Source organism: Latilactobacillus sp. (genome assembly GCF_033176295.1).
GTDB lineage: Bacteria > Bacillota > Bacilli > Lactobacillales > Lactobacillaceae > Latilactobacillus > Latilactobacillus sakei.
The window spans coordinates 114204-171874 of record NZ_JAMQEX010000001.1; the positions used below are offsets into that span (position 1 = coordinate 114204).

53 protein-coding genes and 1 riboswitch (2 of these 54 cut by a window edge) are annotated in these 57671 nt (G+C 41.1%); of the genes, 45 read left to right on the forward strand and 8 right to left on the reverse strand.

Annotation, left to right across the window (positions count from 1 at the left end):
• From NDN60_RS00615 to holA, 5 genes are all read left to right on the forward strand, one after another.
• A protein-coding gene (locus NDN60_RS00615; RefSeq protein WP_056946687.1) for a SepM family pheromone-processing serine protease crosses the window boundary here: on the forward strand, window positions 1-347 show its 3' portion. 700 nt of this gene lie to the left of the window's left edge; only the last 347 of its 1047 coding nucleotides appear in the window; its start codon lies off the left edge, out of view; it ends in the stop codon at window positions 345-347.
• Between the two features lie 71 nt (window positions 348-418).
• Window positions 419-1126 (forward strand): helix-hairpin-helix domain-containing protein, encoded by a 708-nt coding sequence (locus NDN60_RS00620; protein ID WP_231952379.1) that lies wholly within the window; start codon window positions 419-421, stop codon window positions 1124-1126.
• Between the two features lie 57 nt (window positions 1127-1183).
• Window positions 1184-1672, forward strand: a complete 489-nt coding sequence (locus tag NDN60_RS00625; protein WP_011374770.1) for a ComE operon protein 2 — start codon at window positions 1184-1186, stop codon at window positions 1670-1672.
• Window positions 1669-3936, forward strand: coding sequence for a DNA internalization-related competence protein ComEC/Rec2 (locus tag NDN60_RS00630; RefSeq protein WP_099947352.1), 2268 nt, complete (start codon window positions 1669-1671; stop codon window positions 3934-3936). Before NDN60_RS00625 ends, NDN60_RS00630 begins: the two co-directional genes overlap by 4 nt.
• On the forward strand, window positions 3933-4961 hold the full coding sequence (gene holA / locus NDN60_RS00635; protein ID WP_011374768.1) for a DNA polymerase III subunit delta: 1029 nt from the start codon (window positions 3933-3935) through the stop codon (window positions 4959-4961). Before NDN60_RS00630 ends, holA begins: the two co-directional genes overlap by 4 nt.
• A gap of 68 nt (window positions 4962-5029) precedes the next feature.
• Here the strand turns inward: holA and rpsT are convergent, their stop codons facing one another.
• On the reverse strand, window positions 5030-5284 hold the full coding sequence (rpsT, locus tag NDN60_RS00640) for a 30S ribosomal protein S20 (RefSeq protein WP_011374767.1): 255 nt from the start codon (window positions 5282-5284) through the stop codon (window positions 5030-5032).
• A 278-nt stretch (window positions 5285-5562) separates the two neighbouring features.
• Here rpsT and rpsO point away from each other — a divergent pair, with 278 nt between their 5' ends.
• From rpsO to NDN60_RS00680, 8 genes are all read left to right on the forward strand, one after another.
• Complete coding sequence (rpsO, locus tag NDN60_RS00645; protein WP_011374766.1) at window positions 5563-5832, forward strand: 30S ribosomal protein S15; 270 nt, start codon at window positions 5563-5565, stop codon at window positions 5830-5832.
• A 227-nt stretch (window positions 5833-6059) separates the two neighbouring features.
• Window positions 6060-7778: a ribonuclease J gene (locus NDN60_RS00650; RefSeq protein ID WP_056946680.1), complete on the forward strand. Its 1719-nt coding sequence runs from the start codon at window positions 6060-6062 to the stop codon at window positions 7776-7778.
• An 88-nt stretch (window positions 7779-7866) separates the two neighbouring features.
• A complete protein-coding gene (locus NDN60_RS00655) occupies window positions 7867-8814 on the forward strand; it encodes a hypothetical protein (RefSeq protein WP_056946677.1) in 948 nt (315 codons plus the stop codon).
• 222 nt (window positions 8815-9036) lie between these two features.
• Window positions 9037-10227, forward strand: a complete 1191-nt coding sequence (gene tuf / locus NDN60_RS00660) for an elongation factor Tu (RefSeq protein WP_056946674.1) — start codon at window positions 9037-9039, stop codon at window positions 10225-10227.
• Between the two features lie 210 nt (window positions 10228-10437).
• Window positions 10438-11733, forward strand: a complete 1296-nt coding sequence (gene tig / locus NDN60_RS00665; protein WP_011374762.1) for a trigger factor — start codon at window positions 10438-10440, stop codon at window positions 11731-11733.
• Between the two features lie 209 nt (window positions 11734-11942).
• Complete coding sequence (gene clpX, locus NDN60_RS00670) at window positions 11943-13196, forward strand: ATP-dependent Clp protease ATP-binding subunit ClpX (RefSeq protein ID WP_011374761.1); 1254 nt, start codon at window positions 11943-11945, stop codon at window positions 13194-13196.
• Between the two features lie 147 nt (window positions 13197-13343).
• Entirely contained in the window at window positions 13344-13943 is a 600-nt protein-coding gene (gene yihA / locus NDN60_RS00675; protein ID WP_011374760.1) for a ribosome biogenesis GTP-binding protein YihA/YsxC, read from the forward strand.
• Window positions 13943-14236, forward strand: coding sequence for a nucleoside triphosphate pyrophosphohydrolase family protein (locus tag NDN60_RS00680; protein WP_011374759.1), 294 nt, complete (start codon window positions 13943-13945; stop codon window positions 14234-14236). The genes yihA and NDN60_RS00680 overlap by 1 nt, the downstream gene beginning before the upstream one ends.
• A 74-nt stretch (window positions 14237-14310) precedes the next feature.
• Here the strand turns inward: NDN60_RS00680 and NDN60_RS00685 are convergent, their stop codons facing one another.
• Complete coding sequence (locus tag NDN60_RS00685; protein WP_250790770.1) at window positions 14311-14442, reverse strand: SPJ_0845 family protein; 132 nt, start codon at window positions 14440-14442, stop codon at window positions 14311-14313.
• 134 nt (window positions 14443-14576) lie between these two features.
• On the opposite strand from NDN60_RS00685, the gene NDN60_RS00690 reads away from it, so the two are divergent.
• The 3 genes from NDN60_RS00690 to uvrC all read left to right on the forward strand — a co-directional run bounded on the left by NDN60_RS00690 (window position 14577) and on the right by uvrC (window position 18622).
• Entirely contained in the window at window positions 14577-16040 is a 1464-nt protein-coding gene (locus tag NDN60_RS00690) for an ABC transporter substrate-binding protein/permease (RefSeq protein WP_035148462.1), read from the forward strand.
• Window positions 16033-16764, forward strand: coding sequence for an amino acid ABC transporter ATP-binding protein (locus NDN60_RS00695; RefSeq protein ID WP_056946671.1), 732 nt, complete (start codon window positions 16033-16035; stop codon window positions 16762-16764). Before NDN60_RS00690 ends, NDN60_RS00695 begins: the two co-directional genes overlap by 8 nt.
• Before the next feature lie 79 nt (window positions 16765-16843).
• A complete protein-coding gene (gene uvrC / locus NDN60_RS00700; RefSeq protein ID WP_016265206.1) occupies window positions 16844-18622 on the forward strand; it encodes an excinuclease ABC subunit UvrC in 1779 nt (592 codons plus the stop codon).
• Window positions 18623-18655: 33 nt separating this feature from the next.
• Here the strand turns inward: uvrC and NDN60_RS00705 are convergent, their stop codons facing one another.
• On the reverse strand, window positions 18656-19237 hold the full coding sequence (locus tag NDN60_RS00705; protein ID WP_011374754.1) for a TetR/AcrR family transcriptional regulator: 582 nt from the start codon (window positions 19235-19237) through the stop codon (window positions 18656-18658).
• A gap of 112 nt (window positions 19238-19349) precedes the next feature.
• Here NDN60_RS00705 and NDN60_RS00710 point away from each other — a divergent pair, with 112 nt between their 5' ends.
• The 3 genes from NDN60_RS00710 to NDN60_RS00720 all read left to right on the forward strand — a co-directional run bounded on the left by NDN60_RS00710 (window position 19350) and on the right by NDN60_RS00720 (window position 23928).
• Window positions 19350-20378 carry an SDR family oxidoreductase gene (locus tag NDN60_RS00710; RefSeq protein ID WP_056946668.1) on the forward strand — a complete coding sequence of 343 codons (1029 nt, stop codon included), beginning with the start codon at window positions 19350-19352 and terminating at the stop codon, window positions 20376-20378.
• Window positions 20379-20508: 130 nt separating this feature from the next.
• Entirely contained in the window at window positions 20509-21348 is an 840-nt protein-coding gene (locus tag NDN60_RS00715; RefSeq protein ID WP_056946665.1) for a YitT family protein, read from the forward strand.
• A gap of 54 nt (window positions 21349-21402) precedes the next feature.
• Window positions 21403-23928 carry an AAA family ATPase gene (locus NDN60_RS00720; RefSeq protein WP_099947665.1) on the forward strand — a complete coding sequence of 842 codons (2526 nt, stop codon included), beginning with the start codon at window positions 21403-21405 and terminating at the stop codon, window positions 23926-23928.
• 61 nt (window positions 23929-23989) lie between these two features.
• On the opposite strand, the gene NDN60_RS00725 is transcribed toward NDN60_RS00720, so the two are convergent.
• From NDN60_RS00725 to NDN60_RS00735, 3 genes are read right to left on the reverse strand one after another with little or no spacing between them, the layout of a single operon-like run.
• Window positions 23990-25924, reverse strand: a complete 1935-nt coding sequence (locus NDN60_RS00725) for a PTS fructose transporter subunit IIABC (protein ID WP_016265199.1) — start codon at window positions 25922-25924, stop codon at window positions 23990-23992.
• 24 nt (window positions 25925-25948) lie between these two features.
• Window positions 25949-26866 carry a 1-phosphofructokinase gene (gene pfkB, locus NDN60_RS00730; protein ID WP_011374749.1) on the reverse strand — a complete coding sequence of 306 codons (918 nt, stop codon included), beginning with the start codon at window positions 26864-26866 and terminating at the stop codon, window positions 25949-25951.
• Window positions 26866-27618: a DeoR/GlpR family DNA-binding transcription regulator gene (locus tag NDN60_RS00735; protein ID WP_011374748.1), complete on the reverse strand. Its 753-nt coding sequence runs from the start codon at window positions 27616-27618 to the stop codon at window positions 26866-26868. Before NDN60_RS00735 ends, pfkB begins: the two co-directional genes overlap by 1 nt.
• A 199-nt stretch (window positions 27619-27817) precedes the next feature.
• Between NDN60_RS00735 and NDN60_RS00740 the strand changes: the two genes are divergently transcribed.
• From NDN60_RS00740 to NDN60_RS00790, 11 genes are all read left to right on the forward strand, one after another.
• Window positions 27818-28912, forward strand: a complete 1095-nt coding sequence (locus NDN60_RS00740; RefSeq protein ID WP_011374747.1) for a DUF871 domain-containing protein — start codon at window positions 27818-27820, stop codon at window positions 28910-28912.
• Window positions 28913-29070: 158 nt separating this feature from the next.
• Entirely contained in the window at window positions 29071-30363 is a 1293-nt protein-coding gene (gene obgE, locus NDN60_RS00745; protein WP_011374746.1) for a GTPase ObgE, read from the forward strand.
• A gap of 138 nt (window positions 30364-30501) precedes the next feature.
• Complete coding sequence (locus NDN60_RS00750; RefSeq protein ID WP_011374745.1) at window positions 30502-32430, forward strand: acyltransferase family protein; 1929 nt, start codon at window positions 30502-30504, stop codon at window positions 32428-32430.
• A gap of 34 nt (window positions 32431-32464) precedes the next feature.
• On the forward strand, window positions 32465-33403 hold the full coding sequence (rnz, locus tag NDN60_RS00755) for a ribonuclease Z (protein ID WP_011374744.1): 939 nt from the start codon (window positions 32465-32467) through the stop codon (window positions 33401-33403).
• A gap of 5 nt (window positions 33404-33408) precedes the next feature.
• The gene (locus tag NDN60_RS00760; RefSeq protein WP_011374743.1) at window positions 33409-34218 is read left to right on the forward strand and encodes an SDR family NAD(P)-dependent oxidoreductase; all 810 of its coding nucleotides are present in this window, start codon (window positions 33409-33411) and stop codon (window positions 34216-34218) included.
• Window positions 34219-34226: 8 nt separating this feature from the next.
• Window positions 34227-34625 carry a LapA family protein gene (locus NDN60_RS00765; protein ID WP_011374742.1) on the forward strand — a complete coding sequence of 133 codons (399 nt, stop codon included), beginning with the start codon at window positions 34227-34229 and terminating at the stop codon, window positions 34623-34625.
• A gap of 174 nt (window positions 34626-34799) precedes the next feature.
• Window positions 34800-37394: an ATP-dependent chaperone ClpB gene (gene clpB, locus NDN60_RS00770; RefSeq protein ID WP_099947664.1), complete on the forward strand. Its 2595-nt coding sequence runs from the start codon at window positions 34800-34802 to the stop codon at window positions 37392-37394.
• Between the two features lie 366 nt (window positions 37395-37760).
• Window positions 37761-37943, forward strand: coding sequence for a 50S ribosomal protein L32 (rpmF, locus tag NDN60_RS00775; protein WP_004270395.1), 183 nt, complete (start codon window positions 37761-37763; stop codon window positions 37941-37943).
• Between the two features lie 106 nt (window positions 37944-38049).
• Window positions 38050-38604, forward strand: a complete 555-nt coding sequence (locus tag NDN60_RS00780; RefSeq protein ID WP_011374740.1) for a DUF1836 domain-containing protein — start codon at window positions 38050-38052, stop codon at window positions 38602-38604.
• 197 nt (window positions 38605-38801) lie between these two features.
• Window positions 38802-40334, forward strand: a complete 1533-nt coding sequence (yjeM, locus tag NDN60_RS00785) for a glutamate/gamma-aminobutyrate family transporter YjeM (protein ID WP_056946652.1) — start codon at window positions 38802-38804, stop codon at window positions 40332-40334.
• 149 nt (window positions 40335-40483) lie between these two features.
• Window positions 40484-41359: a hypothetical protein gene (locus tag NDN60_RS00790; protein WP_016265192.1), complete on the forward strand. Its 876-nt coding sequence runs from the start codon at window positions 40484-40486 to the stop codon at window positions 41357-41359.
• Between the two features lie 49 nt (window positions 41360-41408).
• On the opposite strand, the gene NDN60_RS00795 is transcribed toward NDN60_RS00790, so the two are convergent.
• On the reverse strand, window positions 41409-41585 hold the full coding sequence (locus NDN60_RS00795; protein ID WP_011374737.1) for a YjzD family protein: 177 nt from the start codon (window positions 41583-41585) through the stop codon (window positions 41409-41411).
• A gap of 122 nt (window positions 41586-41707) precedes the next feature.
• Here NDN60_RS00795 and dnaE point away from each other — a divergent pair, with 122 nt between their 5' ends.
• The 12 genes from dnaE (at window position 41708) to NDN60_RS00855 (ending at window position 54482) form a co-directional block, all read left to right on the forward strand.
• Entirely contained in the window at window positions 41708-45040 is a 3333-nt protein-coding gene (dnaE, locus tag NDN60_RS00800; RefSeq protein WP_112212594.1) for a DNA polymerase III subunit alpha, read from the forward strand.
• Between the two features lie 132 nt (window positions 45041-45172).
• Window positions 45173-46132, forward strand: a complete 960-nt coding sequence (gene pfkA, locus NDN60_RS00805) for a 6-phosphofructokinase (protein WP_011374735.1) — start codon at window positions 45173-45175, stop codon at window positions 46130-46132.
• Window positions 46133-46214: 82 nt separating this feature from the next.
• Window positions 46215-47975 (forward strand): pyruvate kinase, encoded by a 1761-nt coding sequence (gene pyk / locus NDN60_RS00810; protein ID WP_011374734.1) that lies wholly within the window; start codon window positions 46215-46217, stop codon window positions 47973-47975.
• Between the two features lie 168 nt (window positions 47976-48143).
• A complete protein-coding gene (locus NDN60_RS00815) occupies window positions 48144-48605 on the forward strand; it encodes a DUF441 domain-containing protein (protein WP_041820846.1) in 462 nt (153 codons plus the stop codon).
• Window positions 48606-48625: 20 nt separating this feature from the next.
• Window positions 48626-49537, forward strand: coding sequence for a CvfB family protein (locus NDN60_RS00820; protein ID WP_035145839.1), 912 nt, complete (start codon window positions 48626-48628; stop codon window positions 49535-49537).
• Between the two features lie 54 nt (window positions 49538-49591).
• Complete coding sequence (locus NDN60_RS00825; protein ID WP_011374731.1) at window positions 49592-50110, forward strand: Fur family transcriptional regulator; 519 nt, start codon at window positions 49592-49594, stop codon at window positions 50108-50110.
• Between the two features lie 11 nt (window positions 50111-50121).
• Window positions 50122-51006: a site-specific tyrosine recombinase XerD gene (gene xerD / locus NDN60_RS00830; RefSeq protein ID WP_011374730.1), complete on the forward strand. Its 885-nt coding sequence runs from the start codon at window positions 50122-50124 to the stop codon at window positions 51004-51006.
• 73 nt (window positions 51007-51079) lie between these two features.
• Window positions 51080-51448, forward strand: coding sequence for a hypothetical protein (locus NDN60_RS00835; RefSeq protein WP_011374729.1), 369 nt, complete (start codon window positions 51080-51082; stop codon window positions 51446-51448).
• An 8-nt stretch (window positions 51449-51456) separates the two neighbouring features.
• A complete protein-coding gene (locus NDN60_RS00840; RefSeq protein ID WP_056946646.1) occupies window positions 51457-52212 on the forward strand; it encodes a segregation and condensation protein A in 756 nt (251 codons plus the stop codon).
• Entirely contained in the window at window positions 52196-52819 is a 624-nt protein-coding gene (gene scpB / locus NDN60_RS00845; RefSeq protein ID WP_099947663.1) for an SMC-Scp complex subunit ScpB, read from the forward strand. Before NDN60_RS00840 ends, scpB begins: the two co-directional genes overlap by 17 nt.
• Window positions 52820-52821: 2 nt before the next feature.
• Window positions 52822-53592 (forward strand): pseudouridine synthase, encoded by a 771-nt coding sequence (locus tag NDN60_RS00850; RefSeq protein ID WP_011374726.1) that lies wholly within the window; start codon window positions 52822-52824, stop codon window positions 53590-53592.
• Between the two features lie 55 nt (window positions 53593-53647).
• Window positions 53648-53783: riboswitch (FMN riboswitch) on the forward strand.
• Between the two features lie 123 nt (window positions 53784-53906).
• The gene (locus NDN60_RS00855) at window positions 53907-54482 is read left to right on the forward strand and encodes an ECF transporter S component (protein ID WP_056946643.1); all 576 of its coding nucleotides are present in this window, start codon (window positions 53907-53909) and stop codon (window positions 54480-54482) included.
• Window positions 54483-54559: 77 nt separating this feature from the next.
• Here the strand turns inward: NDN60_RS00855 and NDN60_RS00860 are convergent, their stop codons facing one another.
• Window positions 54560-54790, reverse strand: coding sequence for a ferredoxin (locus NDN60_RS00860; RefSeq protein ID WP_011374724.1), 231 nt, complete (start codon window positions 54788-54790; stop codon window positions 54560-54562).
• Between the two features lie 36 nt (window positions 54791-54826).
• Between NDN60_RS00860 and NDN60_RS00865 the strand changes: the two genes are divergently transcribed.
• The 3 genes from NDN60_RS00865 to NDN60_RS00875 all read left to right on the forward strand — a co-directional run.
• Window positions 54827-55855 carry a helix-turn-helix domain-containing protein gene (locus NDN60_RS00865; RefSeq protein ID WP_011374723.1) on the forward strand — a complete coding sequence of 343 codons (1029 nt, stop codon included), beginning with the start codon at window positions 54827-54829 and terminating at the stop codon, window positions 55853-55855.
• Window positions 55852-57297, forward strand: a complete 1446-nt coding sequence (locus NDN60_RS00870) for a RecQ family ATP-dependent DNA helicase (RefSeq protein ID WP_011374722.1) — start codon at window positions 55852-55854, stop codon at window positions 57295-57297. The genes NDN60_RS00865 and NDN60_RS00870 overlap by 4 nt, the downstream gene beginning before the upstream one ends.
• Before the next feature lie 68 nt (window positions 57298-57365).
• Window positions 57366-57671 carry the beginning of a LysM peptidoglycan-binding domain-containing protein gene (locus tag NDN60_RS00875; protein WP_056946639.1) on the forward strand. The gene runs 396 nt beyond the window's last position, so the window shows 306 of its 702 coding nt (coding positions 1-306); the start codon lies at window positions 57366-57368; the stop codon falls past the right edge of the window.

Sequence of the window (57671 nt, forward strand, 5' to 3'; positions counted from 1 at the left end):
GGGGCCCATCTGCAGGCTTGATGTTTACGTTGCAAGTTTATAATCAATTAACGAAGCAAAATCTCCAAAAGGGTCGTACAATTGCGGGGACCGGCACAATGGCTGCTGATGGTACTGTAGGTGCTATTGGTGGGATTGATAAAAAGGTACTGGTCGCTAGTCAAGAAGGCGCAACGGTCTTTTTTGCACCGAATGATCCTGTAACAAAGGCAATTTTAAAGGTTGATCCTGATTATCAAAATAATTATACAATCGCTAAAAATGCCGCTAAAAAAATTCATACTAAGATGAAGATCGTACCGGTCAAAACCTTAGATGATGCGTTAACTTATTTGAAAAACCATTAAAAAAGTTTGCCGAAGATAAAATCGGCAAACTTTTTTGTGCTTTAAGGGTATATAAGAGTAAGGAGGTGACGATGATGTGGCAAGATTATTGGCAGCGATATCGGCGTTTTTGGTGGGTGCCTTGCTTAGTGCTATTGGGGATCATCGCGGGTGGCTTTTATTGGCATCAATCGCAACAAAAACAAAAAGTAACGCAAAATGAGCAACTGCTAGCAACCAGTGCGTCTAAAACAAAACCCGCTACTAAGAAGACACACCAAGCGGCAACCAAGAAAAAAGGCGGTTTTGTCGATATAAAAGGTGCGGTGGTCTACCCGGGAATTTATCCGATCACAGTCTCTGAAACGCGCTTATTTGAGGTGCTCAAAAATGCAGGTGGTCCGACTGATGCGGCTGATACCAAGCGGCTTAATTTAGCTCAAAAGTTAACCGATCAACTGATTATTTATATTCCGAAAAAAGGAGAGGTGGTTACTGATCAAGAACTCATTCAAGCGCCACAACAAATCGCAACGACCAGTGAGCGTACGCAAGAACAGGCATCAACTGGGACAAGTGCGAATGCATCGAGCACGAGTGACACTGCTAAAATCGATTTGAATCAGGCTGATAGTACGCAGCTTCAGACCCTCAATGGCATTGGCCCCAAGAAAGCTGAACAAATAATTGCTTATCGTGATGAACAAGGAAAATTTAAACAGATTGAAGATCTACAAAAAGTCGGCGGGATTGGTCCGAAGACGTTTGAACAATTGCAATCACAAATTTGTGTGAATTAGTTTTATCAAGTGGTATTTTTGCTATACTAGAAAGAAACAATTAAAGGGAGCATGATGATGGCCAATAAGAGAATGCCTTGGAATCAGTATTTTATGTTACAGTCGGTTTTATTATCGATGCGCAGTACCTGTCCACGTCTATTTGTGGGGGCGCTCGTCATTCGTAATCGGCGGATTATTGCCGGGGGTTATAACGGCTCGGTGGCTCACGAAGATCATTGTATTGACGTTGGCTGTTTAATGCGGGATGGTCATTGTCTCAGAACCATTCACGCTGAGATGAATGCTTTAACGCAATGTGCCAAATTTGGCGTTCAAACCGAAGGCGCTGAAATTTATGTAACGCATTTTCCTTGTTTACAATGTACAAAACTAATTATTCAAGCGGGTATCAGTAAGATTCATTACCAAAAAGATTATCATAATGATCCTTACGCGCTAAAATTAATTGAAAAATCAGGGATTGAACTTGATCAAGTTAATTTATCAGTTGATGATGCGCACACACTCGTTAATTTCTTGGAGAACGAACAAGCGACTGAATGAAAAACAACTGGATTTATCCAGTTATTTGTTTAATCAGTTTAAATAGCTTAATGCTTGGGGGGCAATCTTGGTTAACCTGGAGCTTATTATTATTGGCTTTTGTCAAATTAATAAGTCTCAGACAAACTCAGATAACGATTATGACGATCGGCTTATGCCTTGTTTACGGGGGCCGCTTTTGGATAAGCTATCATAGTGTGACGCAACCGCAACAACCGGTAGCACAGTACTTTAAAGTGCAACCCGATGCGATTCAAGTAGCGGGCGATAGTGTCCAATTAACGGCAATCGGCCAACAAGATGGTCAGACTATTAAGGCTTATTATCGCTGCCAAACGTTCGCCGAGAAGCGGCGATGGCAGCAAGTACGACACCCCGTTTTGTTCTATGGGGAAAAAGATTTTAAACGTATACAGGGTGCTACCAATCAAAATGAGTTTGATTATGCCCGTTTTTTAGCGCAACAGAAGCGCTGCTTTTACCAACTGACGTTAGCCAAAAAAACAACTTTTGCGCTGAGACGCCCTAGTAGCGGTTTGGATTGGCTACATTATTGGCGCCAAACGTGTGCACTGTATTTACGTAAGTTACCAACAGCACTACGGTTTCATGCGCAGACGTTACTATTAGGTTTGCGGGAAGCGCAAGTTGACCATTACCAGGTTGTTTTGGGCCACTTAGGGATTATTCATCTCTTAAGTCTATCAGGGTTGCACGTGTTTTATTTAGTGCAAGTCATTCGGTGGTGTGCGACTTATTGCCGCATACCGCGTGAGTGGTTAAACTGTATGTTATTTGGGCTATTGCCGGTATATGCCTTACTGGTTGGTGGTACGACAAGCATTAGTCGCGCGATTGCGCTTATTTTATCCCGGTTACTTTGCAAACAGTTGGGCATTCGGCAATCAAGGTTAGATAGTTGGAGTTTAGTATTACTGGTCAATTTATTCTGGCAGCCTTATTTGCTACATAGTATGGGCGGGATTTTAAGTTATTTGATGGCCTTTGCGCTCATTTATATTGGTGAGGGTAGCACTTTTAAAGTTGCTTACTGGCTAAGTTTATTGAGTTTGCCGGTTTGCTTACGCTTTAATTATCGCTGGCATGTGCTGACGATAATGATGAATGCCTTGGTAACGCCTATCTATCTGCCAATTGTGCTAGGTTTGGTGATTGTAGCGAGTGTGATGTTACCTGTTAGCAATCTAGTGGTTAACGGATGTGAGTGGCTGTTACAGTTGATTTACAAAGGCTTAGGACTAGTTGCTCAAATTCCCCATGCGATGATTACGTTTGGTAAAATACCATTATTACCGTTACTATTGATTGTGACGGTCAGTCTCTTGTTAATCGATGGCCAGGCAATTAGTAATCAATGGCGTAAACGGCTGAAACGCACATTGGTAAGTTTGTATCTGGCTAGTTTTTTGGCGATTCATTTTAATCCGACTGGTCGGGTGGTCATGTTTGATATTGGTCAAGGTGATAGTCTGTTGATTCAGACGCCGTTTAACCGGCATCAGCTTTTAATCGATACTGGTGGTCGCCTAGCGCTACCGCAAGCAGCTTGGCAACGGCGGGCGCAGGTTTCACGAGCGGAAAAAGTAACGGTTAATTATCTCTATAGCCAAGGAGTAGATCACATTGATGCGGTGGCACTTTCTCATCAGGATGCCGATCATATTGGTGATTTGAACCAGATTTTAAAACAAATTCGTGTTGATCGAATCATTTGTGCTGCCGGATTACCGCAAAATCGGCAATTTCAAAGACAAATTCGACCATTTTTAGCAACGGTTCAGATAGAACCCTATTTAGCCGGGGCCGCTTTTAAAGTGGGATCGCAAAAATTTAACGTCTTAGCACCGACTAAGCCGGGAAAAGGCGAAAATAGTGATTCGTTAGTCTTACAGGCACAAATTGGTGGGGCTAGCTGGCTTTTTACAGGAGATCTAGAACAAGAAGGTGAACGGGCAATTATCGAGCGGTATCCACAATTAACCGTCGATTATTTAAAAGTTGGCCATCATGGTAGTAAAACGGCTAGTGACCCCACCGTGATTAAAAAATTGCACTTAAAAGGCGCATTAATCTCAACCGGCAGAGAGAATCGTTATGGTCATCCGCACCAGGAAACTTTGACGACTTTGCAAGCGGCCAAAGTGCCTTATTGGCTAACGGCGCAGCAGGGGATGTTGACCTGGGCGTACGGTCCCGGTCAAAGCGAAAAACTGCAAACAACAATAAAGGATAGTGAAAAATGACAATTGAACAATTACAAAAAGAGCTTCAACAAAATCAATTAGCACCGATTTACCTGGTTTTAGGGCAAGAGTCAGCGTTGATTGAAAAAGCGCGTCAACTCTTTAAACACTACCTACCAGAAGAAGAACAAACAATGAATTTTGCCAGCTATGATTTAGCAACGACCGATGTGGCGAATGCTTTGGATGATGCCGAATCGGCCCCTTTTTTTGGTGAGCGGCGAATTGTCTTTATGCAAAATCCCTATTTTTTAACGGGTGAAAAGGTTAAAAACAAGCTCGATCAGGATTTAGTTCGTTTCCAAGCCTATCTTGAAAAGCCACAACCAACAACAAGTGTGGTACTATTTGCGCCGTACCCTAAGTTAGATGAACGTAAAAAAATCGTGAAGCAATTAAAAAAGGTTGCTTCATTAGTTTCTGTTGAAAAAGTGAATGAGCGCCAAGTTCAACAGTTGGTAACCGCTGAGTTGAAGCAACAGGGGATGCAGATTGAAAGTGAAGCGTTAGCCTTATTGATTAGTAAAACCAATAGTGACTATAGCCAAATCATGGCAGAATTACCGAAATTAATGCTGTACGCACAACAAACTAAGCAAATTACGACAGCAGCGGTCGCTGAATTGGTCAGCAGCAGTATTGAAGATAACGTCTTTTCATTAGTACCGCTTGTTTTGCAGAAAAAAGTGGGCCCCGTTTTGACGATGTATCATGAATTACTACTCCAAAAAGAAGAGCCGCTCAAGATTAACGCGATTCTGATCGGTCAATTCCGCTTACTATTGCAAGTTAAAATTTTATTCGAAAAAGGGTATAGTCAGGGTAATCTAGCCAGTGTTTTAAAAATTCATCCGTACCGAATTAAATTGGCGATGCAACAGATTAAACATTTTTCAAAGCAAACTTTAGCGCAAGCTTACTTAGGTTTAGAAGAAATCGAAGTTAAAATTAAAACCGGACAGGGACAACCTGAATTGTTATTTGAATTGTTCATGCTCCAATTTGCCGCTAAAAAAGTGGCATAAAACACAAAAAAATAGGCCCGACTAAAACGAAAACGTCTTAGTCGGGCCTATTAAAATATTGGTTAGAATTACTTAGCCATCATTTTGTTTAAACGTGACTTGTCACGGCCAGCTTTGTTAGCATGGATTAAGCCTTTTGTTGAGGCCATATCAATAGCGCGTGTAGCAGCTTTCAATAGGTCTGCAGCTTCTTCGTTACCAGCAGCCTGAGCAGCTTTGAACTTTTTGATTGCTGAACGCATTGTGCTTAATTGAGAAGCGTTTCTGTTGTTTGCTTTTTCAATTGTTTTCACACGTTTCATAGCAGATTTAATTTGTGGCATGGTTGTTCACCTCCGATGGGTTTCACTATCTTTATAAAAAAGATTTTTAATTTCAACAGACGTTATTATACCAAAATAGTGTGGGGGATTGCAATAGAAACTTGTAAAGTATTTAAACTTGACTGCTTAATGAATTTGAACTTAGCCTTGCTTTCAGCATAATTTTTTAGTAAACTAAGACAGTGCTTTAAAAGCACAAACCCGTTACTCTGTTTAGCGACGTTCACCCGACGCTATTCGTTGTTTCGGGTAATATAACTGAAGGGTGGAAATTAGCAATGGCTATTTCACAAGCAAGAAAAAACGAAATCATCAATGAATATGCACGTCACGAAGGCGATACAGGTTCAGCAGAAGTACAAATCGCTGTCTTAACTGCAGAAATCAACTCATTAAACGAACATTTATCTGTTCATAAGAAAGATCATCATTCATATGTTGGTCAAATGAAGAAAATCGGTCACCGTCGTAACCTTTTACGTTACTTACGTGACAACGATATCCAACGTTACCGTGAATTAATCAAGAGCCTTGGCTTACGTCGTTAATTCAACCTTTAAAAGCAAACAGTCTTTTTGGCTGTTTGCTTTTTTTGTGCGCTTTTTTAAGATGAACTTGAAAATGTAAGGCCTTTAGTAATCAAAAGCTGTTAGTTTGTTTAAATTGTGATAAAATATGTATTAGACTTTAAAGCGGATGAGTTTTAAACGAAAGTAACACTCAAAAAAACAAATAATAGTTTGAAAGTAACCCTTTCAATTTTAGAGGTGAAAGAATGAGTAATATTAAGATTATGCCACTTGGTGGTGTACGCGAGAACGGTAAGAATTTAAACGTTGTGGAAGTTAACGACGAAATTTATATCTTAGATTGTGGGTTAAAATACCCAGAAACTGAATTATTAGGGATTGATATTGTAATCCCAGATATGACTTATTTGGAAGAAAATGCAGAACGTGTCGCTGGGATTTTCCTAACGCACGGTCACGCTGATGCAATTGGCGCCTTGCCATACTTCTTGAAAGGCCATGATGTGCCTGTCTTTGGTTCTGAATTAACAATTGCGCTCGCTAAGATTACGGTCAGCAGCGAACCTAAATTACGGCATTTCAATAATTTCCACGTGATTAATGCCAATACAGCAATTGATTTTGAACAAGCGACAGTTTCATTCTTCAAAACAACGCATACCATTCCAGGTTCGTTAGGGATTGTTGTGAAAACAGATGAAGGCCAAATTGTTTATACCGGGGACTTCAAGTTTGATCAATCAGCATTACCAATGTATCAAACGGATTATGCCCGTTTAACTGAAATCGGTCAACAAGGCGTCTTAGCCCTATTGAGTGACTCTGCTAATGCGGAATCACCTTTTGAAACGGCTAATGAACGCGATATTGCCGAATCAATTTTAGAAACATTTAAATATCAAAACGGGCGGATTATCGTGGCTTCAGTGGCCTCAAATATCCTCCGTATTCAACAAGTTATCGATGCCGCTTATAAAACAAACCGGAAGGTCGTTTTAACAGGCCGTGATTTGGAAAAAATTGTGCGAACAGCAATGCGCTTAGAAATGTTAACCTTGCCAGATGAAGACATCTTAGTGCAACCTAAAGCGCTAAGTACATTAGCACCTGAGGAAACGGTAATCCTTGAAACAGGCCGGATGGGTGAACCAATCAAAGCCCTTCAAAAGATGGCAACAAGCCATCACCGCTTAATCCATATTGAACAAGGAGATCTTGTTTATTTGACGACATCTCCTTCACATGCAATGGAAACCATCTTAGCGAAGACTAAAGATATGATTTATCGCGCAGGTGGCGAGGTCAAAGCTGTCGGTGATGATCTACACGCTTCAGGTCATGCTAATAAAAATGATCTACAATTAATGTTGAATTTACTTCATCCGCAATTCTTAATGCCGGTTCAAGGTGAATACCGACAAATGGCTGCGCATGCGGATATTGCCCATGAAACCGGGATGGATTATAAGAATATCTTTATCGTCGGTAAGGGTGATATTGTCGCCTATGACAATGGTAAGATGCATGTTGGGGGCCAAGTTGATGCCACTGATGTGATGATTGATGGTAGTGGCATTGGCGATATCGGCAACATTGTCTTGCGCGACCGTAAATTATTGTCAGAAGATGGTATTTTTATCGCCGTTGTGACAATCGACCGGAAGAATAAGAAGATTATTGCTGAACCAAAAGTAACGGCAAGAGGTTTTGTCTACGTTAAAACAAGCAAGGATCTCATGGCAGAGAGTTCAGAAATCATTAAACAAGCTGTTCAGAACAATCTTGATAATAAAGAATTTGACTGGAGCCATTTGAAACAAGACGTTCGTGAAAATTTAAGTCATTACTTATACGAACAAACAAAACGACGTCCAGTTATTTTACCGGTAATTATGGAAATTAACCAAAATCACCGTCGTCAAAAGAAAGACACTAAACCAGTAGTTGAGAAAAAACAAGATTAATTAAGTGATGACACTTAAAAAAGGGCCGGATAAAGGATTATTTATCGGGGCCCTTTTAATTTAGTGTTTTTAAAGAGGAGAGGTCATTATGGGAGAAGTGACGGCACTGCCGAATCAATTTGAAAACTTGATCCGTTTAGGCAAAGTAGCGCTTAATCAGCGCCGATGGCCAGAGGCAATAGCCCCTTTAGAGGCTGCTTACGAGCTACAACAGACAACGGTATTAAACCTTTTATTGGTCAGCGTACTGGTGGCTGCTGGCGATAATCGGCACGCCTTACAATTAGCATTTGAGAAGAAGGCCTTCTATACCAATGAGCCCGATTTAAGGTTGCTATATAATGCGCTACTCATTGATAATCAACACTTCATCGCGGCCAACGAATTGTGGGCTACTGTAGAGGCGACTGACGTGTTTGAACAGCAGACCAAGCAAAAGGGACAAGAGACGTTAAGAACGGCTGAAAAAGCCTATCAGGTGGCTGAAAAGCAGACAATTAAGAAACGGCAAGAACGACTTTACAACCTTACAACCGGTGATTTCCAGGATCAACAACAACGACTTGATGAAGCAGAATTATTACCACTAGCTGATTATTTACAGGGTGTGTTACCAATTTTGGTGAATCCGTACAGTCATCCATTTGTAAAAACGACGGTCTTAGAAACGCTCGTTCGTCTGCGGTATTCAAAAGCAGTGACGATTAATTGGTTTGAACAAGTACGAGAAGTGGTTCCCGGCGAGCTAGAATTGATGGCTAATCGGCCCATTTTAAAATTAATTCAAAAAACAATTCAGAATATCTTAGCCCAACAAGATCCCATCATCCTCGAAGCGGCCTTAGCGGAGTGTCAAATGACGTTTGCTTATCTTTATCCCTTCGAGGAAACAGTCATCGATAATCCTGAAGAATGGGGCCAGGCACTGATTCAGCAGTTAGGACTGTCTATGTTTGAGCCAACAGTTCAGATTTCAGAAAAGACGATTCAATGGCTAAAAAAATTGCAAGAATTAACAGAAGAACTAGTCTTTTAGGGCTAGAAAACAACGATTTTATGTGTAAAATAATACTTTTTTTAAGGCTTAAGTGTTTACAAACGCGCTCATAGCAGATATAATCATTTTTGAATTCTTTAAGCGTAAAAAAACACTTTGATTTTAACGCTTGAAGTATTATAATATTACGTAAAGGATTATCAGTATTAGTGAAATGCTATACGCTGATTTTTTCTTGCGAAAATACAGGAGGTTCGTTTAATGGCAGAAAAAGCACATTACGAAAGAACAAAACCCCATGTTAACATCGGTACTATCGGACATGTTGATCATGGTAAAACAACTTTAACAGCAGCAATCACAAAGATGTTGGCAGACAAAGGCTTGGCTGAAGCTCAAGACTATGCAAACATCGATGCTGCTCCAGAAGAAAGAGAACGTGGTATCACTATCAATACAGCCCACGTTGAATACGAAACAGAAAACCGTCATTATGCACATATTGACGCCCCAGGACATGCTGATTACGTTAAAAACATGATCACTGGTGCTGCTCAAATGGACGGTGCCATCTTAGTTGTTGCTGCAACTGATGGTCCTATGCCACAAACTCGTGAACATATCTTGCTTGCTCACCAAGTCGGTGTTGATTACATCATCGTCTTCTTGAACAAAACAGATTTAGTTGATGATGATGAATTAACGGACTTGGTTGAAATGGAAGTTCGTGAATTATTATCAGAATACGATTTCCCTGGTGACGATATTCCAGTTATCCGCGGTTCAGCACTTGGTGCATTGAACGGCAATGCTGACGACGTTAAAGCTGTTGAAGAATTAATGGCTACTGTTGACGAATATATCCCAACTCCAGAACGTGACACAGACAAACCATTCTTGATGCCTGTTGAAGACGTATTTACGATCACTGGTCGTGGTACTGTTGCTTCAGGCCGTATCGATCGTGGCCAAGTTACTGTCGGTGACGAAGTTGAAATCGTTGGTCTTAAAGAAGAAGTTGCTAAAACAACTGTTACTGGTTTGGAAATGTTCCGTAAGACATTGGATCAAGGTCAAGCCGGCGATAACGTTGGTGCTTTATTACGTGGTATCGATCGCGAAAGCATCGAACGTGGCCAAGTTTTAGCTAAACCTGGTTCAATCCAAACTCACAAAAACTTCAAGGGTGAAGTTTATATCTTGAGCAAGGATGAAGGTGGTCGTCATACACCATTCTTCTCAAACTATCGTCCACAATTCTTCTTCCATACAACTGATGTTACAGGTGTTATCGAATTACCAGAAGGTGTAGAAATGGTTATGCCTGGTGATAACGTAACATTTACTGTTGAATTAATCTCACCAGTTGCTATTGAAAAGGGTCTTAAATTTACTGTTCGTGAAGGTGGCCGTACTGTTGGTGCCGGTGTCGTAAGTGAAATTATTGACTAATATTCAACTTAGTTGAATTGGAAAAACTCGTAGTGTAAAAGCTGCGAGTTTTTTTATACATAAGATTCAATCAATAATGCGCTTTAATCGCTAAAAAAACGGATTTTATCGGTTTTTTAGGCCAATAAATATTTACAATTTAGGTCAAATAGTTTATGCTGATTAAGTATGCAATTGATAGATTGTGAATATAACTGTCGGAGGGAAATTATGTCAGCAAAATGGGAAAAAAAGGGCGCCAATGATGGTGAACTTACCTTTGAAATTGATTTAGATAAAATTAGTGAAGGTTTAGACGTAGCGTTCAAACGTGTACGTAAAAACATCAACACACCTGGTTTCCGTAAAGGAAAGATGCCTCGCCAAATCTTTAACAAGATGTACGGTGAAGAAGCACTTTACGAAGATGCCTTAAATGCTGTATTACCAGAAGCATATGAAGCAGCTGTTGCAGAAGCAGGGATTGATCCAGTTGATCAACCACAAATTAATGTTGAAAAAATGGAAAAAGGTGAAGCTTGGGTCCTTACTGCTCAAGTCACTGTTAAACCAGAAGTTAAATTAGGCGATTACAAAGGCTTAGAAGTACCAAAACAAAGCCGTCGTATTACAATTAAAGACGTAGAACAAGAACTTGAAACACGTCGCGAACGTCAAGCTGAATTAGTACTTAAAGAAGATGCAGCAGCAGAAAATGGCGACACAGTCGTTATTGATTATGCTGGTTCTGTTGATGGTGTACCTTTTGATGGTGGCCAAGCAGATAACTACTCATTAGAATTAGGTTCAAACTCATTCATTCCTGGTTTTGAAGATCAATTAGTTGGTCACAAAGCTGAAGAAGATGTTGACGTTACAGTAACATTCCCTAAAGATTACCAAGCAGAAGAATTAGCTGGTAAAGAAGCAATCTTTAAGGTTAAGATTCACGAAGTTAAGGGTAAGGAATTACCAGAACTTGATGACGAATTTGCTAAGGATATCGACGAAGACGTTGATTCATTAGACGAATTAAAAGAAAAAATTCGTGAAGAATTAAAACAACAAAAGAATGATGCTGCTGACGCTGCTATCCAAGATACAGCCGTTGCTAAAGCAACAGAAAATGCAACAATTCCTGAATTACCTCAAGCAATGATTGACGAAGAAATCAACAGTCAATTACAACAATACTTAGGTAACATGCAACAACAAGGTATCAACCCAGAAATGTACTATCAAATCACTGGTACAACAGAAGATGATTTGAAGAAACAATTCGCCGGTGATGCTGACAAACGCGTTAAGACAAGCCTTGTCTTAGAAGCTGTTGTTGAAGCTGAAAAGATCGAAGCAACTGACGAAGAAGTTGCTGCAGAACTTAAGAGTTTAGCAGAACAATACAACATGGAAGAATCAGCTGTTCGCAGCGTCTTATCAGATGACATGTTAAAACATGATATCGGTGTTAAGAAAGCTATCGAAGTGATTGCTGATTCAGCTGTTGAAGTTAAAGACGCTAAATAATTAGATAGTTAGATGAGCTTTAATCGGTTCTAAAAGCGGGTTCAAGGTGACTACTTTGAACCCGCTTTTGCGTTATATGGCGTTAAAAACGGATTACTTTCATCTAGCGCAGTGATGTGATATAGTCTTAATTACATTTCTAAGCGGTCTGAGATGACTAATATTAGAAATCTGCTATGATAGATGTATAGGAAGGGGAGAATCCCAGTATGTTAGATGATACAGAAACAACGAATGGCCCTGTTACTTGTTCGTTTTGTGGTAAATCACAAGATCAAGTAAAGAAGATTGTGGCCGGCCCTGGTGTTTATATCTGTAACGAATGTATCGATCTCTGTAAAGAAATTATCGATGAAGAATTTAAAGATGAAGCTGTTAATGACTTATTAGAAGTACCAAAACCACGCGAAATTCTTGCAATTTTAAATGATTATGTCATTGGTCAAACAGAAGCTAAAAAGGCGCTCTCAGTTGCCGTTTATAACCATTACAAACGTGTTAACCAAATGACGGTTGCCGAAAAAGGTGATACTGAACTTCAAAAGAGTAATATCGCTTTAATCGGGCCTACTGGCTCAGGTAAGACATTCTTAGCCCAAACCTTAGCACGGATCCTCAACGTTCCATTTGCGATTGCAGATGCCACGACGTTGACGGAAGCTGGTTATGTTGGTGAAGATGTTGAGAACATTCTCTTGAAGCTCTTGCAAAACGCTGATTTTGATGTTGATCGCGCTGAACGTGGCATTATTTATATCGATGAAATTGATAAGATTGCCAAGAAGAGCGAAAACGTCTCAATTACCCGTGATGTTTCTGGTGAAGGGGTGCAACAAGCACTTTTGAAGATTCTTGAAGGGACAATTGCTAGCGTGCCACCTCAGGGCGGACGTAAGCACCCACAACAAGAATTGATTCAAATCGACACAACCAATATTTTATTCATTATTGGTGGGGCCTTTGATGGCATCGAAACAATCGTTAAAAACCGTTTAGGTGAAAAGACGATTGGTTTTGGTAGCAAAGCTGGCCAAGCGGTTGATGAAAATCAAAGCTTGATGCAACAAATCGTGACGGAAGATTTAATGCAATTTGGGATTATCCCTGAATTCATTGGTCGGATTCCAATCACGGCTGCACTTGAAAAATTAACTGAAGACGACTTAGTTCGGATCTTAACGGAACCTAAGAACGCCTTAGTTAAACAATATAGCAAATTGATGGCTTTAGACGATGTTGAACTAGAATTCACGCCAGAGGCATTACATGCGATTGCTCACCTTGCAATTGAACGTAATACCGGTGCGCGTGGTCTCCGTTCAATCATCGAAGAAGTCATGATGGATATGATGTTTGATGTACCAAGTCGCGAAGACGTTGTCAAAGTCTTAGTGACAAAAGAAGCCGTTGATGGCACTGCTAAACCACAACTTTTCTTAGCTGATGGTCAAGAAGCGTCATAATGACTATGAAGTTGTCGGGGTGTAATCGACCCGGCAACTTTTTTTACATAAGGGTGCCGCTAAACATGGATTTGAAAATAAGTCAACGGCGCAATAATTATTTATTTATGCTAAACTAGCATTCGAAGGAAATAATCGGAGGTTATTATGGAAGTACATGAAGTTGAAATGGTGATGAGTGCGGTAGCTGCTTCGCAGTACCCCACTGACCAATTACCTGAAATCGCGTTATCTGGCCGCTCAAATGTCGGTAAATCTTCTTTAATTAATAAGTTAATTAATCGTAAGAGTTACGCACGGACATCAAGTAAGCCGGGGAAGACGCAAACTCTAAATTTCTACCGTGTTGAAAATGAACTTTATTTCGTCGATGTGCCTGGTTATGGCTATGCGAAGGTTTCTAAGAAACAACGGGAAAAATTCGGGCAAATTATCGAGGCTTATCTCACTAATCGGGATAATTTACGCGGCTTAATTTCATTGATCGATGGTCGTCATGAACCAACTGATGACGATATCGCAATGTATGTCTTTGCTAAGTATTACGATATTCCAGTTTTAGTCGTTGCTACTAAGATGGATAAAATCTCAACTGGGAAATGGAATCGCCAAGAAAAGATCATTAAAGAGGCGCTTGATTTTAACCCCGTTGATAAGTTTGTCTGCTTCAGTGCGTTGACTGGTGCTGGTAAGGATACCGTCTGGGAATGGATCGAACAACAATGTGATATTGGAGGTCGTCGTTAATGGAATTTAATGAGTACCAAAAATTAGCGAACAGAACGCTATATGGTAATGAACAAGTTTTAACGAACTTGGCATTAGGTTTAGCTAGCGAAAGTGGCGAAGTCGTGGATATTGTCAAAAAATATACATTCCAAGGCCACCAACTAGATGAACAAGTACTTACCAAGAAGATTGGTGATGTACTCTGGTATCTATCACAGATTGCTGAATGGAATAACGTCGACTTTGAAAAAGTAGCACAAGAAAATATTGAAAAGCTTAAAGAACGCTATCCAGAACGACACGCAGAATAATTAAAGCGTGGGCTATAAGTCAGGTATTAAAAAAGAGGTGCGGACAAAGTAATTTTGTCCGCACCTCTTTTTGATTATTCTTTTTTAGTTGTCTTTGATTCCGTTTCTTCAACTTCAGCTGCCATTTTTTCCCGATCGCCGGGAATTGATGCAAATTTGTCGAATAAACTAGTTAAATCTGTTTGACGTGTTACTTTTAAGCCCATAATATCCCTCTTTTCTGATGTGAGTCTATCATACCAGATAAAAATCAGTTCGCCAATTATTCTTAATTTATAAATAAATATTGCATAAATATTTATAGTAGTGTATTATGAAAAACATCATAGGAGGGGATCAAATGACTATCAAAAAAAGTTTAGCATTCATTTTACTACCATTAGCCTTGCTAGTGGCGCTATTAGTGGGGAATAACCAAGCTGTATCAGCCGCGGGGCAGACGGTTAGTCGCGTTCAAGCTAAGAAGACATTAGTGTTGGGGACAAGCCCAGATTATGCACCGTATGAATTTTTAGTGAATAAAAACGGCAAAAATAAAACCGTTGGGATGGATATTGACGTTGCACAAAAGGTTGCTGACGATTTACACGTTAAGTTAGTGATCAAGTCAATGGATTTTGACGCGTTGTTAGTTGGTCTAGAAACTGGCAAGGTCGATATGGTAATTTCAGCGATGTCACCAACCGATGAACGGACTAAGAGTGTCGATTTCTCGGATGTCTATTACTTAGGTGGTCAATCGATCCTCGTCAACAAGGCCGACGCCAAGATTTATAAATCAAAAAACAGTTTTATCGGTAAGAAGGTTGGGGTCCAAACCGGGAGTCTCCAACAAACATTAGCTAAAAAACAAATTAAAAATGCACAGATTACAGGTTTAACAAAAGTGCCTGATTTAGTATTAGCACTTAAGAGTCATAAAATTGACGGGATTGTGGCCGAAGAACCAGTGGCAACGGCTTATGCCAGCAATGATCCTGAATTAGTTCAAATCGACGGTAAATTTAACTTAGGGGCAGATATGCAAGGTTCAGCGATTGCATTTCCAAAGAACTCACCAACTTTAGTTGCTGCTGCAAATAAGAGTATCGCTCAAATTAAGCAACAAAAATTAATTCCGCAATATTTAAAGAGTGCGGGTAGTTTGATGAAAACGAACACGCACAATACAAGTATGTGGCACTACTGGTCTTATTTCGCTAAAGGGATTGGTTATACCTTATTCATTACAATTATTTCAATCATTATCGGGATCTTCATTGGGGTTGTACTCGCCTTTGCAAGACTTTCTAAGAATAAACTATTCCATAGCCTAGCAGTCATGTATATTGAATTCGTCCGGGGCACACCATTGATGATTCAAATCATGTTTGTCTATTTCGGGATTGGGTTATGGGTTAATATTCCAGCCTTATTCGCTGGTGTAATTGCCGTTTCGCTTAACAGTGCTGCGTACGTCGCAGAAATTATTCGTTCAGGGATCAACGCGATTGACGCTGGTCAAACGGAAGCTTCAAGAAGTTTGGGGCTCTCACAACACGATACAATGCGGTATATCATCTTACCACAAGCTTTGAAGAACATCTGGCCAGCCTTAGGCAACGAATTTATCTCATTAATCAAGGAAAGTTCAATCGTTTCAATTATCGGTGTGACGGATTTGATTTACCAATTAAAAGTGGTTCAATCAGCAACCTACAAAGGGGTTGCACCAATCTTTGTCGCAATGGTCATCTACTTTATCTTAACCTTTAGTCTTTCGAAACTACTCAACCATATTGAAAGGAAGATGCAACATGCTTAAAATTAATCAATTAGTTAAAAAATATGACGATAACCTTGTTTTGAACGGGGTTAGTGGTGATGTTGAAGCTGGTCAAGTGATCGTGGTCATCGGACCTTCAGGTGGTGGGAAGAGTACCTTATTACGGTGCTTGAACCGGTTAGAAGAACCAACGAGTGGTCAAATTCTTTTTGAGGGGACCGACTTGATGAGTCTCTCTGAAAAGCAATTGGACCAAATGCGGACTAAGATGGGGATGGTTTTTCAAAACTTCAATCTATTCCCTAACTTAACGGTTTTAGATAACCTAAGACTCGCACCACAAAAGGTCAAACGTCAATCAAAAGAAGAAGCAACAAAAAAAGCACAACAGTTGTTAGAACGGGTTGGATTAGCCGATAAGTCCGATGCTTATAGTGACCAACTGTCAGGTGGTCAAAAGCAACGGATTGCTATTGCTAGAGCACTTGCGATGTCACCAGATGTCTTATTATTTGATGAACCAACCTCAGCGCTCGATCCAGAAATGGTGGGTGGAGTGTTGAAGGTGATGCAAGATTTGGCACAAGAAGGCATGACAATGGTGGTTGTTACGCATGAAATGGGCTTTGCACGGGAAGTAGCTGATGAAGTTTGGTTCATGGCAGATAGCCAAATCGTTGAAAAAGGGACACCAACGCAACTTTTCGAACATCCGCAAGAAGAACGGACCCAACAATTCCTAGACAAAATTTTAGCGCAATAATTGTCGATAGTTGCATTTTAGCCAAAAACACGTAAAATATAGGAACGAACACTTGTTTTGGGTTAAAGGAGTGGTGTTTTTGGCAAGTGAACATATCGAACATAAATTAGCCTTATTACCAGCCTTACCAGGCTGTTATTTGATGAAAGATATTAACGCACAGATTATCTACGTGGGGAAGGCCAAGAATCTTAAGAACCGGGTCCGCTCGTATTTTAAGAGTAGCCACGAAGGTAAGACGGCCAAATTGGTCTCTGAAATTGTCGATTTTGAAACAATCATTACATCGACAAATAAAGAGGCCTTTTTGTTGGAAATTACGTTAATCCAAAAGCACCAACCCTACTTTAATATCAAGTTAAAACGGGGGACGGGCTATCCGTACATCAAGATCACCAATGAACGTGATCCGCGCTTATTGATTACTGGCGATGTCAAAAAAGATGGTGGCTATTATTTTGGCCCGTATCCGGACGTTTATGCGGCTCAGGAGACTTTACGCTTCTTGCAACGTGTTTACCCCTTGCGGCGCTGTCAGGGTCATCAAGGACGTCCTTGTTTGTACTATCATATGGGGCAGTGCTTGGGGGCTTGCTTCCAAGAAGTACCAGAAGCAGCCTATACCGAACAGATTAAGAAAATTAAACGCTTTTTAAATGGGCAAGTCGACAATGTTAAGAAGGATTTAACGGAGAAAATGGCGACGGCTGCCCAGGAGATGCAATTTGAGCGGGCCGCTGAGTTGCGTGATCAATTACGCTATATTGAAGCAACCGTTGAAAAACAAAAGATTATTTCTAACGATCATACACCGCGTGATTTATTTGCCTTTTACATGGATAAAGGCTGGTTGTCGATTCAAATCTTCTTTATTCGCCAAGCACGTTTAATTCGGCGGGAAAAACGTCTCTTCCCATGTGTGAATACGCCGGAAGAAGAATTGGCGACCTTTATTCTCCAGTGGTATAACCGTAAGAATAATGTGTTACCACGGGAAATTCTCGTGCCAGATGGGATCGAAAAGCAAGTCTTATCCGATATTTTGCAAGTACCAATTCGAACGCCACAACGGGGAGAGAAAAAAGCCTTGATGGAAATGGCGCAAAAAAATAGCCGTCTGGTATTAGAAGAAAAGTTCCGCTTATTGGAACTCGATAATCGCAAGACGGTTGGTGCGCAAGATGAAATTATGGATGCACTCGGCTTACCCCATGGTCATGTTATCGAAGCATTCGATCATTCGCATATTCAAGGGACCGATCCGGTGTCGGCGATGGTCACATTTGTTGATGGCCGCGCTGAGAAGAAGCTTTATCGGAAGTATAAATTAACCCAGACGGCAGAGCGCGCCGGCGCCAACGAAGATGCCAATACGCGCGAGGTGATCTATCGCCGTTATTCACGCTTGCTAAAAGAGGGCAAAGCGCTGCCTGACTTAATTTTAATGGATGGTGGGGTAGTTGAACTCAATGCCGCCAAAGACGTCTTAGAAAACGAACTAGGGCTCACAATTCCAGTTGCGGGGATGGTTAAGGATAATCACCATAAAACAGCTTCGTTATTATTTGGTGAAGCCGATCAAACGATTCAGCTTGATCCTAAGAGTCAGGGCTTTTACTTATTGACGCGAATTCAAGATGAAGTCCATCGCTTTGCGATTAGTTTTCACCGCCAGTTACGTGGTAAGAATTCGTTGAGTTCTAAGTTAGATGATATCAAGGGGGTTGGTCCGAAAACGCGGACGAAACTCTTGAAGAATTTTGGCTCGATGAAGCATATTAAAGATGCGTCTGTTGAAGAACTTGAAGCACTCGGAATATCGAAGACAGTTGCGCAAACCATTAAATTATCACTATAAAAAAACGTTAGGTCAGACAAATTATTGTCTAGCCTAACGTTTTTTTAATCCGCTAATGGGTTGGCTAACAGCCAGGTCCATATGATGTTGTAAATTTGCTAATAGTTGATGAATAAATGATAAGGATTCTTTTTGTCCGCCTAGTAACCAATCACGCCAAATTTGGTAGACACCAACCGCCATGAATTGCACGTAATATTTTTGCCGAATCGCATCCAGTGACCGCCAGGGGTCAATTGTTTGATAAAACTGCTGAATATTGTCCGTGAAGACGTCGCGGACGATCGGTTCGAAACCGCGTTTGTCCGCCAGTTTCAGAGTCGCTTCTAATTCGATAAAAAATGTCGAGAGGGCCGCTAACTTAAGTTCCGCGGATTGTTGCTGTAAGACGGCCTTGAAGTGTGTTTCGATAATTGGTGTAAAATAATCGATTAAGACCTGTTCGAGTGAATCAAAGTTGCGGTAAAAAGCCATTCGACTGACACCGGCACGTTTCACGACTTGGGTGACCGTAATATCTTCAAATTGATGGGCCTCTAGGAGTTGTAATAATGCGGTAGTGAGGTATTCTTGGGAATCTTGTTTGATTGCTTGGGCATGGTTAGTTGCTGCCATAACAATTTTGCCTTTCTGTCACAGATGCTGATGAATCGCTTGTTTGTGAACGTCTTTTATTTTAATATAAAGCCATAGATGTTACAAGTGTAACGAAAGCGAGGAATTGAAGATGAAAGAATTAGTATTAGTAACTGGTGGTAGTGGTTTTATTGCATCACATATTATTTTACAATTATTAGAACAGGGCTACGCCGTTCGGACAACGGTGCGTTCAATGGCCAAGAGCCAACGGATTGTCACCAGCATGCAAGCAAACGGGATTACCAATATTGAAGATTTATCGATCGTAAAAGCCGACTTGCAACATCCAGAGCAATGGCCGGCTGCGATGGTTGGGGTCAGTTACGTCATGCATGTGGCCTCACCAACGCCTAAATTAAATTTCAAGGATGAATCTGAAATGATTAATCCGGCAGTGAATGGTGTCTTAATGGTTTTAAAAGCCGCTCGCGATGCGAATGTTAAGCGCGTCGTGTTAACCTCTGCATATGGGGCAATCTGTGCGGGGCATCCTAATCAACAAACGCCTTACACTGAAGCCGACTGGTCAGATTTAAGTGCTAAAAATATTCATCCTTATCAAAAATCAAAAACGTTAGCTGAACAGGCGGCCTGGAACTTCATTAAAACTGAAGGGCAAGGCTTATCACTAGCAGCTGTCAACCCGGTTGGTGTTATGGGCCCTGTTTTATCATCCGTTTATTCGCATTCAAACGTGCAAGTTGAACAACTGTTAAATGGCCAAGTTAAGGCTGTGCCACAAGTAAAATCAGGGTACGTCGATGTCCGCGATGTTGCGAGCTTACACCTATTAGCGATGACTGCGCCACAAGCAGATGGCGAACGCTTCTTAGCAACCACTGGTGAAACATTATCTATGTTAGAAGTGGCCGATGTCTTACGTGATGCTTTCCCACAATACGCAAGTCGGTTACCGCAAAAGACAATTCCCAATAGTGTTATTAAGCTAGCAGCGACATTCAAACCGGATTTACGAATGTTAGCGACTTTAGTGGGTAAATACGCCGATACAAGTAATGAAAAAGCTAAAAAGCTTTTAGGTTGGCAACAAAGATCGGCAGCAGATTCGATTATTGCAACCGGTCAATCGATGATCGATTTAGGTATTATTAAATAAAGATTGGTGAACGTCACAGGGCAATCCTTGTGGCGTTTTTTGGCGGTTTCAAGTTGCTCTAAAATGACTCTTTTATCTAGCCCCCAATGTATGATACGCTTATTCTAATTTGGAACGGGAAGTGACAAAAATGCAGAAAAAAGTAATTTTAAAAAACGGACTGGGCATTATCATTGGGGCCTTTATTTATGCCATCGCCATTAACGATTTTTTGATTCCCCATCAAATCGGTGAGGGTGGTGTGACCGGACTCACCGCGATTGGGTATTATGCACTTGCGATTCCGCCGGCTTTTACGAATCTAGTTCTAAACGGCCTATTAGTGGTAATTGGCTTTAGATACCTTGAGCGTCAAACGATTTGGTATTCAGTTTGGGCGGTAATCTGGATTTCACTCTTTTTGAAGCTACCGCATTTTATCGGCTACCATACGACACAAACCTTAATTCCAACGGTGATTGGTGGCGTCTTGATGGGGATTGCAATGGCAATTATTATTCATTGCCAAGGGACAATTGCCGGTAGTACGATTCTGGCGAAGATTGTTAACCGCTATTTAGGAATCCCGAATGGGTCTGCGATGCTCTTTTTCGATTTAATTGTCGCCATTCCGTCGGGCTTGATCATTGGTTTTCAAAATATGCTCTTAACGATTATTGAACTCTATTTATCAGCAGTTGTTTTGAATAAACTACTGGCTAAATTTGGGGCTAAACGCGCGGTAACGATTATTTCAGATCAATACGAAACGATTGCTGAAACGTTATCGACGCAGTTTCAACAAGGGATTACAATTATTAAGGCCCAAGGCTATTACAGCCAAAATGAGCGGCCGATGTTGTATGTCATTTGTACGGCTAAACAACTCGCCACTTTGGTACCGGTTGTCTCACAAATCGATGTTAAGGCGTTGGTTGTTGTAGAAGAAGTCCGTAGTGTGCAAGCGGAACAATTAAAACAGTTACTATAAAAATGATTGGTCAGACATTGTGGACCGTCAATCTAAAAAAGAAGAAGGTTAATCATGACAGTTAAACAACCAACACAGATTGAAGTGCGGGGCGGTAACGTCAATAACTTAAAAAATATTAATGTCGATATTCCTTTGAACCAATTTGTGGCGATTTCGGGGCCCTCAGGATCGGGTAAAAGTTCATTGGCGATGGGCATTTTATACGCGGAGGGCTCGCGACGTTATTTAGAGGCACTCTCGACTTACACACGGCGGCGTATTACACAGAATAAACGCTCGCAAGTGCAAGAAGTCCGGCATATTCCATCGGCAATTGCATTACGACAACGCCCCAGTGTTCCTTCAGAACGGTCGACAGTGGGGTCGATGAGTGAAATTTTTAATGTTGTGCGGTTAATTTTTTCACGTTTAGGCACCACGCGTTGTCCGAACGGGCATAAGATTCAACCTAGTTTGCAGATTGCGCAAGCGATGGATTTAGCTGGCGATAAAATGGGCGTTATTACCTGTCCAACTTGTCAGGTAGAATTTATGGCTAAATCAGCTGAGGACTTTGCTTTTAATTCAGCGGGTGCCTGTCCGGAATGTCATGGGACGGGCCAAATTCAAACGCTAGATGATCGCAAAATAATTGCGGATGAAAATCTCAGTATTGAAGACGGCGCAATCGCTTCTTGGCGTTTACCGGGGCGGAACTTTATGCCAACGGTCGCCGCACATATCGGGGTTCGAATTGATGTGCCGTATAAAAATTTGACGGCCAAGGAAAAAGAAATCGTCTTGCATGGTAAGCGGAATAAATACGCGGTCGATTTTCACACATCAACCGGTCGCGTCTTTAGTACGGAAAATACACTCTATGAAAATGCCTACGACGCCGTTTATGAATCTTTAAAATCGGTCAAAAGTGATCGTGCGATGGCCAAGGTCAATTCTTTTTTTCATTTTTCAACTTGTCCAACATGTCACGGGACACGGCTCAATCCCGAACTACTAACGCAAACCGTTGGCGGGCAAAATATTGCGGCAGTTTCTGATATGACGCTAGGGGCATTAGACACTTGGGTAACGGCTACTAAAGCCGATTTACCAGACGAGATGCAACAAATGGCAACCATTTTGTTTAAGAACTTATTAGAAACGTTGCAGCCATTACTGTCATTAGGACTCGACTATTTAACGTTGTCACGGAATGGGAACACATTATCGACTGGCGAACTTCAGCGAATTCAATTAGCGCGGACCTTAAGAACGGCAACAACCGGTGTTTTGTATGTCTTGGATGAACCGTCAATCGGGTTGCATCCGGATAACGTTGAAGGTTTAATTCATATTTTCAGACAGTTAGTGGCGCAGGGCAATTCATTAGTGGTCGTTGATCATGAAGTCAACATCATTAGCCAAGCAGACTGGGTGATTGAAATTGGTCCGGCGGCAGGGCGCAAAGGCGGTCAGGTGATTGCACAAGGCAAGCCGGCCGATTTAGTGCAAGACCCACAATCATTAATTGGACCATACATTGCCGGTCGACCCAATATTTTGTACCCCAAAGTTGCAACGCAAGCTACGGGTGTTCGAACGACAATGACAGTTGGACAGTATTTTAATCTGCGTGATGTGACCATTGAAATACCGAATAATCAAATTACGGCGGTTTCTGGTTTCTCGGGGGCCGGTAAGACCAGTTTAATCTTGGATAGTCTGGTACCGGCGATTGAGGCTCACCATAAGCATGAGCAACTTCCCCAACAGGTGACCCAGTTGACGACCGATTTAACGTCAGTCGTCAGCATTGATGCTAAGCCAGTTGGTAAAAATACGCGTTCAACTTTAGCGACTTATACTAACATCATGACGAATCTTCGAAAATTATTTGCTGGGCTACCGGAGTCACAAGCCCACAATTATGGGATTGCCCATTTTTCGTATAACAATAAAGAAGGTGCCTGTCCCAATTGTGGTGGTCTGGGCAGTATTATTTTGGATATTCAATACTTACCAGATATGGAAGAAGTTTGTCCAGAATGTCAGGGTAAACGGTATAAGCCGGCAATTGAGGTAATTAAGTGGCATGGTGATAGCATCGTGGATTTATTGGCCTTATCAGTAGAAGAAGCCATACCGGTTTTTGCGGATGTGCCCAACATCTTGAAAGAACTGAAGATTCTCAAAGAGATCGGCTTAGGTTATTTGCACCTTGGTGAAAGTACCCCGAGTCTTTCAGGTGGCGAAGCGCAACGGCTAAAGCTAGTGACGCATTTGAATAAAAAACGGGCCGGGACGTTATTCGTCTTCGATGAACCATCTGTTGGTTTGCATCCACGGGATGTGGAAACCTTGATGGGCGTTATTAATCAATTAAAAGCCAAAGGCGCAACGGTGATTATGATTACCCACGACCTTGATTTGATGACGAATGCTGATTATTTAATTGATTTAGGCCCAAAAGGCGGCAGCCAAGGTGGCCAAGTGATGGCCAGTGGAACGCCATCTGAATTGGTCGCTTCACAGACTGAAAGCTTAACGTTAAGTTATCTCCGGGCACATTTTAAAAAGTTTCAACTAAATAGCCATTAAAAAGCGCTAGTTTTAATGGCAAATAAAAAGTCGCAGTCATTTGACTGCGACTTTTTTTAAATTAAGATTCTTTAGCAACTGGACGCCAGAGGCCTAAGATCAAAGCGCTGATGAATGTCCCGATTAATACAGCAAGGACAAAGAGTAAACCGTGGTTAGCAAGTGGGGCTACGAAAATCCCACCATGAGGTGCCGGAACAGTGATTTGCCATAATTGGGTTAAACCACCACCGATTGCTGAACCAATGACACTTGAAACGATAACGTGCAATGGATCTGTTGCAGCAAATGGAATAGCACCTTCAGTAATGAATGAAATCCCTAAGACGTAGTTAGCAAAGGCTTGTTTCCGTTCACTACCCGTAAATTTGTTTTTGAAGATTGTTGCAGCAACCGCGATTGCCAATGGTGGCACCATCCCACCAGCCATAACAGCGGCCATTAATGAGCCATCTTTAGTGGTTGTGAAGACACCGATTGCGAAGGTATAAGCGGCCTTATTGAAAGGACCACCCATATCAACGGACATCATACCGCCTAAAATCGCACCAAGCAATAAGGCATTGCCAGCCCCTAAGTGCGTTAAGAATGTGCTTAACCAGAGATTAATTTGAGCGAAGACTGGGTTGACCATAAAGAACATGATAAAGCCAACAATCAATAGACCAAGAACAGGGAAAATCAGGATTGGTTTTAACCCATCTAATGTTTGTGGTAAGTTCTTGAAGACTTTCTTCAAACCAACGATGACCCAACCAGCGATGAACCCAGCAGCTAAACCACCAAGGAAACCGGCAGGACTATCAGAAGAAATCACACTAGCTGTTGCTTGACTGGCCATATACCCGCCGACAAACCCAGGCATTAAAGCGGGGCGGTCACCGATTGAAATCGCGATGTAAGCAGCAAGAACTGGAATTAAGAAGTTAAAAGCATTATTACCTAATGAGTTCAAGAAAATAAAGGTTGTTGAATGAGCGCCAACTGTTTGTTCCAATAGGAATGAGATGGCCATTAAAATCCCACCACCGACAACGAATGGTAACATATTTGAAACACCATTCATTAAATCTTGGTAGATACGGCTCCAAAGTGTTTTCTTATCAGCTGAAGCTTCTTCGCTTGCTTGTGATTCTGTTGCATGGAAGATTGAACCTTCTTCATCCAATGTTTTTTGGATCAATTCGGCAGGTTTTTTGATACCGTCGATAACAGGGCGGTTCAAGAGATGTTTGCCGTTGAAACGAGGCATATCGACTTTCTTATCAGCAGCGATAATGACACCTGTTGCACGGCTGATATCATCGGCTGTTAATTGGTGTTTAACCCCTTCAGAACCATTTGTTTCAACTTTGATATCGATGCCCATTTTAGCAGCTGTTTCTTTCAAAGCAGCTTCGGCCATGTAAGTGTGAGCAATCCCAGTTGGGCAAGCTGTAACAGCAACGATAAATGGTTTTTGTTCATCAGCAGGTGTTGCAGCAGCGGCTTGTGCTTTAGCAGCTTCTTCTGCTTCTTCCTTAGCGTCTTCAGCATCTTTGGCTGCTTGGGCCTTAGCAAAGAGTTCTTGAACATCTTCAGGTGTTTGGGCTAGTTTCAAATCAGCCACTAATTGTGGGTTGATTAAAAGTGATGAAAGACCAGCTAGGGCTTGTAAATGCGTATCGTTAGCGCCTTCTGGAGCAGCAATCATGAAGAACAAGTAAACGGGTTGGCCGTCTAATGCGTCATATTCAACACCATTTTGACTCTTAGCGAATAAAACAGTTGCGCGTTGAACAGCGCTATCCTTGGCATGAGGCATAGCAATGCCTTCGCCAATCCCAGTTGATGATTGGGCTTCACGAGCCAAAATATCTTTACGATAAAGGGTATCATCTGTGATAACACCGATATCTTTGTAGCGGGCAACCATTTCATCAACAGCGGCTTCTTTAGTCGTTGCTTGTAAATCCATGATCATCGCATCTTTTAAGAGTAAATCTTGGATGTTCATAATAAATCTCCTTTGTATTTAAAATTAATCAACTTGTGTGATTTCAATTTGTGGTAAGAGTTCGTTAATCTTAGCGCTAGTCGCTAAATCTTCTGAAAAGGCTGTGGCACTGCCACAAGCAAGACTTGTTTTGAAAGCAGCTAGTGCATCGTGATGTTGCGCGAATGTCCCGACAAAGCCGGCAATCATTGAATCACCAGCACCAACGGAATTAATCACAGTCCCTTTAGGGGTGCCACCGAGATAAGCGTGGTCTGGTGTAATTAAGAGGGCGCCATCACCGGCCATTGACACCAGTACGTGTTGGGCACCTTTGTCTAATAATTTGCGTCCGGCAGCGATGATTTCACCTTGGTTAGCAAATTGTGTGTCGAATAATTCAGCTAGTTCATGGTGGTTGGGTTTAATCACCAATGGCTTTTCAGCTAAAGTATCTAATAAGGCTTGACCAGTTGTATCAATTACGAATTCAGCATTGTGCGCTTGAATCATTGGAATCAAGTCTTTATAGAAGCTAGCAGGTAAGTTAGGTGGCAAACTGCCTGACATGAAGACGATATCGCCGGCTTCTAATTTAGCCAGTTGTTGCTTCAAGTTATCAACAGTACCAGCTGAAATGTGAGGGCCTTGGCCGTTGATTTCAGTTTCTTCAACGCTATCTTTTAACTTGACGTTAATCCGTGTATCTTCTTCAACTTCTGTGAAGCGACAGTCAATAGATGCATTATTGAGTTTGTTTTGGATGAATTGACCGGTGAAGCCACCGACAAAACCCAGCGCAACACTAGGGAGTGCTAATTCAGCAAGGATTCTTGAAACATTAATCCCTTTACCACCAGGTAGCTTCACGTCAGATTGAACGCGGTTGACGTTACCTGTATTTAGTTTTTCAAGTTGGATGACGTAATCGATTGATGGATTCGCCGTAATCGTATAAATCACTATAAAACCTCCTGTAAATCTGTATGTGTTTGATAAGTTTGACGTAGTGCAGGGGAGAGTTGATCGGTAATCAGTTGAACTTGCGTAAGTTCGGCAAATTTACTAAATGAAACGGCATCAAATTTTGTATGATCAGCTAGGACCATCGTTTGGTTAGCCTGTTGAATCGCGAATCGCTTGAGCGTTGCTTCTTCAGGATCGGGCGTTGTTAAACCTGAATATTGGTCAACACCGTTAGTTCCTAAAATCGCTTGGTTAAATTGAAATTGGAGCAGTGTTTCTAAGGCGCCCGCACCGACCATCGCTTTGGTCTTATTTTTAACCCGGCCACCTAATAGGTAGGTTTGAATATGATGATCAGCTAAAAGTGAAGCTGTATCAACACCGTTAGTTACAACGGTTAAATTCATTTCAGGTGTTAAATAAGGGATGATTGCTTGAGTTGTTGTGCCGGCATCCAGATAGATGACGCACCCTAATTGAATCTTAGAAGCTGTAAACTTAGCAATTTCATTTTTTTCGTGAACGTTTTTGCTCGTTTTTTCGATTTGCCCTAATTCAACCTGTAATTTATTGAGGCGTTTAGCACCGCCATGAATTCGAGTGACCAATCCTTGTTCTTCCAAAAGTTGAAGGTCACGACGAATAGTGGATTCTGATGCGTCTAATAAGCGGCATAACGCTTTCATTTTGACGACATCTTGTTGTTGTAATAAATCCAGGATGGCTTGGTGCCGTTCTTCTGTTAACATATCAAAAACCTCCGTGCATTCATTATGTCATCGTTTACAATAAAAAGCAACCAAAATATTTCAAAAACGTTCAAAAACAATCAAATGAATTTAAAGAGAACTGAATTTATAATTGCGTAAAGGTTTTCATTGATGAGTCATCTATGATAAACTAAAAGATGTTAGGGCGGTATAGCCCAATTTTTAGGAGGTAATAGACATGGGAAAATTAGGCGTTTCAATTTATCCAGAACGATCAACTTTTGAAAAGGATGCGGCTTATCTAGACCTTGCACATCAATACGGGTTTAAACGAGTCTTCACATCATTATTAGAAGTCAGTGGTGATCAAGATGCGGTGCTTACTAATTTCAAGCGCGTGGTTGATTATGCAAATCAATTAGGGATGCAAGTGATGATTGACATTAATCCTGGTTTGTTTGAACAACTTGGTATTTCCTATGATGATTTAAGTTTCTTCCATGAATTAGGTGCTTGGGGAATTCGGTTAGATAACGGGTTTACAGGCCAAGAAGAAGCGAAGATGACCCGTAATCCATACGATCTTAAAATCGAAATTAATATGAGTCAAGGGACAAGCTATGTTGACAATATTATGAGTTTTTCACCTAAACGGGCTAACTTATTGGGCTGCCATAACTTCTATCCACATCGTTATTCCGGTTTAGGGGAAGACTTCTTTAACCAATGTACAGCGCAATTTGCACAGTATAATTTAAATACGGCTGCTTTCGTTAATTCACATGAAGCGACTTTCGGACCTTGGCCAACACAAGATGGCCTACCAACGATGGAAGTTGATCGGGACTTAGCGATGGCGACCCAAATGAAACATTACATGTTAATGGATAATATCGATGACATCATTGTTGGCAATGCGTATGCTTCCGAAGCGGAACTAAAAACAATGCAAACGGTCTTTAATGCAGAATTCCCAGCGATTATGATTGATGTGGCTGAGGATATTACGGCTGATGAACGCAAGGTATTATTTGAAAGCTTACACAGTTATCGTGGTGACCGTTCTGAATACATCCTGCGTTCAACAATGACGCGGGTCATTTATAAAGACTTACCATTTGCAGCCCACAATACAGTTGATATAAAACGGGGCGATATCTTGATTGACAATGTTGGCTACGGCCAATACAAAGGCGAAACCCAAATTGCGCTTCAAGCAATGCCAAATGATGGTCGGGTAAACGTTGTGGGCCATATTGCACCAGATGAATTATTCTTATTAAAATATTTAAAACCTTGGAGCTCATTTAAATTAATCCCGAATGCACAATAAGCGTTATACTGAAGACGATGATTAATGCGTCTTCTTTTTTTACTTAAAAATCATTAATTAGAAGACTTTATGATTGATTATGACGTTGTCTGTTTACTTTTAGCCTAAATTTAGGTAGTATATAAGGTACTGTTTAGAAACGAGAAGGAGTCAAAATAATGTTTGTAGATCAAGTCAAAATTGATGTGAAAGCTGGTAAAGGCGGCGATGGTGCTGTTGCATTTCGTCGTGAAAAGTTTGTGCCACTTGGCGGACCAGCCGGTGGCGATGGTGGTCGTGGTGGTAGTGTCATTCTAGTCGTAGATGAAGGTCTACGGACATTAATGGACTTCCGCTACCGTCATCACTTTAAAGCCAATAGTGGTGGTAACGGTCAGAATAAACAAATGTATGGCCGCGGTGCCGAAGATACATTTGTCCAAGTGCCACCTGGTACAACTGTCCGTGATGCCGACACAAATGAATTGCTAGGCGATTTAACGGAAGATGGTCAAGAATTAGTGATTGCAAAGGGCGGTCGTGGTGGCCGTGGCAACATGCATTTCGCAACCGCTAAGAATAGTGCCCCTGAAATTGCTGAAAACGGCGAACCAGGCCAGGAACGTAGCATTCAACTCGAATTGAAAGTCTTAGCTGATGTTGGGTTAGTTGGCTTCCCATCTGTTGGGAAATCAACATTACTTTCTGTTGTCACAAGTGCTAAACCTAAGATTGCGAGCTACCAATTTACAACATTGGTGCCTAACTTAGGGATGGTTCAACTGGATGATGGCCGTGATTTCGTATTAGCCGATCTACCAGGGTTAATCGAAGGTGCCTCAGATGGTGTTGGTTTAGGGATTCAATTCTTACGTCACGTTGAACGGACACGAGTTGTTTTACATTTAATCGAAATGGACGATCAAACTGGTCGTGATCCATATGAAGATTACCAACAAATTAATCATGAATTAGAATCATATGATCCAAAAATCTTGGAACGTCCACAAGTGATTGTGGCAACTAAGATGGATCTACCAGGCTCAGCCGAATTATTAGCTGAATTCAAACAAAAATTAGCAGCGGCTGGTGATACACATGAGATTTTCGAAATTTCAAGTATTACGCATCAAGGTGTTCAACCATTGATGAACAAGACAGCCGATTTATTAGCTGAAACAGCAGAATTCCCAATGGGTGATGTTGAAGAAGCACAAACACAAAAACTTTATCAATATCAACCAGAAGGACCAGCCTTTAACGTCGAACAAGATGAAGACGGTACGTTCTACATCACAGGTGAAAAGGTTGAACGTCTCTTCAAGATGAGTAACTTAGATCATCAAGATGGTGTGATGCGTTTTGCCCGTCAATTACGTTCTATGGGACTTGACGAAGCATTACGTGAAAAAGGCGCTCATGATGGCGATTTAGTGGCAATTGATAACTTTACGTTTGAATTTGTCGAATAATAGGGTTCAAAAAGGAAGAAATTCGACTCTGGATTCTTCCTTTTTCTATAGCATCAATATAAAAAAGAGCTTCAAGTAGGCAGTGGTGGGAAACATTGCTATAATGTTTTATATTAGAATATAGAGTAGGTTGAGAAAATGGCAGGGAAAAAGCGCTTAAATAACAGTCGTTATATTACTGGGTTTGACGGATTACGGGCTATTGGGGTTATCGGAGTTATTTTGTATCATTTGATGCCGTACACTTTTACAGGTGGTTATCTAGGCGTTCCGATTTTCATGGTGGTTTCGGGCTATTTGATTACGGATTTACTGGTCCAAGAATGGGAACAAAATCATTGGATTAATTTGAAGAGTTTTTATTTACGACGTGTTAAGCGACTCTATCCGGGTTTATTGACGATGTTGTTTGCGACAGGTGCGTATATTACTTTATTTGAACGGCAGATGTTGCATAACTTAAATCAAATTATTATCACTAATATTTTGTATGTTTATAATTGGTGGCAAATTGGCCATGGTCAATCTTATTTTGATCGGTTTGCTAATAATGAATCACCCTTTACACATTTATGGACGCTTTCGATTGAAGGTCAATTTTATCTGTTATGGCCGTTTGTCGTTGTCGCATTAATTATTGGCTTTAAGAATAAAGGCCGGATTGCCCGTGTTTTATTAGGTGCTGGTTTAGTTTCGGCAATCTGGATGGCCATTCTATATCATCCAAATGCGGATCCAAGTCGGCTTTACTATGGGACAGATACTCGGATGTTCTCAATCTTGGTGGGGGCTGCTTTAGCTTTTGTCTGGCCATCGACAGCTTTGAAACAAAAGATTATTCCGCGCCAACGATGGACCTTAGATGGCATTGGTCTTTTGAGCACCATTACAATGTTGATCTTAATGGTCAAAATGAATGCAGAAAGTGCCTTTGTTTATCGGGGTGGCTTATTCATCTTTAGTTTACTAATCTGTGTCTTGGTAGCAGTTGTTGCACATCCAGGTTCAGATTGGAATCGCCTATTAACCAATCCAGTCTTTAACTGGTTAGGAAAACGCAGTTATGGGATTTATTTGTATCAATTTCCAGTGATGATTTTCTTTGAGGGCGTCTTTAAAAATGTTGCTGCACATCCGGCTTTATACCCAGTGATCGAAGTCGCGATTATTTTCGGACTAACTGAATTGTCATATCGCTTTATTGAACAACCATTGGCCCATTATCCATATCAAGAATTAGGGCAGAGAATGCGTCAATTTGTTAAACACCCAACGTTAAATCGGCAATCCGGTTTAGTTTTTGGGATGGCAATTGTCTTTTTAGTGGGCCTTGTAGGTGCGATTCAAGCACCGGGGCAACCAGCGCCGGATGCTCATAAATCGGCACTTGCGGTTAATATTCAAAAGAACAAAAAAGAAAATGATGCTCGTAATAAAGCCTTAGTTGAAAAGGCCAAGGCTCAAAATAAGCAACAGAAAAAGGCTAAATCAAAAGCACAAGCTGATAAAGAGGCCGAAGCAGCGGCTCAAAAACACCCAGTTAACCAAGAATATGAGAAGTACGGGTTAACACAGGTTGAATTGCAAAAAGCCCAATCGATGCCAATTACAGCAATTGGGGATTCTGTATTGCTCGATGCTGGTAAAACGTTGCAAACACTGTTCCCTAATATGTTGGTGGATGCCTCTGTCGGTCGCCAATTGAACAAGAGTACGCCAGTTGTTGATAGCTACGCCCAAAAAGGCGCGCTTAGCGATACGGTTCTAATTAGTTTGGGAACCAACGGCTCATTTACCCAAGCGCAGTTAGATGAATTTATGGCTGCCATTGGTAGTCAACGTAAAGTCTTTTGGCTAAATGCATACGTGCCAACGCGGCCTTGGCAAAATGATGTTAATCAAATGCTTAAAGGAGCCGCTAAGGAGTATCCAAATCTAACGATTATTAATTGGTACGATCAAGCAAGAAAACACGGTGACTGGTTCTATGATGACCAAGTGCATCCTAATCCGATTGGTGTGAAAGAATATGCGGCGATCGTTACAAAAGCGTTAGTTAAGCAGTAATTGATTTAAATTTAATATAGAATGGAAGAGTTAGATGGAATTAGAATTTCTTGGTACTGGTGCGGGTGTTCCTGCCCGTCAACGTAACGTCACGAGTATTGCATTAAAATTATTGGATGAACGGAATGAAGTGTGGTTATTCGACGTTGGTGAAGCAACGCAACACCAAATTCTTAAAACAACGTTAAAACCACGGAAAGTTAAGAAAATCTTTTTAACGCATTTGCATGGTGATCATTTATTCGGGTTACCGGGCTTCTTATCAAGCCGTTCATTTCAAGGTGGCGACGAACCGTTGACGATTTATGGCCCCAAAGGAACAGAAGAATACGTTCGGACGAGTTTAAAACTTTCCGAAAGTCACTTAACGTATGCCTTGAAGTTCGTTGTATTACCAGAAAATGGTGTCATTATTGATGACAAAACATTCCGGGTCGAATGTGCAAAATTGGATCACCGGATTGCAAGTTACGGTTTTAGAATTGTTGAAAAAGATCATCCTGGTGAATTACAGGTTGAAAAACTACAAGCTGACGGTGTCCCTTCAGGTCCCGTTTATGCCCGGATTAAAAATGGTGAAACAGTCACATTGAGTGATGGCCGCGAAATTGACGGTCGTAACTACATCGGTAACGCACAAAAAGGACGGATTGTGACCATTATTGGCGATACCCGCAATTGTGAAGCGATTACGCGCCTAGCCGAAAACGCCGATGTTTTAGTCCATGAAAGTACATTTGGCAAGCAAGAACAAAAAATTGCGCGTCAATACTACCATTCAACTAATATCAATGCAGCCAAGGTTGCCAAAACAGCACATGTCAAACGCCTATTACTCACGCATATTTCAGCCCGTTATTTAGGCCAAGCTGTGCGTGAATTACAAAATGATGCCCGCGATATTTTCAAAAATACGCGTGTCGTTAGCGATTTAGATTTGTATGATATTCCATTTCATGGTCGGAAGGAGTAATTAAAATGCAAAATTTAGCAGCATTACAAGACTTAAAACAAAAGATTGTGGTGGTTACAGGGGGTTCGTCAGGTTTAGGCCGGGCAATTGCCTATGAAGCAGCTAGCAAAGGTGCCATTGTCGTCGTTTTAGCACGGCGTCAAGCAGCTCTAGAAGCGGTTCGTGACGAATGTCAACGGCTCTCAGGCCAAGCAGCTTATGCTTATCAATTAGATGTCAGTGCCCCAGAAGCGATTGAAGCAGTTGTTGCGCAATTAACAACAGAAGTGGGGATACCGGATGTTTTAGTGAATGCTGCTGGGTTTGGTCATTTTGAAGAAGCGCTAGCAACACCGATGCCTTTGGTGGAACAGATGTTTAGAGTGAACGTTTTAGGCTTGATGTATTTGACGCGGGCCATTGGATCACAGATGATCGAAAAACAACGTGGGCACATCATTAACATTGCCTCAATGGCCGGTAAGATGGCGACACCTAAATCAGCAATCTATTCAGCGACTAAGTTTGCCATTGTAGGCTACTCAAACGGATTGCGGCTTGAATTGAAACCATTTGGTGTTCAAGTGACAACTGTTAATCCAGGACCGATTGATACCGCCTTTTTTGATATTGCTGATCAAACTGGTAACTATCTTAAATCGGTTAACTGGATCGTGCTTGATCCAGATCAACTCGCACACAAGATTGTGGGGGCTATTGGGCATCCTAAGCGCGAAATTAATGCACCGTGGTTGATGTCACTAGGCGCCCAATTTTATCAATTGGCACCCCATATTGGTGACTACGTCGCTGGTAATTTGTTTAATAAGAAATAGGAGGTTGTATGATGAAAAAGCAAGGTCGTTTAATTACAATTTTAATTCTCGCACTAATCGTGGTGGTTTTTGCCGTTTTGAATGTTAATCCAGTTGCCATTAATTTTGGCTTTACAACGGTTGATTGGCCCTTGATTATCGTGATCGTTGTGTCGCTTTTAATCGGTGCGATTATCACATTCTTAGCCGCAACTGGGAGTTCATTGAGCCAACGTAAGGCGCAAAAGCAATGGACTAAAGAAAAAGCAGATTTAGAACAAGGTCAAGAAGCAAAAATCAAAGCCGCAGTTGAAGCAGAACAAGTTAAGCAAAAAGCAACGTATGATAAATTATTGGCTGATAAAGAGGCTGAATTACACGAAATGAATGCCAAAATGAAGCAATTAATGCAATCAAAAGAAGTTTAATTTAAATAAGAGGCACTAACCGAATTTATTTTGGTGGGTGCCTCTTTTTTATTAGACTTAAGTCCTATCTTTGAGCATTAGTCTTGAATGTTTGACCTATTTTGACTATCATAGAATTAGTCAATCAGTATTGACGTTTAATTCAAAAAATAAACCTAAAAAGGAATGACGTTTATGAATCCAGAACAAATGACACAAGCTGTTCAAGATGCAATTGCAGAAGCACAAAATATTGCAAAAACGCGTCATCAAACAGAAATCGATGTCCCACATTTATTTAAATATTTAATTCAACCCCAACAACTGGGTCGGCAAATCTATCAGGAAGCGGGAATTGATTTAACCGCACTTGAAAGTGAAATTGATCGCGAGATTGATACGATTCCAACAGTTGAAGGTCAAACAAACTATGGTCAAAATATTTCACAAAATCTCTATCAAGTTTTGAACGCGGCTCAAACTTACATGCAAGAGTTTCAAGATGAATTTTTATCAACTGAAACGGTTATTTTAGGGTTGATGAAGTCTAAATACAATCCGTTAGTACAATTTTTACAAAAAAATAACGTCACGACTAAACAATTAAAAGATATTATTACCAAATTAAGAGGAGGCGAGCGTGTGACATCTAAAAACCAAGAAGATAACTACCAAGCGCTTGAAAAATACGGCACTGATTTAGTGAAAGCTGTTCGTGAAGGTAAGATGGATCCCGTCATTGGTCGGGATGAAGAAATTAGAAACGTCATCCGGATTCTTTCTAGAAAGACCAAGAATAACCCAGTTTTAATCGGCGAACCCGGTGTTGGTAAAACAGCGATTGTTGAAGGCTTAGCCCAACGAATCGTTAGAAAAGATGTGCCTGATAACTTAAAGGATAAAACCATCGTCTCACTTGATATGGGGAGCTTAATTGCGGGTGCTAAATATCGTGGTGAGTTTGAAGAACGACTAAAGGCGGTCTTAAAAGAAGTTAAGAAGAGTGAAGGTCGGATTTTAGTTTTCATCGACGAAATTCACACAATCGTTGGTGCTGGGAAGACTGAAGGCAGCATGGACGCCGGTAATCTTTTGAAACCGATGTTAGCGCGTGGCGAATTACACATGATTGGCGCGACAACGCTTGACGAATATCGTCAAAACATTGAAAAAGATAAAGCCCTCGAAAGACGATTCCAAAAAGTGTTAATTCAAGAACCAACCGTTGAAGATACGATTAGTATTTTGCGGGGGTTAAAGGAACGTTTCGAAATTTTCCACGGTGTTCGTATCCATGATAATGCCCTAGTGGCGGCTGCAACGTTATCTAACCGCTACATCACAGATCGCTTCTTACCTGATAAGGCAATCGATTTAGTCGATGAAGCGAGTGCTAATATCAACGTTGAAATGAATTCGCAACCCACTGAGCTCGATCAAGCAACGCGGCAATTAATGCAATTGGAAATTGAAGAAGCGGCATTGAAGAATGAAACGGATGCGGCTTCACAAAAACGATTAGCCGAAACGCAAAAACAATTAGCTGATTTACGGGAAACGACGAATAGTTTGAAGATGCGTTGGGAAACCGAAAAAGCTGATTTGAACAAGATTAACGACAAAAAGGAAGAATTAGACCAGGCAAAACGGCAATTAGAAGATGCCCAAAGTAACTACGATTTGGAAACAGCTGCTAAATTGCAACACGCCACCATTCCGCAATTGGAACAAGATCTTGCTGACCTTGAAAAGGCTGAAAAACCAGAGGATTGGATGGTTCAAGAATCAGTTACCGAAAACGAAATTGCGACAGTTGTTAGTTCGCAAACTGGGATTCCAGTCGCTAAATTAGTAGCAGGTGATCGGCAAAAACTATTACAATTAGCTGATCATTTACACGAACGGGTAATTGGTCAAGACCAAGCTGTTGATGCGGTCACAGATGCCGTTTTAAGAGCGCGTGCTGGCTTGCAAGACCCTAATAGACCTTTAGGCTCATTCTTGTTCTTAGGCCCTACTGGGGTTGGTAAAACGGAATTAGCTAAGGCTTTAGCTGAAGACCTCTTCGATTCTGAGCGACACATGGTCCGAATCGATATGAGTGAATACATGGAGAAATACTCAGTATCGCGACTTGTTGGTGCGGCACCTGGTTATGTCGGTTATGAAGAAGGCGGTCAATTAACGGAAGCTGTTCGTCGTAATCCATATACAATTGTCTTGTTAGATGAAATTGAAAAGGCCCATCCAGATGTCTTCAATATCCTTTTACAAGTCTTAGATGATGGTCGTTTGACCGACTCACAAGGGCGTACAATCGACTTTAAGAACACAATTATCATCATGACCTCTAACCTGGGTTCTGAAATCCTCTTGGACGATGTTGATGATCAAGGTCAAATTTCAAAAGAAGCAGCTAATAGCGTTCAAACCTTAATTCAAACGAAATTTAAGCCGGAATTCTTGAACCGAATTGATGATACGATTATGTTTACGCCATTGAGCTTGCAAGATGTCGAACAAATTGTAGTTAAAATGTTGGCTGATTTATCACATCGTTTAGCAGATCAAGAAATCACATTGACGATTTCTGAAGACGCTAAGTTATGGGTCGCTAAAGAAGGTTATGATCCAGCGTTTGGGGCACGACCATTACGGCGTTATATTACAAATCGGATTGAAACACCGTTGGCCAAAGAAATTATTGCCGGAAACGTTTTACCTAACACAACAGTTGAAATTGGTCTAAAAGACAATCAATTAGTATTTGAAAACAAAGCAACTGACTAATTTTTGCAAGAAGCTTTTTCAAAATAGTCGGATTATGATTGATTTATCAAGATTTGTATTATACAATTACGTGTAATCAGTGATTGACTTTGTGTTTATTAAAAATAAGATTAAACATGAATTCGAGGTTGAAATGATGAGTTTCAATCTCGAATTTTGTTTTGATTGAATGCCTTGAGTAGATTGTTTTTTATGAAATAACTTGCTCTTGTTACGTAAACATAGTATTATAGAAGTCGCGGACAAAAGTAGTGGGACGTCTAATTGATTTTAAATCAATTTAGCAAAGATTGATTTAATCCTTGCTAAGTTCCCTGAGTTCGGTATATCATTAATGAATCTAAGATATAAAGGAGTCTGAAAATAATGGCAGTTCCAGCAAGAAGAACATCAAAGACGAAGAAACGTATGCGTCGTGGACATATCAAATTGAACACACCAAACGTACAATTCGATGCAACTAATGGCGAATACCGTGTAAGTCACCGTGTTTCACCAAAAGGTTTCTACAAAGGCGAACAAGTTGTTACACCAAAAGCTAACGACTAGTCTTAGTTAAGAGGTTCCTTCGGGAAGCTCTTTTTTTATGCCTTATTATGGTTTTTGAAACTAGATGATGATATAATTGTAATTAAATATAAGGAGGCTGATTATTATGAATAATGAGCTATTAAAACGAGACTTAAATCAACTACAACTATTACAATTACCTCGCTGGACAGATTTACCAGGTTTGAATTTATATATGGACCAAGTCGTCAGCTATATCAATCAATATTTAGAAGTATTGGATCTAGATGAAATCACTGCTGCGATGATCAATAATTACGTGAAGAAGGGGTTAGTCGTTGCGCCGGACAAGAAGCGCTATGCTAAACAACAAATCTCACAAGTCTTGATTATTGCGTTATTAAAGACTAATTTTTCAATTGAAGAAATTGGCCGCTTACTGTCAGTGGGAACAGCGACTGATCGTAACGAAAAGCAACTCTATGATTATTTTATTTTGACGTTCTTAGATGCGATTCATCAATTGGACGAAGAATACAGTCCATTTGAACAAGGGACCAAACCTGCTAACGGCTTAGTGACTGAAACCCAAAAAACATTATTGAAGTTAGCTTGTCAGAGTGTGGTTTATAAGATTGCGATTCGGATTACCGTTAAAAAGGATCAAACGACAACGTTAAAATCGGCTGATAAAAAATAAGTAATTGAAAAGATTATTAATTTTTGGTTAAAAAACAAAATAATTAGATTAGAAAACGAAATAGAGCGTTTACCTAAACCAGTTTGCACCGTAAAATGAAGATGACTAGTTAGTTTGTTATTAATTTAATAATGAACAATATTAGGCAAATGGCTATTATTCTTAGACCATTAAACTATTTGAAAGAGGTGTTTGGGGTGGCAGAAAAGAAAAAGACGAGTAAGTTGACTTTAGGGGCACTTATTCTCATGATTTTCACGTCAGTCTTTGGTTTTACAAATATTCCACGAGCGTTCTTCTTAATGGGATATGCATCAATTTTTTGGTATGTTTTAGCAGCTGTAACCTTCTTTATTCCTTACGCATTTATGCTTGGGGAAATGGGCGCTGCCTTTGGTGAAGCTAAGGGTGGGATTTATTCTTGGATGGAAAAATCCGTCAATGCTAAATTTGCCTTTATTGGGACTTTCATGTGGTTTGCGTCATACATCATTTGGATGGTTAACGTTGGGAACGGGATTTGGATTCCATTATCAAATGCTATTTTCGGAGTTGATAAGACGCAAAGTTGGACATTCTTTGGGCTAACCAATGGTGTGCAAACATTAGGAATTCTTGCTATTATTTGGATTATTGTGATTACTTTTGTCACATCCAAAGGGCTTGATAAAGTCAAAAAAGTAACAAGCATCGGTGGTTCAGCCATCACATTGATTAATGTGATCTTATTCTTAGGTGGGTTATTAATCCTGATCCTAAAAAAGGGTGTTACAGCACAACCAATCACGGCTAAGGCCTTTTTCCAATCACCTAACGAAAGTTATACATCAATGATTCAGGTCTTTAGTTTCGTTGTATTTGCAATCTTCGCATATGGTGGTTTGGAAGTTGTTGGTGGGTTAGTTGATGAAACAGAAAATGCTAAAGTCAACTTCCCTAAAGGGTTAGCAATTTCAGCAATCGTGATTGCAATTGGTTATGCCATCGGGATCTTCATGATGGGGACATTTACTAACTGGGATTTCGTCTTCAAAACAGGCGGCGGTTTTGCTAAAGTAACTGGCTCAAATGCCGAAGTTACTTTAGGGAACGTTGCTTACATTGCGATGAATAACATGGGTTACCAATTAGGGCTTGCGCTTCATATGAGTCATCACGCTGCAATTCAAGTTGGGATTTGGTTAAGTCGTTATATGGGTCTTTCAATGTTCCTTGCACTTACTGGTGCATTCTTTACATTGATTTTCTCACCTCTTAAGACGATTATCGAAGGCACACCAGCTGAATTATGGCCTAAGTCATTCGCTAAGAAGAACAAACATAACATGCCAGTTAACGCGATGATCGTGCAAGCTGCGATTGTAATTGTAATTATCGCTTTTGTTGCCTTTGGTGGTAAGAGCGCTGCTAAGTTCTTCGAAATTTTAACAGCCATGACAAACGTTTCAATGACATTACCATACTTATTCGTTGCCTTTGCCTTCTTTGGTTTTAAGAAGGATAACAGTATCGAAAAGCCATTCACGATTTATAAGGGTAAAACCTTCTACAAATTCTGTGTTTGGATGGTAATGTTCACAGTTGGGTTCGCCAACGTCTTCACAATTATTCAACCTGCAATCGACGGTAACCTTGGCCAAACATTCTGGTCAATTGCCGGTCCAGTCTTCTTTACAGTTGTCGCATTGATTATGTTCAATCGTTACGAAAAGAAAACAGGCTTAAAATAAAAAGATTAATAAAGGTCACCGGATCTGCGGTGGCCTTTTTGGATGGCGGAAATATTTGTGACACGTCGTCGTTTTGACTTGAAATGTTGTTCTAAAAGGGTTACGCTAAAAGCTCATTAACGATAATTTCTATGAAAAGGTGACGAAAAATGAAAAAAACAGTAGTTGGATTAGTCGTGAGTTTGGGATTAGTTAGTTTACTAGCGGGCTGTGGCCAAGCAAAGTTAACGACTTCTAAAACAAATTACCATCAAAATGGGATGGTCGCAGTTGTCAAAGGTACCACTAATAAAAAGGCGCACTTAAGCTATCAAATTGACCAAGGCGCAACGCATAAAACAAGCGTTAGAGAAGGCACATACGTTGTTCAAGTACCAACAACAACCAAACAACAAACGGTCACGTTAAAGGCTAAAACGGGCTCAAAGACGATTGAAAAGAAAGTTACGGTGGCAGCAGGCACCGCTGTTGGTCAATACCAAGCGATTGCCGACAAGTATAATCAAGCTGTTATTGGCATGGCGTTATCAAAGGCAGACCAAGCCAAAGCGCAAAGCTTACAAAAACAAGCGGCAGCAGCCAAAGCCGGTCAATTGGCACCAGCCCAATTAATGGCACTCCAACAAACGCAAAAAGATGTTCAAGCAGCTATGCAACAAGCTAAAACGGCTAAAAAGGATCAATTATTACCAGCAAAACCAGCTGACGGCGTTCATCAATTGGTGAAAACTGATAACGTTGTGATCCGAGGGGCAATTGCTGATCAAGATGTGATGGGACTTACTTTAATCGCACCAATTAAAGCGCTTAAAGATAAAGCGGCTTTGAAGGAATTCGGAACGAGTTTTGCGTTACTCGCTCAATCAACAGGTGCGGATTCTAAGAAGGTCATGTCTGAATTTAGTAAGTTTACGAAGAAGAATAAGAAGAGCAACCAAACGACAATGAAGACCATTACTTCAAATGGCGTTAAGTTTAATACCGGCTTTTCTGCAAGTCATTTATACATCTACATTACAAAATAAAGCAAAAAAAAGGACGACCCAACATTTTCGTTGAGTCGTCCTTTTTGTCTTATGCTGCTGGGTCTTTAGGTAAAACAAGGGGTACTAGGTTGAGTAAAATCCCAAAGATGACTGAGACAGTCAACGTTGCTTGAACATTAAAGTCCAATTTAACTAACTTAGAACCGATGAAGCCGACAACGAATCCGAAGATTAGCGTCCAAAAAAGCGTCATAACGTATTTCATGATTGACCTTCTTTCTTTCATGCAATTCTATGATATTGTAACACGTTTTACAACGAGATTCATTTGAAATAATTTGTTATACTGGAATTATTAGAATCTGTCATCAGAAAGAAGGGGCGTTCTTGGCATTTGTGCAACTCCAGGTTAAGAGTACCTATACGCTCTTAGAAAGTACCACTAAAATTACGGATTTAGTAACAGCCGCCAAAGCGCGTGGCTATCAGAGTTTAGCGTTAACGGATAAGAACGTTGTCTATGGGTTAGTTGATTTTTATAAGGCTGCCAAAGCAGCCGATATTAAGCCGCTATTGGGGATCACAATTGAAGTTGGCGGACTTATACAGACTGACGAACGGTTTCCGTTGATTTTACTGGCCAAAAATTTAACGGGTTATCAAAATATTTTAAAAATTTCAACGAAAATTATGACGCAATCAGAATTAGTCCCATTTGAGGCGGTTCAATCACTATTACAGCAGTTGGTGGTTATCACGCCGAGTCAAGATGGCGAGTTAGTACGCTTGTTAATGCAAAACGATGCAACGGCAGCACAGACCTATATTGAGCGATTAAAGGCGGTTGTCGATGCAGATAGTCTTTATCTAGGGATTAGTGCTAAACAAGCCGCTAGCCGACAGCGAGTGCCTCTGGGACAATTAAGCCAGCAAACGGCAGTACCGCTAGTTGCTTTAGGGGACGTGCGGTATTTAGAACCGGAAGATGCATTTGCGGTTCAAGTCCTGCAACATATTAAAGCGGGTACGCAGGTTAATCTCCAAACACCGCAAGCGCCAGGTGGCTACTTTTTAGAAGATGTGCAGCAGGCAACGGCCGCCTTTGAAGCGTTACAACTGGCAGAAGCCGTCGCTAATACGCAAAAAATTGCGGCTCAATGTCAGGTGGATTTATCGTTCAAACGGGCCCAGCTCCCCCAATTTGAGACACCAGCGGGGCAATCAGCCGCCACTTATTTAAAGCAACAGAGTCAAGCGGGCTTGCAAGCGCGTTTTAAGACACAGCCTATTCCAGAAACTTACCAGACACGATTAGACTACGAGTTACAGGTCATCAACGAGATGGGTTTTGCCGATTATTTTCTCATTGTCGCCGATGTGATGCAATACGCCCACCAACAAAATATTATGACAGGTCCAGGGCGTGGGTCGGCTGCCGGTGCGCTAGTGGCATATGCGCTACGGATTACAGATGTTGATCCGATTCGGTATCAATTACTGTTTGAACGGTTCTTAAATCCTAACCGGGCCAATATGCCGGATATTGATTTGGATATCCCGGATAACCGTCGGGATGAAGTGTTAGATTATGTTTATCAAAAATATGGGCAAAATCACATGGCCCAAATCATTACGTTTGGGACCTTGGCCGCTAAGATGGCGTTAAAGGACGTCGGTCGGGTCTTTGGCCTCAGTCAGTTTGAAATGAGTGCTTGGTCTAAGGCGATTCCAAACGTTTTAAAAATTACGCTCCAAGAAGCTTACGATCAGTCGCAAGCTTTTAAGAACCTCGTAGCAGATTCTCAACAAAATCGCTTACTATTTGAAACGGCGCAGCGAATTGAGGGCTTACCACGCCATTATTCAACCCATGCGGCGGGAATTGTGTTGAGCCAAGCGCCATTAACGGAAACCGTTGCGCTGCAAAGCGGTGGCGATGAAATTGAGTTAACCCAACTACCAATGGGCAATGTTGAAGAACTAGGATTGTTGAAGATTGACTTCCTGGGTCTAAGAAACTTAGGGATTTTAGCGAATATTGTTAAATTAGTCAGCCAACAAACAGGTCAGCCTTTTAATCCGCAAAATATTCCGTTAGATGACCCAGCAACGCTAGCGTTATTTCAACAAGGCGATACAAACGGCATCTTTCAGTTCGAATCAACAGGGATTAAAAATGTTTTACGGCGCTTGAAGCCGACTTCTTTTGAAGATATTGTCGCAACCGATGCGTTGTATCGACCGGGGCCAATGGAAAATATTGATACCTTCATCGATCGTAAAAGTGGCAAAGTGCCGGTGACCTATCCGGATGATTCGTTGGCTGAGATTTTGCAACCAACTTATGGTATCTTGGTGTATCAAGAACAAGTCATGCAGGCGGCTTCTAAGATGGGCGGTTTTACCTTAGGGGAAGCCGATATCTTACGGCGGGCAATGAGTAAGAAGAAAAAAGCAGTGATTGATGCGAGTCGAACCAAGTTTATCGAAGGCGCGCTGGCTTTAGGTCATACCGAGCAAGCCGCGACAACGGTCTACGACTATATCGAACAGTTTGCCAACTATGGTTTTAACCGGTCGCACGCGGTCGCTTACAGTAAAATTGCCTTTTGGTTGGCTTATTTAAAAGTTCATCAACCAGAAGCCTTTTTCGCAGCGGTTTTAAATGCCGTCTTAAATCAAGGAACAAAAACTAAAACGTATTTAGCGGAAGCAAAGAAGCGACAATTATCAGTCTTACCACCCGATATTAATCTCAGTCAGCGTTATTTTAAGGTGACAGATGCCGGGATTATTTTTGGGTTATACAGTATCAAGGGTTTACGACGGGATTTTGTAGCGGCAATTTTGGATGAGCGCCAAACGGGTGGTCCGTTCAAATCTGTGTTACAGTTTCTACAACGACTAGACGCGAAGTATCTCAAAAAAGAGGCGCTAGTGGCGTTGATTTACAGTGGGGCCTTTGATCAATTTAATCCCAATCGCAACGCACTTTTGATGAATCTCGATGATTTATTGGATAGTGTTAAGTTAGCTGGCGATAATATGTCGTTATTCGAAATTCTAGCACCCAAAGAAAAAACGGTGTCTAATTTGACGTTAACGGAGCGCTTGGACAAAGAAGCGGAGTACCTGGGGGCTTATCTTTCAGGGCATCCGGTAGAAAAGTATGAACGTGTCCGTCGGTACTATCACGTGCCGGAAGTTAGTGACTTAGCACCCAATCAAAATGTCCGACTAGTCTTATTTGTCCGCCGAATTAAGGTGATTCGAACGAAAAAAGGCGAGCAAATGGCTTTTGTGACGGGACAAGATGCCACCGGCGAGATTAGTGTTACGCTGTTTGCATCGGTTTATCGGCAAGTAGCAGATTGGCTGACCAAAGAACAAGTGATTTTAGTCATAGGAAAGACGGAACAACGCCAAGAGTTGCAACTTATCGGTAATCAGATTATGTTAGCGGAACAAGCGCAAAAAGGGTTGCCTAAGGCCACGCTTTATTTACGACTATCTGCGGATTTAACGCGTGAACAGCAACAAAAAATGTACCAACTACTCGAAAAAAGTCGAGGGCCAATCCCGGTAATTCTCTATAATTCAGCAACGAAGAAGTCAATTCTTTTGAACGAACGCTATTGGATTGCGAACGATGAAAAATTAACGACGGCGCTTACAACCTTACTGGGGCCTACAAACGTTATTTTAAAGGGCTTTAGTTAGTTTAGTTTTGAAAATAAGTTTGTTAAAAACTTCTGAAAAGACAAGACTTCTTTTCAGAAAAGTGATAATATATTAGTGACTTTGAAAGACCAAATCGGTTTTTTAAGTAAAATATTTGCCTGGGGTGAAAAGATGAAACGCATAGGTATTTTGACAAGTGGTGGGGATGCACCTGGTATGAACGCTGCCGTCCGTGCCGTTGCAAGAAAAGCAATGCATGAAGGCCTTGAAGTCTATGGTATCAATTATGGTTACGCTGGCTTAGTTGCTGGTGATATCTTCAAGATGGATCCAATTACGGTTGGAGACAAGATTCAACGTGGTGGTACATTCTTATACTCAGCACGTTATCCAGAATTTGCACAAGTCGAAGGACAATTGAAGGGTATTGAACAACTCAACAAGTTCGGTATCGAAGCTTTAGTTGTTATCGGTGGTGACGGTTCTTATCACGGTGCTCTTCGTTTGACTGAACATGGTTATAACGCAATTGGTCTTCCAGGAACAATTGATAACGATATTCCATTTACAGATCAAACAATTGGCTTTGATACAGCTGTTAACACAGTTCTTGAATCAATTGACCGTATCCGCGATACGGCTGCAAGTCATGAAAGAACTTTCGTTGTGGAAGTAATGGGCCGTGGCGCTGGCGACATCGCTTTATGGGCTGGTGTAGCCGGTGGCGCACAAGACATTATTATTCCAGAACGTGATTTCGACGTTAAGGCCGTTGCTGAAAAGCTACGTGCTTCACGCGAACATGGCCAAAAACATGCTATTATTGTTTTGGCTGAAGGCGTTATGCATGCCGATGAATTCTCAGAAAAACTTTCTGAATACGGCGATTTCCACTTACGTTCAACTGTTTTGGGACACGTTGTTCGTGGTGGTTCACCAACAGCTAGTGATCGTGTATTAGCTAGCCGCTTAGGCTCAAAAGCAGTTGAATTATTGCTTGAAGGCAAAGGCGGGGTTGCACTTGGGATTGAAAAGAATGAAATTATCGCACATGATATGTTAGACTTATTCAATCACAAGCATCACGCAATGTTAGATCTTTATGATTTAAATGAAGATTTAGCTTACTAGTATTTTATAGTTCTACCCAAAATTCGTTAAAATGACTGTAAAGTCTTTTAAAAAAACAGACATAAAAGGAGAGATTCCACTTATGAAGAAAACCAAAATCGTAAGTACACTTGGACCCGCAAGTAACAGTGTTGAAATCATCACAAAATTAATTGAAGCAGGTGCTAACGTATTCCGCTTTAACTTCTCTCATGGTGATCATGAAGAACATTTAAGCCGTATGAATATGGTTCGCGAAGCTGAAAAAGCTACGGGCAAAACTGTTGGTATCATGTTAGATACTAAAGGTGCTGAAATCCGGACAACTGTTCAACAAGGTAAGAAATTTGAATTACACACTGGTGAAGTGGTACGTATTTCAATGGACGATACTCTTGAAGGAACACCTGAAAAAATTGCCGTTACTTACCCAGGTCTATACGACGATACTCACGTTGGTGGCCACGTTTTAATCGATGATGGTTTAGTGGATCTTAAGATTATTGAAAAAGACGAAGCAAACAAAGAACTTGTTACTGAAGTTCAAAACGATGGTATGGTTGGCTCACGTAAAGGTGTTAACGCACCTGGTGTTTCAATCAACTTACCTGGTATCACAGAAAAAGATGCTAGTGACATCCGTTTTGGTTTAGACAACGATATCAACTTTATCGCTGCAAGTTTTGTTCGTAAACCTCAAGATGTTTTAGATATCCGTGAATTATTAGAAGAAAAACACATGGAACATGTTCAAATCTTCCCTAAGATTGAATCACAAGAAGGTATCGACAACATTGACGATATCATGAAAGTTTCAGACGGTTTAATGATTGCTCGTGGTGACATGGGTGTTGAAATTCCATTTGAAAACGTTCCTTTCGTACAAAAGAACTTGATCAAGAAATGTAATGCTATTGGCAAACCAGTTATCACAGCTACACAAATGTTGGACTCAATGCAAGAAAACCCACGTCCTACACGTGCTGAAGTTAATGACGTTGCTAACGCTGTTATTGATGGTACTGACGCAACAATGCTTTCAGGTGAAAGTGCTAACGGTGACTACCCAGTAGAAGCTGTTGCAACAATGGCCCGCATTGATGAAAGAACAGAAAAATCATTAACAGATCGCGATGCATATGCATTGAAAGCATACAGCAAGACTAACTTGACAGAATCAATTGGCCAAGCTGTTGCACATACTGCACGTAACTTAGGTATCAAGACAATCGTTGCTGCTACAGAATCAGGTTCTACAGCACGTATGATTTCTAAATACCGTCCACAAGCTGATATCTTGGCTGTTACATTTGACGAACGTACACGTCGTGGTTTAACAGTTAACTATGGTGTATACCCAGTTATGGCTAAGAAACCTGCTAATACAGATGATATGTTCAACTTGGCTACACAAACAGCTCAAGAACATGGTTTTGCTAAAGAAGGCGACCTAATCTTGATCACTGCTGGTGTTCCTGTTGGCGAACGTGGCACAACAAACGTTATGAAGATCCAATTAATTGGTTCAAAATTAACACAAGGCCAAGGTGTTGGCGATGAAACAATCGTTGGCAAGGCTGTTGTTGCTTCAAATGCTAAAGAAGCAGCTGAAAAAGCTGTTGATGGTGGTATCTTAGTTGTTAAAGCAACTGACAAAGATTACTTACCAGCAATCGAAAAATCAAGTGCTATCGTTGTTGAAAACGGTGGTTTAACATCACACGCTGCTGTTGTTGGTATCGCTATGGGTATCCCAGTTGTTGTTGGTGCTAAAGACGCAACAGAAGCTATCAAAGATGGCGAAGTTGTTACTGTTGATTCACGTCGTGGTATTGTTTACCGCGGTGCAACAAACGCTCTTTAATCATACGCTGATTAAGAAAGAAAACACCCTCAAAATTTGAGGGTGTTTTTTTGTGCGCAAGTCGCTTTTTGATTTGAAAATTTTGTTTTCTGAAATTACTTTTATGAAAATACTGACAAGTCGCCTAATTATCGGTACAATGATAGGGAGACTTTATTGGAGGTTCACATGGAAAGTTGGTTATTTTTAGCAGCGATTTTAATCGTTGCCTTATTAGCAAAAAATCAATCTTTAATCATTGCCACCGCAGTTGTTTTAGTCTTAAAGGCATTACCAATTTCTGAAAAAGTATTGCCGGTTATCCAGGCTAAAGGGATTAATTGGGGCGTGACGGTCATTTCTGTGGCCATCTTAGTACCAATTGCGACTGGTCAAATCGGTTTTAAAGAATTAATCAGTGCTTTTAAGACACCGGCAGGTTTTATTGCCGTTGGGTGTGGCGTGTTAGTCGCTGTTTTGTCTGCAAAGGGTGTTGGCTTGTTAGCCGCTAGTCCCGAAATGACAGTGGCGCTTGTATTTGGCACAATTATGGGCGTCGTTTTCCTTAAGGGAATCGCGGCTGGACCAGTGATTGCCGCCGGTATCACCTACACCATTTTAACAATTTTCAATTTAGTACCAATCCATTAAGAAGAATAAAGAGGTTAACTATGAACGAATTAATCGGACAAGTGATTACAGCACTTGTAACAGATGAAAATGAAGAAGCGTACTTCGCCCAAAAAGACGGCGTAACGTTTGAATTAAAGAAAGACCATTTAGAAGAAGAATTAGCAATCGGGGCAACAGTTACCGGTTTTGCATATGAAAATTCAAGCCGGGAATTAGTTTTATCAACGGTTATTCCTAAATCACGTGTCGGTCACTTTGCTTTTGGTGAAGTCGTTGAAACACGTCGTGATCTCGGTGTTTTTGTTAATATCGGCTTACCTGATAAGGATATTGTGGTTTCGCTTGATGTGTTACCAACTATCATGAAATTATGGCCTAAGGTTGGCGATCGCTTGATGATTGCAATCGAAGTTGATCAAAAAGGTCGGATGTGGGGCCAATTAGCCGACGAAAATATCTTTAGAGCTATTTCTAAGGGTGCTAAACAAGAAATGAAGAACCAAGATATTGAAGGGACCGTTTATCGTTTGAAGATGGCAGGGACTTTCTTATTAACAGATGATTTCTACATTGGCTTTATTCACCCCTCAGAACGTGAAGCAGAACCACGTCTTGGCCAACGGGTTAAAGGCCGGGTCATCGGTGTGCGTCCAGAAGGTAGTTTAAATGTTAGTTTAAAACCTAGAGCCTATGAAGAAATCGGTGATGATGCCGAAATGATTATGGCCGTCTTAAAACGGCAACCAGGCTACGCAATGCCATATACTGACCGTAGTAATCCAGAATTAATTAAGAGTTATTTTGGGATTAGTAAGGGCAGTTTCAAGCGTGCTTTAGGCCGGTTAATGAAGAATGGTTTCATCGTGCAAGAAGAAGGCGAAACAATTTTAACGGCTAAGGGCCAAAAAGATATCGAACCAATTGTTGATAACGATCAAGACCAAGATTAATTTAAATTAATGACAGTAATGCCGTGATTTATTAAAAAAAGGAAGTCTCTATTGATGAGTAAGGCTGAGCAGTTAGAACAAATCAGAAAACAATTGCAAGAAGCGGGTTATAAATTGACTGCCCAACGAGAAGCAACCGTTGCGGTCATTTTAGAATGCTCACAGGCGCATTTAAGTGCCGAGCAAATCTTTATCAAGACTAAAGCCGAAGTGCCAGAGATTGGCTTAGCGACGGTTTACCGAACACTAGAGATGTTAACTGAGTTACACGTTCTGAATAAGATTAGCTTTGTGGAAGATGGCGTGACGCATTATGATTTATGCGAAGAAAATGCCAGTCAGCATTTCCACCATCATTTGTTATGCTTACAATGTGGGGCCATCGAAGAAATTCATGAAGACTTATTGGTAAGCGTCGAACAGACGGTTGCTGAGCGGTTCTCATTTGCTGTCTTAGATCACCGCTTAACCCTTCAGGGGATTTGTGCCAACTGTCAAGCTGCCAATTCGGCTAATGGGTTACCGGCCAATCAGCTAGATCCAAGTAAGCAAGTGGATATTAGCCAATTGTAGGAGGGGTTTGTTTGGATGATCTAATTCAAGATTATTTACATTATCTGAAGATTGAACGCGGCCTTTCTGAAAATACGCGTCAGAGTTACCGGCAAGATTTGAAACAGTATCAGCAGTTTTTAGTGTCACAAAAATTGACGTCTTTTACGGAAGACCGATTTATTGTTTTGGGTTTCTTACAGGCCCAAACGACGGCCCAAAAGGCGCAAAGCAGTATCACGCGTAGTATTTCGACATTGCGTAAATTCTATCAATATTTAGCGCGTGAGGGACGTATTCAAAAAGACCCGATGCTGCAGATTGATTCCCCGAAGCAAGGCCGGCATCTGCCGGCTGTTTTATCATCAGAAGAGATTGAACGTTTGTTAAAGACACCGGACACGAGTACACCATTAGGCCTTCGTGACCGGGCAATCCTTGAAGTCTTGTATGCGACTGGTTTGCGGGTTAGTGAACTGGTTCATCTGAAATTGACGGATTTGCATTTATCTCTGGGGTTAATTCAGACCCTAGGTAAGGGAGATAAGGAGCGGATTATTCCGATCGGCGATGTTGCGGTGGACTGGATTAATCAATATCTAGAACGTAGCCGCAATCGGTTAACCAAGGGCAAGGATTCACCTTATTTGTTCGTCAATTTTCACGGAAACGGGTTAACAAGACAAGGCATTTGGAAGAATTTAAAAGCCATTGTCCAGGCCGCAGGAATTGATAAAGATGTGACACCACATACATTGCGGCATTCTTTTGCGACTGTTTTGCTTGAAAATGGTGCTGACTTGCGAATTGTGCAGGAGTTATTGGGCCATTCTGATATTTCAACCACCCAAATTTATACGCATATCAGTAAGAAACATCTCACGGAAGTTTATCAGAGAAGTCATCCGCGTGATTAGGTTGATTTGTCGTGTTTTCTAATTTATGGTAGAGTATTGCTAACAGAACTTTGTTTGATCATTGGAGGTCAACATGTTATTTAAGTACAAGAATGATTATGAAAAAATTGCGATGGGCTTTTTATCGTTTATTCCAGATTTAAAAGAAGTAAGTCATGTACAGTCAGAACTTGCTTTTTACAATCAAGACGATCAACACGTCTTATACCTTTGGCAAAATGATGAGGGCGACTTCGCCGGCGTCGTAGGGGTCGAGATTGGCACTGATTTTATTTTGGTGCGTCATATGTCACTAAGTCCCGCTGAAAGAACTGATACTAATCTATTCCGGATCTTGAATGAACTGGCAGCACTTTATCCTGATAACCGTGTCATGGGATCATTGGATACAGCGCCTTTAATTGCTAAATGGGAGCAACAGCAGACTAAAGAAATGGATTAATGTAACGCATGACTGAACAATTAACGTTAATTTTGACGGATTTTGAAGGACCATTAGATCTATTATTACATTTGATTAATCAGACTAAAATTGATATTTATGATATTCCAATTGCTGAAATCACCACGCAATATCTAGACTACTTGCACCAGATGCAAGAATTGAAGTTAGATATTGCGGGTGATTATTTAGTAATGGCGGCGACCTTGATGAAAATCAAGAGTAAGTTGCTCTTACCAGCACCACCGGCAATGGCTGAAACCTTAGAGGAAGACTATGTTGATCCTCGTCAGGAATTGGTGGACCAATTATTGGCATACCAAGCTTTTCAAAAAATTGCGACGGTCTTACAAGAACGAGAATCAGAAAGACAATTATTATTTGCGAAACCGGCAAGTGCTAATCCTGCTGAAAAAGTGGTCCCACTGGCGCGTGGTGTAATTAAGCCGCGTGATCTAGCTGCTGCTGTGTCTAAAATGTTGGTTGAAGCAACTGTTCAACAGACCGATTTTAAGACGGTTCAAAATGATGAAATTACGATTGCTGAAAAGATGGATTGGATTATCGATTGCTTAAAAACACGAGCAACAACGACTTTTGAACAGTTGGTTATCAACCGTTTTGATCGTGAAGAAATCGTAACGACCTTTTTGGCCGTCTTAGAATTGATGAAAGAACGGCTGATTAATTGTGACCAAGCAGGTTATGATGAACAGATATTAGTGACATTGAAAGAAGGTATTGCAGATGAACCATCTCGCTGAAATTGAAAGTTTACTCTATGTTGCCGGCGATGAAGGCATTACGTTGCAACATATCGCGCGACTCATTATGTTAGACGAGGCTGCAGTACGACAGTTACTAACGAAATTAGCAAAACGTTATCAGGAAGATGAACAATCTGGTCTTAACCTGATTCAAGCGGCTGATTGTTATAAATTAGTGACTAAGAAGGCCTACGCGGGTTTATTGAAGGCCTATTTTGATGGTCCCGTTTCGACGAGTATTAGCCAAGCAGCACTTGAAGTATTGGCGATCATCGTTTATCGGCAACCACTCACTCGAATTGAAATTGATGAAGTGCGCGGTGTGCAAAGTAGTGGGGCAATTCAAACGCTACTTGCCAGACAATTAATCGTTGAAAAAGGGCGTAAAGATGCACCTGGTCGGCCGATTTTATATGGGACGAGCGATTATTTCTTAGATTACTTTGGCTTAGGCTCGTTAAAAGAATTACCAGAACTAGAACAAATGACATTAACGGACGATACGGCAGAATCGGATAATGATTCTGCGGATTTATACTATCGTCAGTTTGAACAGACATTAAATGAAACGGGACTAGAGACGGCCCCTAAAGGAGAACAATAACTATGGAACGACTACAAAAAGTCATCGCAAATGCGGGGGTTGCCTCACGACGGAAGGCTGAAACGCTAATTGCGACTGGTCACGTTACTTTAAACGGTAAAGTGGTTAAGGAAATGGGGATTAAGGTTGATAGTACTTCTGCGCATATCGAAGTGGATGGTGTGCCATTAACGCGTGAAAAAAAGGTTTATTATGCCCTTTATAAACCGCGCCAAGTGATTTCAGCTGTCACGGATGATAAAAAGCGCCGCGTGGTCACAGAATACCTTGAAGATATTCAAGAACGCGTTTACCCAATTGGACGTCTTGATTACGATACATCAGGTTTATTACTATTAACCAATGACGGTGACTTCGCCAACATGATGATGCATCCAAAATACAAGGTTGATAAGACCTATGTTGCGAAAGTATCAGGTTTACCAACTGCAGAAATGCTCCGTCAATTACGGAAGGGGATTATGCTTGAAAAACGTAAGACGGCCCCTGCTAAAGTGAAAATCATTTCAACGGATCGTCGCAAGAATACGGCTATTTTAAGTATTACGATTCATGAAGGGATGAATCATCAAGTTAAGAATATGTTAGCTGCTGTTGGCTTACCCGTTTCTAAGTTAAAACGGGAAACATACGGCTTCTTAACGTTAGATGGTTTAGTTTCTGGCGAATACCGTGCTTTGAAACCAATCGAAGTTGCAGAATTCAAAAAGATCGCTGAATTAAATGAAAAACCAAAGCATAAAAACAGACCAAAATTGTCACGACATGACTAATTAGTTGCTTTTCGCACATTGGTTTGCTATGCTTATTGCGTAATAAAATATTATGGTTCGTCTTCAGGGGCAGGGTGTAATTCCCGACCGGCGGTAAAAGTCCGCGACCTGCTGCAATGTTGATTCTTGTGGTGGCTGAACTGGTGTGATCCCAGTACCGATAGTGAAAGTCTAGATGGAAGAAGATAGGGCTTATTTGAGTATGAACGTATTCAACTAAGGTCTGTTAATCACCCTGATTAGCAGGCCTTTTTAGGTACAATCGACTCAGCGGGTCCGCTGACGAAGGCAACCTCATACGGAGGGTGTTTGCAATGCGTGTTTCAAAAGTACGGACAATGGTCGGGGTCGCCATGTTAGGGGCAATCTCATTTATTGTCATGTTTTTCGAGTTTCCCATTATTTTGGCTTTTCCATTTCTGAAGATAGATTTCAGTGATGTGATTGTCTTGTTGGGAACCTTTATCTACGGACCAATCGGCGGAATCGGAGTCGCGGTAATTCGTTCGTTACTCCATTTCATCATGACTGGTGCTAGCTTACCTAGTTTAGTTGGCGATTTTGCCGGTGTGATGGCATCTATTTTTTATCTATTGCCATTTTATTATCTCTTTAACCGCCAAAAGAGTGTGCTGTGGGGGCAAGTGATTGCCGGAACAGTCAGTTCGATCAGTATGACAATCGTGATGTGCTTAGCCAACTGGTTATTCATCTTACCGATGTATATTAAACTATTGAACTTTAATTTGGGAATGTCGATGACTAAATACGTCTTTATCGGACTAGTACCTTTTAATTTGATTAAGGGTGCGTTGGTCACAGTCGTCTTTGCAGTTTTATATCTCAGAATTCTACCATGGTTAAAACAACATATGAAAACAGCAATCTAAATATAAAAGCCTACCGCAAAATAGCGGTAGGCTTTTATTAGTTTAGCGACAAAACGTGTATTATTTGTCTGAATATGCTACGATGAAAATGGCTCCTCTTGACGGACGATTGCGCGGGTCGGACAAGCGGTATAAGCGGCTTTAAAAGCGATTAGATCATGCGGATTTTCGATGGGAGTTTGGCCGGCATTATTGTCCGGTTTAAAAAAAGCAACCCCTTCGTGATCGTAGTCGAAGAGTTCAGGCGCCTTTAACTGGCATAACCCGCACGCAATACAGCGTTCTGGGATAACTTTACTATAGAGCATTATTTTCACACTTTCTAGATTAGAGGAATTATTAAGATGTTAACAGACTATTTACTCTGTTTATTTGCGACGGCACCCCGCCGCTACCAAGCCATTTATTATACATTGGTCGGTAAGCGTACCACATCCAACCTGTATGCTGGTTTAGCGTATGGTTTATTAAAGTGGCTTCAGATTTATCCTAATCTAGAATTAGCCCAATTTCAAGCTGAATTAACACAACTACAAGAAAAAGGTTGGTTAATGGTTGAAGATCGGCAAGCTTGGTTGACACCGACTGGTGCGGCTCAAAAGGCTACATTGATGACGACTTTGGAGTGGCCAACGCATTATTATGGCCCAGAAATGGGTCATTTACAGCAGTTTCAAAGCCGCTTGTTTTTGGCGATTCAAATTATGTCGGAATATAGTCACCATAACACACACTATTTTCCAATTGAAACTAGCATGCGTGATCGTGTGCAAGTTGTCAGTTGGTTTAAACAGCATAAACAAGATTCAGAGATGGTCACTCAGTTTAAACAAGAATTACAACAGATCTTAACGCAGTTAACACCTGTTCAGGCTGATTTATTAGCGAATCGCCTAGTTGGCCATCAAATAATTGGGCAGAGTCAACAGCAATTGGCGCAAAAACTAACCTTAGAACCACTGACCGTAACGATTCGGCTGTTAGATGCGCAAGCCCATTTTTTTGCCATCCTCAGCCAGCACACAACCGACTATCCGTTATTAGCGTGTTTATTGTCACCACTGGATTCAACCTTGAGTTTAAGCACGGCACAAACCTGGACACTGCTGCAACAAGGACAGTCCATTGAAATGATTAGCCAAAAACGCCGGGTTAAGTTAGGCACGATTAGGGAACACATTTTAGAAACGGCAATCCTGCAGCCGCAGTTCCCGTTTGAGCGGTTTATTAGTTCAGATTTAGAGACCGCTTTGGCGGCTTTGATGACTGAGATGCCGGATTTAACGTTTAACGTTGCTCACGAGCAATTACCGACACTGGATTTTTTCAGTTATCGGTTATATCAAATTAAAACGAAGGTGGTGGCCGCATGACTTCTGAACAACTCATTTATGACCAGTTAGCGCAGCACTTTGGCTATTCAACCTTTAAACCGGGCCAGTTAGCGGTTATTAAGTCGGTACTTGCTGGGCAGGAGACATTAGCCGTTTTACCAACTGGGACCGGGAAATCGCTGTGTTATCAATTACCGGCCTATATCTTGGGGCATACGACTGTGATTGTCTCGCCACTAATCGCATTAATGCAAGATCAGGTCGCCCAATTGAATTATCAAGGGGAAAAACGAGCTGTCGCCATTAATTCTAATTTAGTGCCTCAGCAAAAATACCAGTTACTGACGCATTTAGCGGATTACCGCTTTATTTTTATGGCACCGGAGACTATCAGTCAACCAGAAGTGATTCAGGCGCTTCAACGTTGTCAAATCGATTTGTTTGTGGTTGATGAGGCCCATTGTATTTCACAGTGGGGAATTGACTTTAGACCGGACTATTTAGTTTTAGCAGCCATTAAGGCCCAATTACAGCCAACTGCAACACTGGCTTTGACGGCGACTGCCAATGATCGTGTACGCCAAGATATTTTGAATAAGTTGGCGTTAAAAAACGCGGCCCAAATCATGACCTCTGTTGATCGCCCCAATATCTATTTGGGCGTGAGCCAACAACCTGATGAACAAGCGAAGAACCAATTTTTAGCCAACTTAGTGAAAAAAAGCCAGGGTCCCGGGATTGTTTATTTTTCAAGTCGGCAAAAGACAATGGCGATTGCAACCTTTTTACAACAGGAGACTGATCTAAAAATTGCTTATTACCACGCAGCGTTATCAACCCAGGAGCGGTATTTAATTCAACAACAATTTATGCAAGGACAACTCGATTTAATTTGTACCACCAATGCTTTTGGGATGGGGATTAACAAAGCGGATATTCGCTTTGTGATTCATTATCACTTGCCACAAAATATCGAAAGTTATCTACAAGAAATTGGACGAGCAGGTCGAGATGGGCAAGCAGCGTATGCTTTAGTCCTAACAACCCCGCAAGATTTATATTTACAACAATCACTCGTATCATTTGGGATTCCGGAACCCGGACTCATTCGGCGCTATTATCAGGAACCGCAATTATTTAAACAAAGTCAAGGCAGTGAATTTGAACTGTTGCGTCGTTACCAACAACTGGGGATGACCGAAGAAGAGGTGACTGCCTTATTGGATAATCGCCAAACTGAAAAACAATTTTCATTACAAACAATGTTGGATTATTTGACGCTCAAGGGCTGCCGGCGTCAATTTATTGTGAACTATTTTGACCAGGCACCAAAGACGATTGAACACAGCGAAACGTGTTGCGGGGAACAGGATTCGACCGACTTTTTAGCACAATTAGACTTAGAACAGGCTATTAATTATAAAACCGCTGAAACCGTTGTTCTGACTGGTTGGACGGGAATCTTGGACCAATTATTTTAGATAAATTTAAAGTTTTTTAGAAAAGTCTGTGGTACAATATCAAAGAATACCAATAGGGAGGGCCGTCAATGCTCAAAGATGATAAGAAAAAACAAGATAATCCGACGGAAGAAAAACCCTGGGAAAGCCAGTTCGACGATGATCGGGATGACAAAGGAAATTTATCCCGCGTTGCTGCCAAGAGTAAGGAAAAAGGAAATACATATTTTGCTATTATTCTAGCTGTATTATTAGTTTTAATGATCGCATTTCCAATTATCGCTTACACCGTTCATTCTAGTCGTGCGAACCGCCCCGGTTTAGAAGATTCTAAGATTGTCGTCAAAACCGCTGATAGCGAGAAGAGTAAGAGTAAATCAACTGCTAAAAAGGCT

What these genes read in the sequence shown, in the direction of transcription:
- NDN60_RS00620 (WP_231952379.1), top strand. Translation starts at nt 419, where the DNA reads ATGATGTGGCAAGATTATTGGCAGCGATATCGGCGTTTTTGGTGGGTG.
- NDN60_RS00625 (WP_011374770.1), top strand. Translation starts at nt 1,184, where the DNA reads ATGGCCAATAAGAGAATGCCTTGGAATCAGTATTTTATGTTACAGTCG.
- NDN60_RS00630 (WP_099947352.1), top strand. Translation starts at nt 1,669, where the DNA reads ATGAAAAACAACTGGATTTATCCAGTTATTTGTTTAATCAGTTTAAAT.
- holA (WP_011374768.1), top strand. Translation starts at nt 3,933, where the DNA reads ATGACAATTGAACAATTACAAAAAGAGCTTCAACAAAATCAATTAGCA.
- rpsT (WP_011374767.1), bottom strand. Translation starts at nt 5,284, where the DNA reads ATGCCACAAATTAAATCTGCTATGAAACGTGTGAAAACAATTGAAAAA.
- rpsO (WP_011374766.1), top strand. Translation starts at nt 5,563, where the DNA reads ATGGCTATTTCACAAGCAAGAAAAAACGAAATCATCAATGAATATGCA.
- NDN60_RS00650 (WP_056946680.1), top strand. Translation starts at nt 6,060, where the DNA reads ATGAGTAATATTAAGATTATGCCACTTGGTGGTGTACGCGAGAACGGT.
- NDN60_RS00655 (WP_056946677.1), top strand. Translation starts at nt 7,867, where the DNA reads ATGGGAGAAGTGACGGCACTGCCGAATCAATTTGAAAACTTGATCCGT.
- tuf (WP_056946674.1), top strand. Translation starts at nt 9,037, where the DNA reads ATGGCAGAAAAAGCACATTACGAAAGAACAAAACCCCATGTTAACATC.
- tig (WP_011374762.1), top strand. Translation starts at nt 10,438, where the DNA reads ATGTCAGCAAAATGGGAAAAAAAGGGCGCCAATGATGGTGAACTTACC.
- clpX (WP_011374761.1), top strand. Translation starts at nt 11,943, where the DNA reads ATGTTAGATGATACAGAAACAACGAATGGCCCTGTTACTTGTTCGTTT.
- yihA (WP_011374760.1), top strand. Translation starts at nt 13,344, where the DNA reads ATGGAAGTACATGAAGTTGAAATGGTGATGAGTGCGGTAGCTGCTTCG.
- NDN60_RS00680 (WP_011374759.1), top strand. Translation starts at nt 13,943, where the DNA reads ATGGAATTTAATGAGTACCAAAAATTAGCGAACAGAACGCTATATGGT.
- NDN60_RS00685 (WP_250790770.1), bottom strand. Translation starts at nt 14,442, where the DNA reads ATGGGCTTAAAAGTAACACGTCAAACAGATTTAACTAGTTTATTCGAC.
- NDN60_RS00690 (WP_035148462.1), top strand. Translation starts at nt 14,577, where the DNA reads ATGACTATCAAAAAAAGTTTAGCATTCATTTTACTACCATTAGCCTTG.
- NDN60_RS00695 (WP_056946671.1), top strand. Translation starts at nt 16,033, where the DNA reads ATGCTTAAAATTAATCAATTAGTTAAAAAATATGACGATAACCTTGTT.
- NDN60_RS00705 (WP_011374754.1), bottom strand. Translation starts at nt 19,237, where the DNA reads ATGGCAGCAACTAACCATGCCCAAGCAATCAAACAAGATTCCCAAGAA.
- NDN60_RS00710 (WP_056946668.1), top strand. Translation starts at nt 19,350, where the DNA reads ATGAAAGAATTAGTATTAGTAACTGGTGGTAGTGGTTTTATTGCATCA.
- NDN60_RS00715 (WP_056946665.1), top strand. Translation starts at nt 20,509, where the DNA reads ATGCAGAAAAAAGTAATTTTAAAAAACGGACTGGGCATTATCATTGGG.
- NDN60_RS00720 (WP_099947665.1), top strand. Translation starts at nt 21,403, where the DNA reads ATGACAGTTAAACAACCAACACAGATTGAAGTGCGGGGCGGTAACGTC.
- NDN60_RS00725 (WP_016265199.1), bottom strand. Translation starts at nt 25,924, where the DNA reads ATGAACATCCAAGATTTACTCTTAAAAGATGCGATGATCATGGATTTA.
- NDN60_RS00735 (WP_011374748.1), bottom strand. Translation starts at nt 27,618, where the DNA reads ATGTTAACAGAAGAACGGCACCAAGCCATCCTGGATTTATTACAACAA.
- NDN60_RS00740 (WP_011374747.1), top strand. Translation starts at nt 27,818, where the DNA reads ATGGGAAAATTAGGCGTTTCAATTTATCCAGAACGATCAACTTTTGAA.
- obgE (WP_011374746.1), top strand. Translation starts at nt 29,071, where the DNA reads ATGTTTGTAGATCAAGTCAAAATTGATGTGAAAGCTGGTAAAGGCGGC.
- NDN60_RS00750 (WP_011374745.1), top strand. Translation starts at nt 30,502, where the DNA reads ATGGCAGGGAAAAAGCGCTTAAATAACAGTCGTTATATTACTGGGTTT.
- rnz (WP_011374744.1), top strand. Translation starts at nt 32,465, where the DNA reads ATGGAATTAGAATTTCTTGGTACTGGTGCGGGTGTTCCTGCCCGTCAA.
- NDN60_RS00760 (WP_011374743.1), top strand. Translation starts at nt 33,409, where the DNA reads ATGCAAAATTTAGCAGCATTACAAGACTTAAAACAAAAGATTGTGGTG.
- NDN60_RS00765 (WP_011374742.1), top strand. Translation starts at nt 34,227, where the DNA reads ATGATGAAAAAGCAAGGTCGTTTAATTACAATTTTAATTCTCGCACTA.
- clpB (WP_099947664.1), top strand. Translation starts at nt 34,800, where the DNA reads ATGAATCCAGAACAAATGACACAAGCTGTTCAAGATGCAATTGCAGAA.
- rpmF (WP_004270395.1), top strand. Translation starts at nt 37,761, where the DNA reads ATGGCAGTTCCAGCAAGAAGAACATCAAAGACGAAGAAACGTATGCGT.
- NDN60_RS00780 (WP_011374740.1), top strand. Translation starts at nt 38,050, where the DNA reads ATGAATAATGAGCTATTAAAACGAGACTTAAATCAACTACAACTATTA.
- NDN60_RS00790 (WP_016265192.1), top strand. Translation starts at nt 40,484, where the DNA reads ATGAAAAAAACAGTAGTTGGATTAGTCGTGAGTTTGGGATTAGTTAGT.
- NDN60_RS00795 (WP_011374737.1), bottom strand. Translation starts at nt 41,585, where the DNA reads ATGAAATACGTTATGACGCTTTTTTGGACGCTAATCTTCGGATTCGTT.
- pfkA (WP_011374735.1), top strand. Translation starts at nt 45,173, where the DNA reads ATGAAACGCATAGGTATTTTGACAAGTGGTGGGGATGCACCTGGTATG.
- pyk (WP_011374734.1), top strand. Translation starts at nt 46,215, where the DNA reads ATGAAGAAAACCAAAATCGTAAGTACACTTGGACCCGCAAGTAACAGT.
- NDN60_RS00815 (WP_041820846.1), top strand. Translation starts at nt 48,144, where the DNA reads ATGGAAAGTTGGTTATTTTTAGCAGCGATTTTAATCGTTGCCTTATTA.
- NDN60_RS00820 (WP_035145839.1), top strand. Translation starts at nt 48,626, where the DNA reads ATGAACGAATTAATCGGACAAGTGATTACAGCACTTGTAACAGATGAA.
- NDN60_RS00825 (WP_011374731.1), top strand. Translation starts at nt 49,592, where the DNA reads ATGAGTAAGGCTGAGCAGTTAGAACAAATCAGAAAACAATTGCAAGAA.
- NDN60_RS00835 (WP_011374729.1), top strand. Translation starts at nt 51,080, where the DNA reads ATGTTATTTAAGTACAAGAATGATTATGAAAAAATTGCGATGGGCTTT.
- NDN60_RS00840 (WP_056946646.1), top strand. Translation starts at nt 51,457, where the DNA reads ATGACTGAACAATTAACGTTAATTTTGACGGATTTTGAAGGACCATTA.
- scpB (WP_099947663.1), top strand. Translation starts at nt 52,196, where the DNA reads ATGAACCATCTCGCTGAAATTGAAAGTTTACTCTATGTTGCCGGCGAT.
- NDN60_RS00850 (WP_011374726.1), top strand. Translation starts at nt 52,822, where the DNA reads ATGGAACGACTACAAAAAGTCATCGCAAATGCGGGGGTTGCCTCACGA.
- NDN60_RS00855 (WP_056946643.1), top strand. Translation starts at nt 53,907, where the DNA reads ATGCGTGTTTCAAAAGTACGGACAATGGTCGGGGTCGCCATGTTAGGG.
- NDN60_RS00860 (WP_011374724.1), bottom strand. Translation starts at nt 54,790, where the DNA reads ATGCTCTATAGTAAAGTTATCCCAGAACGCTGTATTGCGTGCGGGTTA.
- NDN60_RS00865 (WP_011374723.1), top strand. Translation starts at nt 54,827, where the DNA reads ATGTTAACAGACTATTTACTCTGTTTATTTGCGACGGCACCCCGCCGC.
- NDN60_RS00870 (WP_011374722.1), top strand. Translation starts at nt 55,852, where the DNA reads ATGACTTCTGAACAACTCATTTATGACCAGTTAGCGCAGCACTTTGGC.